Annotated in this window: 58 protein-coding genes and 2 tRNA genes; 38 read left to right on the top strand and 22 right to left on the bottom strand. The window is 62.6% G+C overall.

Going from position 1 to position 55,690, the window contains the following annotated elements:
- The first annotated feature begins 57 nt into the window (after positions 1-57).
- Positions 58-348: a hypothetical protein gene (locus tag B7Z66_07535; protein OYV76781.1), complete on the top strand. Its 291-nt coding sequence runs from the start codon at positions 58-60 to the stop codon at positions 346-348.
- Positions 349-366: 18 nt separating this feature from the next.
- On the opposite strand, the gene B7Z66_07530 is transcribed toward B7Z66_07535, so the two are convergent.
- A complete protein-coding gene (locus B7Z66_07530) occupies positions 367-909 on the bottom strand; it encodes a DNA mismatch repair protein MutS (GenBank protein ID OYV76780.1) in 543 nt (180 codons plus the stop codon).
- A 164-nt stretch (positions 910-1,073) separates the two neighbouring features.
- Here B7Z66_07530 and B7Z66_07525 point away from each other — a divergent pair, with 164 nt between their 5' ends.
- The 6 genes from B7Z66_07525 to B7Z66_07500 all read left to right on the top strand — a co-directional run bounded on the left by B7Z66_07525 (position 1,074) and on the right by B7Z66_07500 (position 6,687).
- Positions 1,074-1,823: a 5'/3'-nucleotidase SurE gene (locus tag B7Z66_07525; GenBank protein OYV76768.1), complete on the top strand. Its 750-nt coding sequence runs from the start codon at positions 1,074-1,076 to the stop codon at positions 1,821-1,823.
- A 27-nt stretch (positions 1,824-1,850) separates the two neighbouring features.
- Positions 1,851-2,483, top strand: a complete 633-nt coding sequence (locus B7Z66_07520; protein OYV76779.1) for a protein-L-isoaspartate O-methyltransferase — start codon at positions 1,851-1,853, stop codon at positions 2,481-2,483.
- Complete coding sequence (locus tag B7Z66_07515) at positions 2,483-3,061, top strand: hypothetical protein (GenBank protein ID OYV76767.1); 579 nt, start codon at positions 2,483-2,485, stop codon at positions 3,059-3,061. The genes B7Z66_07520 and B7Z66_07515 overlap by 1 nt, the downstream gene beginning before the upstream one ends.
- Positions 3,061-3,768 (top strand): hypothetical protein, encoded by a 708-nt coding sequence (locus B7Z66_07510; protein ID OYV76766.1) that lies wholly within the window; start codon positions 3,061-3,063, stop codon positions 3,766-3,768. The genes B7Z66_07515 and B7Z66_07510 overlap by 1 nt, the downstream gene beginning before the upstream one ends.
- Before the next feature lie 93 nt (positions 3,769-3,861).
- Positions 3,862-4,860, top strand: a complete 999-nt coding sequence (locus B7Z66_07505) for an RNA polymerase sigma factor RpoS (protein OYV76765.1) — start codon at positions 3,862-3,864, stop codon at positions 4,858-4,860.
- Positions 4,861-5,610: 750 nt separating this feature from the next.
- Positions 5,611-6,687: a hypothetical protein gene (locus B7Z66_07500; protein ID OYV76764.1), complete on the top strand. Its 1,077-nt coding sequence runs from the start codon at positions 5,611-5,613 to the stop codon at positions 6,685-6,687.
- A gap of 217 nt (positions 6,688-6,904) precedes the next feature.
- Here B7Z66_07500 and B7Z66_07495 read toward each other — a convergent pair whose 3' ends face one another.
- The gene (locus B7Z66_07495) at positions 6,905-7,342 is read right to left on the bottom strand and encodes a hypothetical protein (GenBank protein ID OYV76778.1); all 438 of its coding nucleotides are present in this window, start codon (positions 7,340-7,342) and stop codon (positions 6,905-6,907) included.
- A 484-nt stretch (positions 7,343-7,826) separates the two neighbouring features.
- Between B7Z66_07495 and B7Z66_07490 the strand changes: the two genes are divergently transcribed.
- Positions 7,827-8,048: a hypothetical protein gene (locus tag B7Z66_07490; GenBank protein ID OYV76763.1), complete on the top strand. Its 222-nt coding sequence runs from the start codon at positions 7,827-7,829 to the stop codon at positions 8,046-8,048.
- A 99-nt stretch (positions 8,049-8,147) separates the two neighbouring features.
- Positions 8,148-8,354, top strand: coding sequence for a hypothetical protein (locus tag B7Z66_07485; protein OYV76762.1), 207 nt, complete (start codon positions 8,148-8,150; stop codon positions 8,352-8,354).
- A 344-nt stretch (positions 8,355-8,698) separates the two neighbouring features.
- On the opposite strand, the gene B7Z66_07480 is transcribed toward B7Z66_07485, so the two are convergent.
- Positions 8,699-9,082, bottom strand: a complete 384-nt coding sequence (locus tag B7Z66_07480) for a type 1 pili tip component (protein ID OYV76761.1) — start codon at positions 9,080-9,082, stop codon at positions 8,699-8,701.
- A 132-nt stretch (positions 9,083-9,214) separates the two neighbouring features.
- On the opposite strand from B7Z66_07480, the gene B7Z66_07475 reads away from it, so the two are divergent.
- On the top strand, positions 9,215-9,748 hold the full coding sequence (locus B7Z66_07475; GenBank protein ID OYV76760.1) for a hypothetical protein: 534 nt from the start codon (positions 9,215-9,217) through the stop codon (positions 9,746-9,748).
- A gap of 85 nt (positions 9,749-9,833) precedes the next feature.
- On the opposite strand, the gene B7Z66_07470 is transcribed toward B7Z66_07475, so the two are convergent.
- Positions 9,834-10,127 (bottom strand): RNA-binding protein, encoded by a 294-nt coding sequence (locus B7Z66_07470; GenBank protein ID OYV76759.1) that lies wholly within the window; start codon positions 10,125-10,127, stop codon positions 9,834-9,836.
- A gap of 99 nt (positions 10,128-10,226) precedes the next feature.
- Between B7Z66_07470 and B7Z66_07465 the strand changes: the two genes are divergently transcribed.
- From B7Z66_07465 to B7Z66_07330, 28 genes are all read left to right on the top strand, one after another.
- Positions 10,227-10,454 (top strand): hypothetical protein, encoded by a 228-nt coding sequence (locus tag B7Z66_07465; GenBank protein OYV76758.1) that lies wholly within the window; start codon positions 10,227-10,229, stop codon positions 10,452-10,454.
- Between the two features lie 33 nt (positions 10,455-10,487).
- A complete protein-coding gene (locus B7Z66_07460; GenBank protein ID OYV76757.1) occupies positions 10,488-11,108 on the top strand; it encodes a 23S rRNA (uridine(2552)-2'-O)-methyltransferase in 621 nt (206 codons plus the stop codon).
- Positions 11,109-11,204: 96 nt separating this feature from the next.
- On the top strand, positions 11,205-13,139 hold the full coding sequence (gene hflB / locus B7Z66_07455) for an ATP-dependent metalloprotease (protein OYV76756.1): 1,935 nt from the start codon (positions 11,205-11,207) through the stop codon (positions 13,137-13,139).
- A 276-nt stretch (positions 13,140-13,415) separates the two neighbouring features.
- The gene (locus B7Z66_07450) at positions 13,416-14,261 is read left to right on the top strand and encodes a dihydropteroate synthase (protein ID OYV76755.1); all 846 of its coding nucleotides are present in this window, start codon (positions 13,416-13,418) and stop codon (positions 14,259-14,261) included.
- Positions 14,262-14,361: 100 nt separating this feature from the next.
- On the top strand, positions 14,362-15,774 hold the full coding sequence (locus B7Z66_07445; GenBank protein OYV76754.1) for a phosphoglucosamine mutase: 1,413 nt from the start codon (positions 14,362-14,364) through the stop codon (positions 15,772-15,774).
- An 89-nt stretch (positions 15,775-15,863) separates the two neighbouring features.
- Positions 15,864-16,616, top strand: coding sequence for a triose-phosphate isomerase (locus B7Z66_07440; protein OYV76753.1), 753 nt, complete (start codon positions 15,864-15,866; stop codon positions 16,614-16,616).
- A 62-nt stretch (positions 16,617-16,678) separates the two neighbouring features.
- A complete protein-coding gene (locus B7Z66_07435; GenBank protein ID OYV76752.1) occupies positions 16,679-17,098 on the top strand; it encodes a preprotein translocase subunit SecG in 420 nt (139 codons plus the stop codon).
- Between the two features lie 57 nt (positions 17,099-17,155).
- Positions 17,156-17,240, top strand: a tRNA-Leu gene (locus B7Z66_07430).
- A gap of 225 nt (positions 17,241-17,465) precedes the next feature.
- Positions 17,466-17,822 carry an NADH-quinone oxidoreductase subunit A gene (locus B7Z66_07425; GenBank protein ID OYV76751.1) on the top strand — a complete coding sequence of 119 codons (357 nt, stop codon included), beginning with the start codon at positions 17,466-17,468 and terminating at the stop codon, positions 17,820-17,822.
- Complete coding sequence (locus B7Z66_07420; protein ID OYV76750.1) at positions 17,813-18,304, top strand: NADH-quinone oxidoreductase subunit B; 492 nt, start codon at positions 17,813-17,815, stop codon at positions 18,302-18,304. Before B7Z66_07425 ends, B7Z66_07420 begins: the two co-directional genes overlap by 10 nt.
- 12 nt (positions 18,305-18,316) lie before the next feature.
- A complete protein-coding gene (locus B7Z66_07415; GenBank protein OYV76749.1) occupies positions 18,317-19,045 on the top strand; it encodes an NADH-quinone oxidoreductase subunit C in 729 nt (242 codons plus the stop codon).
- Between the two features lie 67 nt (positions 19,046-19,112).
- A complete protein-coding gene (locus B7Z66_07410) occupies positions 19,113-20,366 on the top strand; it encodes an NADH-quinone oxidoreductase subunit D (protein OYV76748.1) in 1,254 nt (417 codons plus the stop codon).
- A gap of 37 nt (positions 20,367-20,403) precedes the next feature.
- The gene (locus tag B7Z66_07405) at positions 20,404-20,913 is read left to right on the top strand and encodes an NADH-quinone oxidoreductase subunit E (GenBank protein OYV76747.1); all 510 of its coding nucleotides are present in this window, start codon (positions 20,404-20,406) and stop codon (positions 20,911-20,913) included.
- A gap of 4 nt (positions 20,914-20,917) precedes the next feature.
- Positions 20,918-22,222: an NADH-quinone oxidoreductase subunit F gene (locus B7Z66_07400; protein OYV76746.1), complete on the top strand. Its 1,305-nt coding sequence runs from the start codon at positions 20,918-20,920 to the stop codon at positions 22,220-22,222.
- Positions 22,219-24,618 carry an NADH-quinone oxidoreductase subunit G gene (locus tag B7Z66_07395; GenBank protein ID OYV76745.1) on the top strand — a complete coding sequence of 800 codons (2,400 nt, stop codon included), beginning with the start codon at positions 22,219-22,221 and terminating at the stop codon, positions 24,616-24,618. The genes B7Z66_07400 and B7Z66_07395 overlap by 4 nt, the downstream gene beginning before the upstream one ends.
- A 60-nt stretch (positions 24,619-24,678) precedes the next feature.
- On the top strand, positions 24,679-25,734 hold the full coding sequence (locus B7Z66_07390; protein ID OYV76744.1) for an NADH-quinone oxidoreductase subunit H: 1,056 nt from the start codon (positions 24,679-24,681) through the stop codon (positions 25,732-25,734).
- 11 nt (positions 25,735-25,745) lie between these two features.
- Complete coding sequence (locus B7Z66_07385; GenBank protein ID OYV76743.1) at positions 25,746-26,234, top strand: NADH-quinone oxidoreductase subunit I; 489 nt, start codon at positions 25,746-25,748, stop codon at positions 26,232-26,234.
- 66 nt (positions 26,235-26,300) lie between these two features.
- Positions 26,301-26,903 carry an NADH:ubiquinone oxidoreductase subunit J gene (locus B7Z66_07380; GenBank protein OYV76742.1) on the top strand — a complete coding sequence of 201 codons (603 nt, stop codon included), beginning with the start codon at positions 26,301-26,303 and terminating at the stop codon, positions 26,901-26,903.
- Between the two features lie 95 nt (positions 26,904-26,998).
- Positions 26,999-27,304 (top strand): NADH-quinone oxidoreductase subunit K, encoded by a 306-nt coding sequence (locus B7Z66_07375; GenBank protein OYV76741.1) that lies wholly within the window; start codon positions 26,999-27,001, stop codon positions 27,302-27,304.
- Positions 27,305-27,331: 27 nt separating this feature from the next.
- Positions 27,332-29,284, top strand: a complete 1,953-nt coding sequence (locus tag B7Z66_07370; protein OYV76740.1) for an NADH-quinone oxidoreductase subunit L — start codon at positions 27,332-27,334, stop codon at positions 29,282-29,284.
- Positions 29,285-29,303: 19 nt separating this feature from the next.
- Complete coding sequence (locus tag B7Z66_07365; protein ID OYV76739.1) at positions 29,304-30,818, top strand: NADH-quinone oxidoreductase subunit M; 1,515 nt, start codon at positions 29,304-29,306, stop codon at positions 30,816-30,818.
- Between the two features lie 118 nt (positions 30,819-30,936).
- Entirely contained in the window at positions 30,937-32,376 is a 1,440-nt protein-coding gene (locus tag B7Z66_07360) for an NADH-quinone oxidoreductase subunit N (protein OYV76738.1), read from the top strand.
- Positions 32,377-32,772: 396 nt separating this feature from the next.
- Positions 32,773-33,696, top strand: coding sequence for a hypothetical protein (locus tag B7Z66_07355; GenBank protein OYV76737.1), 924 nt, complete (start codon positions 32,773-32,775; stop codon positions 33,694-33,696).
- Positions 33,697-34,148: 452 nt separating this feature from the next.
- Positions 34,149-34,535 carry a hypothetical protein gene (locus B7Z66_07350; protein OYV76736.1) on the top strand — a complete coding sequence of 129 codons (387 nt, stop codon included), beginning with the start codon at positions 34,149-34,151 and terminating at the stop codon, positions 34,533-34,535.
- Positions 34,532-35,797 (top strand): N-glycosyltransferase, encoded by a 1,266-nt coding sequence (locus tag B7Z66_07345; GenBank protein ID OYV76735.1) that lies wholly within the window; start codon positions 34,532-34,534, stop codon positions 35,795-35,797. The genes B7Z66_07350 and B7Z66_07345 overlap by 4 nt, the downstream gene beginning before the upstream one ends.
- 7 nt (positions 35,798-35,804) lie before the next feature.
- Positions 35,805-38,339: a hypothetical protein gene (locus B7Z66_07340; GenBank protein OYV76734.1), complete on the top strand. Its 2,535-nt coding sequence runs from the start codon at positions 35,805-35,807 to the stop codon at positions 38,337-38,339.
- Between the two features lie 91 nt (positions 38,340-38,430).
- A tRNA-Met gene (locus tag B7Z66_07335) sits at positions 38,431-38,507 on the top strand.
- A gap of 86 nt (positions 38,508-38,593) precedes the next feature.
- The gene (locus tag B7Z66_07330) at positions 38,594-39,661 is read left to right on the top strand and encodes a hypothetical protein (protein ID OYV76733.1); all 1,068 of its coding nucleotides are present in this window, start codon (positions 38,594-38,596) and stop codon (positions 39,659-39,661) included.
- Positions 39,662-40,265: 604 nt separating this feature from the next.
- Here B7Z66_07330 and B7Z66_07325 read toward each other — a convergent pair.
- From B7Z66_07325 to B7Z66_07240, 18 genes are all read right to left on the bottom strand, one after another.
- Positions 40,266-41,315, bottom strand: a complete 1,050-nt coding sequence (locus tag B7Z66_07325) for a hypothetical protein (GenBank protein OYV76732.1) — start codon at positions 41,313-41,315, stop codon at positions 40,266-40,268.
- 664 nt (positions 41,316-41,979) lie between these two features.
- Positions 41,980-42,264 carry a hypothetical protein gene (locus tag B7Z66_07320; protein ID OYV76731.1) on the bottom strand — a complete coding sequence of 95 codons (285 nt, stop codon included), beginning with the start codon at positions 42,262-42,264 and terminating at the stop codon, positions 41,980-41,982.
- 408 nt (positions 42,265-42,672) lie between these two features.
- Entirely contained in the window at positions 42,673-42,957 is a 285-nt protein-coding gene (locus B7Z66_07315; GenBank protein ID OYV76730.1) for a hypothetical protein, read from the bottom strand.
- Between the two features lie 93 nt (positions 42,958-43,050).
- Positions 43,051-43,248 (bottom strand): hypothetical protein, encoded by a 198-nt coding sequence (locus B7Z66_07310; GenBank protein OYV76729.1) that lies wholly within the window; start codon positions 43,246-43,248, stop codon positions 43,051-43,053.
- Positions 43,248-43,499 carry a hypothetical protein gene (locus tag B7Z66_07305; protein ID OYV76728.1) on the bottom strand — a complete coding sequence of 84 codons (252 nt, stop codon included), beginning with the start codon at positions 43,497-43,499 and terminating at the stop codon, positions 43,248-43,250. The genes B7Z66_07310 and B7Z66_07305 overlap by 1 nt, the downstream gene beginning before the upstream one ends.
- A gap of 504 nt (positions 43,500-44,003) precedes the next feature.
- Complete coding sequence (locus B7Z66_07300) at positions 44,004-45,029, bottom strand: hypothetical protein (protein ID OYV76727.1); 1,026 nt, start codon at positions 45,027-45,029, stop codon at positions 44,004-44,006.
- Between the two features lie 225 nt (positions 45,030-45,254).
- Entirely contained in the window at positions 45,255-46,421 is a 1,167-nt protein-coding gene (locus B7Z66_07295) for a hypothetical protein (protein ID OYV76726.1), read from the bottom strand.
- Between the two features lie 33 nt (positions 46,422-46,454).
- Positions 46,455-47,516 carry a hypothetical protein gene (locus B7Z66_07290; protein ID OYV76725.1) on the bottom strand — a complete coding sequence of 354 codons (1,062 nt, stop codon included), beginning with the start codon at positions 47,514-47,516 and terminating at the stop codon, positions 46,455-46,457.
- A 55-nt stretch (positions 47,517-47,571) separates the two neighbouring features.
- Positions 47,572-48,231, bottom strand: a complete 660-nt coding sequence (locus tag B7Z66_07285) for a ribonuclease III (GenBank protein OYV76724.1) — start codon at positions 48,229-48,231, stop codon at positions 47,572-47,574.
- Between the two features lie 188 nt (positions 48,232-48,419).
- A complete protein-coding gene (locus B7Z66_07280) occupies positions 48,420-48,989 on the bottom strand; it encodes a hypothetical protein (GenBank protein OYV76723.1) in 570 nt (189 codons plus the stop codon).
- 111 nt (positions 48,990-49,100) lie between these two features.
- Positions 49,101-49,622 carry a hypothetical protein gene (locus B7Z66_07275; protein OYV76722.1) on the bottom strand — a complete coding sequence of 174 codons (522 nt, stop codon included), beginning with the start codon at positions 49,620-49,622 and terminating at the stop codon, positions 49,101-49,103.
- 274 nt (positions 49,623-49,896) lie between these two features.
- Positions 49,897-50,487, bottom strand: a complete 591-nt coding sequence (locus B7Z66_07270) for a hypothetical protein (GenBank protein OYV76721.1) — start codon at positions 50,485-50,487, stop codon at positions 49,897-49,899.
- Positions 50,484-52,298 carry a hypothetical protein gene (locus tag B7Z66_07265; protein OYV76720.1) on the bottom strand — a complete coding sequence of 605 codons (1,815 nt, stop codon included), beginning with the start codon at positions 52,296-52,298 and terminating at the stop codon, positions 50,484-50,486. The genes B7Z66_07270 and B7Z66_07265 overlap by 4 nt, the downstream gene beginning before the upstream one ends.
- Before the next feature lie 18 nt (positions 52,299-52,316).
- Positions 52,317-52,757 (bottom strand): hypothetical protein, encoded by a 441-nt coding sequence (locus B7Z66_07260; GenBank protein ID OYV76719.1) that lies wholly within the window; start codon positions 52,755-52,757, stop codon positions 52,317-52,319.
- On the bottom strand, positions 52,757-52,963 hold the full coding sequence (locus B7Z66_07255; protein ID OYV76718.1) for a hypothetical protein: 207 nt from the start codon (positions 52,961-52,963) through the stop codon (positions 52,757-52,759). Before B7Z66_07255 ends, B7Z66_07260 begins: the two co-directional genes overlap by 1 nt.
- Before the next feature lie 261 nt (positions 52,964-53,224).
- Positions 53,225-53,725 (bottom strand): hypothetical protein, encoded by a 501-nt coding sequence (locus tag B7Z66_07250; protein OYV76717.1) that lies wholly within the window; start codon positions 53,723-53,725, stop codon positions 53,225-53,227.
- 74 nt (positions 53,726-53,799) lie between these two features.
- A complete protein-coding gene (locus B7Z66_07245) occupies positions 53,800-54,663 on the bottom strand; it encodes a hypothetical protein (protein OYV76716.1) in 864 nt (287 codons plus the stop codon).
- A gap of 92 nt (positions 54,664-54,755) precedes the next feature.
- Positions 54,756-55,568: a hypothetical protein gene (locus tag B7Z66_07240; protein OYV76715.1), complete on the bottom strand. Its 813-nt coding sequence runs from the start codon at positions 55,566-55,568 to the stop codon at positions 54,756-54,758.
- Positions 55,569-55,690 lie beyond the last annotated feature (122 nt).

Raw genomic sequence — 55,690 nt, 5'->3', positions numbered from 1 at the left:
TTCGATCCGTGTAACGTGGTGCAGCTGCGCTGCGGCGTCGATTTGTCAGAGGCTTTCATGGAACAGAGTGCACTCAACCACCGCTGCGTGGAGCTGATGGGGCACCCCCGTGTCAAGCTCCAGATGTGGCACCCGCAGATGTTCTGGTATGTGGAGAAGGATAACCCGAAACCCTCCGACCTGAAGCGTCCGAAGGTGGATCTGTGGGAGCTGGAGGTGATGCTGTCGGCGGCCGCGCGGGAACGTTCCCAGGCCGCCAGCGAACTCAATGCCCGCGTCCCTGGGCGCGCCGACTTCATTGCGCGCGCGGTGCGCAACGGCCAACGCCCGTTGCTGGCCCCCGGCTGAGCGACGCCCGTCGCGCCGTCAGGGGCGGCACAGCAACACGTAGACCGCCCCCGTGCCGCCGTCGACGGGGCGTGCCGAGCAGAATGCCAATACGTCTTCGCGCTGGCGCAACCAGTGGTTCACCTTCTGTTTGAGGACCGGACCGCGGGCATGGGAGCCGTGGCCCTTGCCGTGGATGATGCGCACGCAACGCACGTTCCGCCCACGGCACATCTTTAGGAAACGCACCAGGGACTCGCGGGCCATGGGTACGGTCATCCCGTGCAGGTCCAGCTCCGCGCCCATTGAGAACTGGCCCCGGCGCAGCTTGCGCATCAAGCGGTGTTGCAGGCCCGGCCGGCAGTAGAGCAGTTCCTCGCCGGTCTCCAGTTCAGCAGGGTCGTGGTCGTCAGACAGCAGGTCCTGCAGGACCCGGATCTCGTCCGCGCGGGTGTGGTGGGGCAAGGGGGCGGGGCGTGGGGTGCCCGGTTCCACGTGATCGTCGCCCAGCGGTCGTGCCTTGCCCACGGCGCCCCGGAACAGGGCGCGGTCCTGGTCGCTGATTCGGGGTATTTTGGCCATGTTGCGCTCGTGGGCCGCCCTGCCGATGGTTACAAACCGGGCCAGTATAAGGTGGTGCCGCACCGGCAGCCAGACCGCGGCGGGCGCGTGTGCCGGGCCCGCGGTTTCCAGTATAGTTAGCGGTTGATCCTCTCCACCGCTTAGCAGACGGGCCACGAACGTTCATGAGAATCCTCATCAGCAACGACGATGGTGTCCAGGCGCCCGGGATCGTGCGCCTGGCCCAGGCCTTGGCCGCGGTGGCACAGATCACTGTGGTGGCGCCGGACCGCGACCGCAGCGGCGCCAGCAATTCCCTGACCCTGGACTCCCCGTTGCGGGCCGTGACCCGCGACAACGGGTTTATCTCCGTAGAGGGGACCCCGACCGATTGCGTCCATCTGGCGATCACCGGTCTCCTGGATGAAGAGCCGGACATGGTCATCTCGGGGATCAATTCGGGGGCCAACCTGGGGGATGATGTGCTGTACTCCGGCACCGTGGCGGCGGCCACCGAGGGCCGGTTCCTGGGCCTGCCGGCGATCGCCGTGTCCCTGGTGACCTCGGGTCAGCCCACCTATTACGAGACCGCGGCACGAGTGGTGCTCCACCTTATCGACCGCTTGCGCCTGGACCCGCTGCCGGCGGATACCATCCTCAACGTGAACGTGCCGGACCGCCCCTGGGAGGCCCTCGCCGGTTTCCAGGCGACCCGGCTCGGTCACCGTCACCGCTCGGCGCCGGTGGTGAAAGCGTGGGATCCGCGGGGCCGGGCGATCTATTGGGTCGGGCCGCCGGGCGAGGGGCAGGACGCCGGGCCGGGAACAGACTTCCACGCGGTAAACGCCGGCTATGTGTCCATCACGCCGCTACAGGTGGACATGACCCGCTACGCCGCCCTGGAGAAGGTCGCGAGCTGGCTCGGAGCGCCTTGAGCCGTGAGTCGGCTGAAGGGCATCGGGATGACCTCCCAGCGTACCCGGGACCGCCTAGTGCAGCGCCTGCGCGAGGAGGGCATCGGCAGCGCGGCGGTGTTGCAGACCCTGGCCAGTACGCCGCGCCACTTGTTCGTGGACGAGGCGCTGGCGAGTCGCGCCTACGAGGATAACGCACTGCCCATTGGCTATGGCCAGACCATCTCCCAGCCCTACATCGTCGCGCGCATGACCGAAGCCCTGCTCGCCGATGGCGTGCCGGAACAGGTGCTGGAGGTCGGCACCGGTTGCGGTTACCAGACGGCGGTGTTGGCCGATCTGGTTCCCAAGGTCTATACGGTGGAACGGATCAACGCCCTGCTGGAGCAGGCGCGGCGCCGCTTGCGCAGCCTCGGCCTGCGCAACATCCGCTTCCGGCATGGTGACGGTACCGCCGGCTGGCCGGAAAACGGGCCCTACGGCGGGATCCTCGTAACGGCGGCACCTGAGGAGATCCCGCCGGTGTTGCTGGCGCAGCTCGCCGAAGGCGGCCGCATGGTGATTCCCACGGGTCCGCAGGGGGCGCAGCAGCTGGTAATCGTCACGCGCCACGCCGACGGCTACGAGTCGCGCAGTTTGGCTGCGGTGAGCTTCGTGCCGGTGCGGGGGGGGCTCGACTGATGGCCGTGTTCCGGGCGATCTACGATCGGGCCATTGGATGGGCTGCCCATCGCCATGCCCCTTGGTACCTGGCGGCGGTGAGCTTCTCCGAGGCGTCGTTCTTCCTGCTGCCCCCGGACGCCTTGTTGGCTCCCATGTGCATGGCGCGTCCCCGGCGCTGGCGTCAGTTGGCTCTGATCACTACGGTGACTTCAGTGCTGGGCGCGTTGTTCGGTTATCTCATCGGCCACCTCGCCTTTGACGGCGTGGCGCCCTGGCTGCACCGATTTGGGTATTGGGAGTCCTTTCTCCGGGTGCAGTCCTGGTTTCGCGAGTGGGGCTTCTGGGCGGTCCTGTTGGCAGGTTTCTCACCCGTACCCTACAAGCTCTTTACCATCGCGGCGGGAGTCGTCACCATGTCCCTGCTGCCCTTTGTGGCCGCTTCCTTCCTGAGCCGCGGCGGGCGTTTTTTCCTGGTGGCGGGGCTGATGGCATGGGGTGGCCCGAGGATGCAGGCACGGCTGCGCAATTCCATCGAAGGAATCGGCTGGCTGCTGATCGGAGCGGGGCTGATCGCCTATCTGATGCTGCGTGGCTGATGCGGGCCGCGGTCTCCCTGGTGGCCGTTTCCACACTGTGCGCGGCACTGCTGGCGGGCTGTGCCCCGCCCGGTTACTACGGGAGCCGGGCCTACGCCCAGTACCAGCAGGGCTATCATGTGGTGCGGACCGGGGAGACCCTGTATTCCATCGCGTGGCGGTACCGTTTGAATTACCACTGGCTCGCGGCGTGGAACCGCATTCCGCCGCCCTACCTGATCCATCCGGGGCAGCGTCTGTGGCTGCGCGCCCCCCAGATGGCACCCCGGCACCGGGAGGTGGTGCGGGCCCCGGCACGGCCAGTCCGGGGCCCGGAGCCGGTGTTCACCGCCAGGCCCCTGGCGTGGCGCTGGCCTACTGCTGGACTGGTGGTGCAGGCCTTTGCCGCCCAGGATCCTACGGGCCGTGGCCTGGAAATCACCGGGAAACTGGGCCAGCCGGTGGTCGCTGCGGCGCCTGGGCGGGTGGTCTACAGCGGCAGTGGACTTCGCGGCTACGGGCAGCTTATCATCATCAAACATGGCAATAGTTATTTGAGTGCTTACGGTTACAATCGTAAGTTGTTGGTCAAGGAAGGGGATCGGGTACAGGCGGGACAGCCGATCGCGGAGATGGGCAGCGTCGGTGGCAAACCACCCATGCTGTACTTCGAAATCCGCCGCGATGGCAAGCCGGTGGATCCGCTGCGCTACCTTCCGCGGCGTTGATCCCGACCCGAGGGGTGCCTTGTGGAGCGCCGCCCCAGGACGGGGGAGGCGATCGCGCCGCCGGCGCGGATCGCGAACAGGGGGCTAGGTGCCATGCATCGTCACGGTACATCGGACGACTGGCGGGACGAACAAGACCCCGGCGGGCCTGGTGGCGACGCACCGGCGGCGTCCTCGGACGACCCCTCCTCCGATGCTCTCGCCGCCGCCGAGGAAGATGCGAGCGGCGATTCCCTTCCAGCCCCTGCCCCCGAGTCATACGCGGCGACCGACGCCACTCAGCTTTATCTCAGCAGGATCGGGTTCTCGCCCCTGCTCACCGCTCCGGAAGAAGTGCATTTTTCGCGCCTTGCGCAACGCGGCGACGAGCCTGCGCGGCAGCGCATGATCGAGAGCAACCTGCGCCTAGTGGTGAAAATCGCCAAGCGCTACATGAACCGCGGTTTGCCCCTGCTGGATCTCATCGAAGAGGGCAACCTCGGGCTGATCCACGCGGTAGAGAAATTCGACCCGGAGCGCGGGTTCCGCTTCTCTACCTATGCCACCTGGTGGATCCGCCAGGGCATCGAGCGGGCATTGATGAACCAGACCCGCACCATCCGTCTACCCATCCATGTGGTCAAGGAAATAAATCTCTACCTGCGCGCCGCACGCCACCTGAGCCAACGCCTGGACCGGGAGCCAACGCCCCAGGAGATCGCCGATCTGCTCGACCGGCCCGCCGCCGAGGTGCAACGGATGCTTGGGCTCAACGAACGCACCGCGTCCGTGGATTCCCGGGTCAGCGATGACGTGGAGCGTTCTCTCCTGGATACCATCCCTGACGAGAACAATCCGGACCCGAGCGAACTGGTGGAAGATCAGGACGTGCTGGTCAACCTGGATCTGTGGATGCGGGAACTCGACGAGCGGCAGCAGGAAGTGGTGAAGCGCCGTTTCGGTTTGTTGGGCTACGAGAAAACCACCCTGGAGCACGTCGGCAGGGAGATCGGCCTGACGCGCGAGCGCGTACGCCAGATCGAGCTGGAGGCCCTCCAACGCCTGCGCCAGATTCTGGAGCGCGCGGGGATATCCCCGGAGTTGTTGCGTTAAACCTTCGGTGTAGTTCCGCAGTAGTGGGTATCGGATCCCGCATCCATGATGATGCCCGCCGCGTAGATGGCGGTTTTCTGTGGCCACAGCGCAGAGCGCACAGAACAAGAGACCACACCGCGCCCGATCTATAGTGTCTTTTGCGAGAGTGGGCTGGCTCACGCGGCAGTGAAACCAGTGGCGCTCACAGCAGCTTAGAACCTATCTCAAAATCGCAAATCGGGTGTTCAGGCAAGGCGCGGGCCCTGCGCGGAGCGCCGTTTACACCTTGGCTGCGTCGGCTTGGTTTGCACCGGTCGTTGGAGACCCCAACTTTGGCAACTGGATGTTCATGGATAAGGTGGCTTCGAGTCGCTGCTCTCGGAGAATGGCGGTGCACCCGGCGCGCATCCGCTAACGCTGAACCTTGAGTGCTGGCAATGAAGGGGGGAAGATTTGTTTTGCAAATCATGTACAGACCGCCTAAATTGAAACCGGCGAAACTTTGCCTAAATGTCTTGCTATACATATCCTGCTCGATCACGACATGAGCGAGCACCTTCGACATCTGGCCGATACTACTGAGGTTCAAGGCCCTGTGCAGATCGCTCCGGACGTTGTGGTGTTTCAGGCGGGGGTAGCATGTTGACCCGAGCCTGTTTGGAACGGGTTGCTGCGAGCAACCGGTGTAACCTCGATGCCTAGCGAGCAGGAGCGTATTCGCGTCCTTGACCTGCAGGCCCCACGATATTTTCTCGGGAATCGCGTGACGTGAACGCCACCGACAGGCTGTTGGTATTCGCCGGGGTCATTGTCATTGGCTTGCTTGTTTATCTCCTGGGGCCGGTCCTGACGCCGTTTCTCATCAGCGCATTGCTGGCATACATGGCCGCCCCGTTTACCGATCGACTGGAACGTCTGCTGGCCCACATCGGCCTTGGACGCAGCAGCGCAGTACTGGTGACCTTTCTGCTGATGGTGTTGGCGCTGGCGCTGATATTGCTATTGATGATGCCGCTCGTCGGGCGTGAAATGGCCATGTTGCTGGACCGTTTGCCGACGCTCGCGGAATGGGCGCAGTTCAGCGCTATGCCGTGGTTGCAGCAGCATCTTGGCATCAATATTGCGGGGCTCAATGCGACGAGTATCGGCAAGTTGTTGAGTCAATATACCGGAACCCTCAGCAGCGTCGCGCGAGATGCGATCAGTTCCGGCAGCGCTGTAGTTGGATGGCTGATCAATATCGTGCTGGTGCCGGTGGTGACTTTCTATCTGCTGCGTGATTGGCACGGCTTGACCGAACGCGCACAGGATATCCTGCCAAGGCGGTACGCAGCCGGCATTGTCCGCTTGACGCATGAATGCGATGAAGTCCTCGCCGCATTTTTTCGCGGCCAGTTGCTGGTCATGCTGTCTCTCGGTCTGCTGTACGCCGTCGGCTTGTGGGCCATAGGTTTGCAAGACGCGTTAGCGGTCGGCGTGATCGCCGGCGTGCTCAGCTTCGTGCCCTACCTTGGGGTGATAAGCGGTGTTCTGTTGGCCCTGCTGTCTGCACTGGTGCAGGGGATGACGCCGGTTCTGGGGTTGGGGGTGCTTGCGGTATTCGCTATTGGGCAGATGATGGAAGGGTTTGTGCTTACGCCGCGTATGGTGGGAGAGCGCATCGGATTGCATCCGCTGGTTGTTATCTTCGCCATCATGGCGGGGGGGGCATTGTTTGGCTTTGTAGGGGTGCTGCTTGCGTTGCCAGTTTCCGCCGCCATCAAGGTATTGCTGGGGTATGGCTATGCGCGTTATAAGCGCAGCCATCTATATCAAGGCGATCAATCCGGTGGTCATGCGCACTGAGCAGGCTTTTCCACGGTAACTGCTGGTGAGCATCTCGTTTCCTGGCATGGGCGTTTCGGAGATTTTCCTTCCGCCGCAGGATGGCAGAAATGCAAAGGGCTCGCGTTAACGCGCAACTGCGAGTGCCCCTACGTGTGCGGACGGCTGTGTGAACGCCCAATGGTGCCACGCCCTGATCAATCGAGTCTGGCCCTATTGGCCCGCTTGGCCGGACGCTTTACGAGGCTGGCGGTTCCCGAGTTGCGCGTTCCAATGCTGCTAGCCCCATCAAATAAATAAGCATTGCGCTGTTGTCGGCGTCGGGGCTGGGTAGTATTGAGACATCCTTCGCGATGGTCATATGCGCCATTGCGCGATGGATATCCAAGGCTTTTTGATGGAAGCGGGCGGTGTATGGGTCGCCTTCGACGATGTAGACGACCTTGTCGTATGTGTCCCCGAGCTTCTTCACGTTTTCCCATAGGCTCTCGTCAACGACGCTCAGAATGAGATCGGTAGCCGACTTGTGTTCGACCACGATACCGCCGGGGAGGATATAGTCCCCGACCTCCAGCTCGACGAAAGTCAGGATTACGCCTTCTAGCTGCTCGAGACGTTTGATGAGTTTTCCGCGTTCACGCGTGTCGACGCGAATTTGCAGTTCTGGTGCAGGCATGGCTACTCCGAATTTCATGTGATCGAGGATTGGATCCGCAACACGGTGCGTATACGTTCAGTGTTGCGGCAAGACCTTTGGGTGTCTGCCCAGGGCGCGGAGTGGTGCTGGTGTTCAGTTACAAGTGCTGTTCGCCCATGTTCGTCCCGGGTAGCGGCGGGTGTCAAGGCGGTTTTCGCTCGACCCGTGGGACGATGCTCTATATATATTGCCTAACCGTTCCCGGCCGGTTGGCGCCGCGCTGAAGAATGCCGTGCCCGGTTGGCTGACGGTGACCTGCATCATCGTGCAGGAACGCCCTGATGCCCTGTTCCGCGCCATGGCAGGGGATTTCCACGGCCAGTGGATGATCGTTGGCTTACGGATGGATTACGGACTCCGGCAGAGCGGCGGGGGTGTATACTCAACGTCTCGGGCGGTGGTTCCCGCCGGGTGTTCCGTTTGCGCCGCCGTTCCCGATGTCCATGTCAGATGGAGGCGAGACATGAATGTTGAAAAGCAACCCGAGGATACGATCCGGTTGACGTTCGAAATTTCGGAAGGAGATGCGCTGGCAGGGGCCCTGAGTGAACACGCCGATGCGGTTTCTTCCGCCGCGCTTAATCTTTCCAGCATCTTGCGCGCGGCGCGTTACAACGCCAAGAATTCTTTCCGCCAGCCCCCTGATCCATGGTCACCTGGCGTGCGGCATCCGTCCTATCGGTAGGCGGTCAGTGGGCCGCGTTGCGCATTGCGAGGTTGGTTAGGGCCGGCGCGGCCGGTGGGCGCGCGGGGGTAGCTGGCATTGGGTAGGAGGGACGGTCCCATGTACGTGGAACAGGAAGACAAGGAAAAGGTGGTGGTGGTTATGAGTACCGAAGAGGCGCGGTTGATCCTGGAGACGCTGCGCGGGCAGGGTGATGCCGTGGGCAAGGAGGGTGCGTCATTGGCCGCGGCCCTGGACAACGTCGGTATCGAACTCCCCGCGCGCCCGGATTACCCGCGCACCGAATACATGCCCCCGCGCGACTAGAACCTGTCTCAAATGCATCTCGGTCGCCCATGCGGCGTTGCAGGCCCTGCTGCGGTGCTCATTTAGTGGGTGTAAACTGCGCTCCTCGCAGGGCCCGCGCCTTGTCTGAACGCCCGATCTGCGATTTTGAGATAGGTTCTAATCTGGGGCTCGCACCGGCGTGCGCTTGTGGTCGCCGTTGCACTCATTAGGACGAGGCGCACATCCTGCGCCCGCCTCGACACAGTCGACTACGCGTTGGCGTTCTACGGTCTGTGTATCCCGCCCTTTACTTAGTGCCTGTATCGTAAACAAATGGCCACGGAACCCACAGACCAAGATGCGAAGTTTCCTTGGCTCAACGCCTAATTCCCGGTGGGTTGCAGACCGGAACCGCCGGTAGCGGTCTCCTGTGCGTCACCGGCTGCGGATCCCAGCCGTTCCTGGTGCTTGCGGGTCAGAGTCTCAAAGCGCGGTGTGGGCCCGACGTCTTCGTAGAGGGGATCTCCGAACTCGTCTTCTGCGACGGTGCGGCTGCCGGGAACGTAAGGAAGGGCTTCCTCCAGTTCGTCCAGGGCGGCGGACAGCAGGTCGGTGATGATTTCGGTCTCCGTGCGGTTCGGGTATATCTCCGCGAGCGCAGCGATGCGGGCGGCGTCGTGGATCGGAAGCCGCACCGCATAGGCGTGGCGGGTGTGGGGCGCGCCAGACGCGCGCTCCCAGCGGTGGATCAGGCTATTGACCTTCATCTATGCAAGTCCTCCAAGCCGCGCGGCGCGCCGCCAGGTCGTATGCGCCGCTGGACGGGTTTCCGGGGACCAGCATAGCGCGATCAGGGTATACTGTGGACGCCCGGCCACGCCGCGTCCGATCCGGGGGTGATGTCCACAGGCGCGTTTTCCGGACTTCGGCCCAGGTGGGGCACCGGCATCGCCGCATATCGGGATGCCAGACGATTCCCAGTCCCGGGCGTCGGTTCGGATCGGCCGCTTGCGTTTCCCCTGCGGACCCGGGTGCGCGGGACGCACCGGAGGGTTCCGATGTCGGGGTCACAGATCCATCCGGCCTACGCGGCGGGAGAGCGCGTGCTGCTGGCGTTGTGGGTGGGTGGGATGTGGGTGATCGGATTCATGGCGGCGCCGGTGATCTTTTCGGTGCTGGAGCGCCGTTCCCAGGCCGGGATGGCGGGCCATCTGTTCGGTGCCATAAGCTACTTGGGGCTCGGGTGCGGTGGGGTCTTGCTGGCGGGGCAGTGGTACCGGCGCGGACCGTTTGGCGGCTGGCGGGTCGGGGTGCTGGCGGCGATGTTATTGCTGGCGGCGGTGGGTGAGTTTGGCCTGGAACCTTTTATGGATACAGTGCGCAGCGCCGGCGCGGTAGACCGGGCGCGGTTCGCATGGCCGCATGGGGTGTGACCGTGCTGTTTGTGATTGATCGCCTGCTGGGGGTCGCCCGGGTGCTGTTTGGGCTCGAATCCCGGCTGTGCTGACGGTGCCGCGATCAGGACAACGGGACCACCGGGTGGCCCGGGTTGCGCCGGAACAGGGTGGCGACGTGGCCGACCCGTTTCACCAGGTTCGCGCCGCTGGCGGCGCAGATCCGTTCGATGAGCTGCTCGCGTCCGGCACGGTCGGCGGCGTTCACCCGCACCTTGATGAGTTCATGGTGTTCCAGGGCGCGTTCGATTTCCTGGAGCACGCCGTCGTTGAGGCCCGCGCCCCCGACGATCACGACCGGTTTGAGCCGCTGTGCGCGGCCAAACAACTGCTGTTTCTGTCGTCCCGTAAGTGTCACGAAGGCGTGCTGCCGTAGGGCCTGTCTTTGAGAAAATCGGCGCACAACATAACACGCCCGCGGCGCGGGTTCACTATCGGGGCAAGTCCCTTCAACGGCGTGAAGCTGGAGCTCGGCCTGCTGCTGGTGGTGGGCGTGGTGTTGGTGCTGATTCACCGCCGCATCGTGGCGGGCGCCCTGGGGCAACTGGCGTTGCTGGCGGGGTACGGCGTGGTGAGTCTGCTTTGGATCGTGGCCCGTACCCGGTGGGTGCTGGTGCGCCACGGTGGTGCGCGCCCGATCGCGGGGCGCAAAGGCACCCCCGATTCGCGGGCCCCGCGCCCCTGATTCCGATGTTTTAGGGCACGGGACATCCCGAACATGGCGCGCACCAAGAGCAGTAGCCGCTGGCTCAAGGAACACCACGAGGATCCCTATGTGCGCCGCGCACAACGGGAGGGCTTCCGTTCCCGGGCAGTGTACAAGCTCCAGGAGATCCAGGAGCGCGACCGCATCCTGCGCCCGGGGATGACGCTGATTGATTTGGGCGCGGCGCCAGGGGGTTGGTCCCAGTTCGCCGCCAGCCGGGTTGCGCCCGCCGGACGGGTTGTGGCCCTGGACGTCCTTCCCATGGAGCCGCTACCGGGGGTGGAGGTCCTGCAGGGGGATTTTCGCGACCCGGAGCCGCTGGGGGCCCTCCGGCGCTGTTTGGCGGGAGGAGCGGTGGACCTTGTAATGTCCGACATGGCACCCAATATCAGTGGTATGCGCGCTGTCGATCAGCCACGGGTGGTGTACCTCGCGGAGTTGGCCCTGCTGCTTGCCCAGGAGGTGTTGCGCCCGGGCGGGGATCTGCTGGTGAAGCTGTTCCAGGGGGAGGGCTTTGATTCCTACCTGAAGGAATTGCGGGCGCGGTTCGATAACGTGGCGGTGCGCAAGCCGAAGGCGTCCCGTTCGCGGAGTGCCGAGGTCTACCTCCTGGCCCGAGGTTTCAAGATATAGTATGGTGGTTTACATGCCGATTCGCTGGAAAACGACGGTGCATGGCCCCGCTTCGGCCGACCGGCGTGGCCTGGTCCCCCGTGGGAGGTCTGTGTTTTGAATGATATGGCGAAAAATCTGATCCTCTGGGTGATCATCGCGATCGTCCTGATGTCGGTGTTCAACAATTTTGGACCGAAGACGACCCCCACCCAGTCGGTGGCCTATTCCCAGTTTCTCCATGATGTGAACAACGGGCAGGTGAGCCGGGTGACCATCAACGGCCGGGTCATCCATGGGACGCTGGGTTCCGGCGACAAATTTACCAGCTACAGCCCGGAGACCGACAACCGGTCCATGATTGGGGATCTCCTCAAGAACGGTGTGGAGATCCAGGCGCGTCCGCCGGAGCAGCAGTCGCTGCTGATGCAGATCTTCATCTCCTGGTTCCCGATGCTGCTGTTGATTGGCGTGTGGATCTTCTTCATGCGCCAGATGCAGGGTGGCGGAGGCGGCCGCGGCGCGCTGTCCTTTGGCAAGAGCCGTGCGCGGATGCTCAGCGAAGATCAGGTGAAAGTCACCTTTGCCGACGTGGCCGGCGTGGAGGAGGCCAAGGATGAGGTGGCGGAGCTGGTGGAATTCCTGCGCGACCCGTCCAAATTCCAGCGCCTGGGCGGCAGGATCCCGCGCGGCGTGCTGATGGTGGGTTCCCCGGGCACCGGCAAGACCCTGCTCGCCAAGGCCATCGCCGGCGAGGCCAAGGTCCCGTTTTTTACCATCTCCGGTTCCGATTTCGTGGAGATGTTCGTGGGCGTGGGCGCCTCGCGGGTGCGCGACATGTTCGAGCAGGCCAAGAAGCACGCCCCGTGCATCATTTTCATCGATGAGATCGATGCCGTGGGCCGGCACCGCGGCGCGGGCCTCGGGGGCGGGCACGACGAGCGCGAACAGACCCTGAACCAGCTGTTGGTGGAGATGGACGGCTTCGAGGGCAGCGAGGGCGTGATCGTCATCGCCGCTACCAACCGCCCCGACGTGCTGGATCCGGCCTTGCTGCGCCCGGGCCGTTTCGACCGCCAGGTGGTGGTTCCGCTGCCGGATGTGCGGGGGCGGGAGCAGATCCTTAAGGTGCACATGCGCAAGGTGCCCATCGCGGACAACGTGAACGCCACGGTGATCGCGCGCGGCACACCGGGGTTCTCCGGCGCCGATCTGGCCAACTTGGTGAACGAGGCCGCGCTGTTCGCCGCGCGTGCCAACAAGCGCGTGGTGGAGATGGGCGACTTCGAGAAATCCAAGGACAAGTTGCTGATGGGCTCCGAGCGCCGCTCCATGGTTATGAGTGACGAGGAGAAAAAGCTCACTGCGTATCACGAATCGGGCCATGCCATCGTGGGCCGCGTGGTGCCGGAGCATGACCCGATTCACAAGGTCAGTATCATTCCGCGGGGCCGGGCGCTGGGTGTCACCCTGTTTCTTCCGGAGGGCGACCGTTACAGTTTCAGCCGGCGTCGGTTGGAGAGCCAGATTTCGAGCCTGTTCGGCGGTCGTCTCGCAGAGGAGTTGATCTTCGGACCGGAGTTCGTGACCACCGGGGCCCAGAACGACATCCAGCGCGCCACCGAGATCGCCCGCAACATGGTGACCAAGTGGGGCCTGTCCGACAAGCTCGGCCCGCTGACCTACAGCGAGGAGGATGGCGAGGTATTCCTGGGCCATTCCGTAGCCAAGCACAAGCAGGTCTCCGACGAAACCGCCCACGCCATCGACGAGGAGATCCGCGCGGTGGTGGATCGGAACTACAAGCGGGCGGCGCAGATCCTCCAGGACAATACGGACAAGCTGCACATCATGGCGGAGGCCCTGATGAAGTATGAGACCATCGGATCAGTGCAGATCGACGACATCATGGCCGGGCGCCCGCCGCGGCCTCCGGTGGATTGGGACGATTCGGAGCCCAAGACCGGGCAACCGGTCGACAGTCCCGTGGTCGCTGTTGCGGGCCCGCCGCGTGCGGACGGCAAGATCGGCGGTCCCGCCCAGCAGCACTGAGTCCCGGATCGGAGTTGGCCCCGCGTCCCCGGGCGGCTCCGGTTCTGCGCCGCCGCGGGGATCCCTTAGGAACCTGTCCGAGTAGTCATGGCACTATTGAGACGGTGTCAAATCGGCCCCAATTTTCGACCCCTCTCGTCGCTTAGCGCCGACGATGCTCCTCGAGCGGTCGAGAATCTGTACTCGATTTCCCATGCCCCTCACCGCGCGCAGATTACTTCGACGGGCCCCTAGACCCTTCCGTCCGCGCTTCTGTTCTCGGTACCGGATTTCGGCATGAAGCTCGACTGCGCCGGCAAACCCCTGGACCTGGATCTACCTCAGGTGGTGGGGATCCTCAACGTCACCCCGGATTCCTTCTCCGATGGGGCGCGGTTCATGGACCCGGAGGCCGCGGTGGTCCGTGGGCGGCAACTGGTGGCAGAGGGTGCCGCGGTGGTCGATGTGGGCGCCGAGTCTACTCGTCCTGGTGCCGTTCCGGTCCCGGCCCGGGTGGAACTGGACCGCCTGATTCCGGTGGTCGAGGCCTTAAGCGCGGAACTGCCGGTGCCGATCTCGGTGGATACCAGCAAGGCAGATGTCATGGAGGCGGCGGTCGCCGCCGGGGCCGGCCTGATCAATGACGTCTATGCCCTGCGCCTGCCGGGGGCCCTGGAGGTCGTCCGGGATCTGGGGGTGCCGGTTTGTCTCATGCATATGCAGGGCACTCCGGCTACCATGCAGGACCGGCCTCGGTACCGGGAGGTCGTGGCCGAAGTGCTAGAATTCCTGACGCAACGGCTCACCGCCTGCCAGCGGGCGGGGATTGCGCAGGAACGGTTGCTGGTGGACCCCGGTTTCGGTTTCGGCAAGACCGACGCCCACAACCTGCTGCTGCTCAAGCACCTGGAGGTGTTTCGGGGGCTGGGTTGCCCGATCCTGGTGGGCCTGTCGCGCAAAGGGGTCTTGGGCCGAGTCCTGGGGCGTGCCCTGGATGCGCGGCTGGCAGGTGGCGTGGCGGCCGCGGCCCTGGCAGTCTGGCAGGGCGCGTCCTTGGTGCGCACCCACGACGTGGCGGCTACTTTGGATGCGGTTCGGTGGGCCCACGCGGTGCGCAGCGCCGGAACGGCGTCCGCCGGGTGATAAGGGGCCGACGGCGTAGGCGCGGAGAACGACCCGCCACGGGGCCGCAGCGGTATCCGTGCCGGCGGACGGTTACACAACAAAACAAAGGGATGGGATCATGACGGACGCCAATTTGACGCGCCCCGTACCGGTACGCGCGGAGCCGGCGACGAAGCGTTATTTCGGCACCGATGGGATCCGGGGCCGGGTAGGGACGTTTCCGGCCACTGCGGAGTTCGTGCTGAAGCTGGGTTGGGCCGTGGGGCGAGTGCTGGGGGCGGACTGCGGGAGCAAGGTCCTGATCGGCAAAGATACCCGCATCTCCGGATATATGTTCGAGTCGGCCCTGGAGGCGGGGTTGTCTTCGGCGGGCGTCGATATCCTCCTCTCTGGGCCTATGCCCACGCCGGCGATCGCCTACCTGACCCGCACCCTCCACGCCTGTGCCGGGATCGTGATCAGTGCTTCCCATAACCCTTACTATGATAATGGAATTAAGTTGTTCTCCTCCGACGGCACGAAGTTTCCCGATGAGCTGGAGTTGGCCATCGAGGACGCGCTGGCGCTTCCCTTCGAGACCGTGGACGCGGCCCGGCTGGGGCGCGCCGAGCGCGTGGCCGACGCGGCCGGGCGCTACATCGAATTCTGCAAGAGCACGATCCCCCACAGCATCGACCTGCGGGGTATGACCGTGGTGGTGGACTGTGCCAACGGAGCCAGCTACCACGTCGCCCCCAGCGTATTCGACGAGCTTGGGGCCAATGTGATCGGCATCGGGGTGGAGCCGGATGGTCTGAACATCAACGCCGAATGCGGGGCCACCGCCCCGCAGGCGCTGCGCGACGCGGTCCTCGAACACCAGGCGGACCTGGGGATCGCGCTGGACGGCGATGGTGACCGCCTGATCCTGGTGGACCACCTGGGCGAGATCGTCGACGGCGACGAGGCCCTGTACATCCTCGCGCGGTTCCGCAAGGAGCGCGGGATGCTGAGCGGGGCGGTGGTCGGCACCGTCATGAGCAATCTGGGGCTCGAGCACGCCCTGCGGGATCACGGTATCGATTTTCACCGCACGCCGGTGGGCGACCGCTACATCATGGAGATGCTCCAGGAAAAAGACTGGACCCTGGGCGGCGAATCCTCCGGGCATATCATCTGCCTGGACCGTTCCCGCAGCGGCGACGGCATCGTCTCCGCGCTCCAGGTGCTCTGGGCGATGCGCGAGACCGGCCGCTCTCTGCACGACATCAAGGCCGGCATGACCAAATATCCCCAGCACATGGTGAATGTACGCGTGGCGTCCAATGGCGCGCCGCCCTGCATGTCGGATGGGGTACAGGACGCGGTGCGCGCGGCGGAGTCCCAGCTCGCCGGGCGTGGGCGCGTATTGCTGCGCCCCTCCGGGACCGAGCCCCTGATCCGGGTCATGGTGGAAGGCGCGGACGCCGGCCAAGTGGAGCGCTTGGCCCGGGAGTTGGCCCAGGTGGTGGAGCGGGAGCTGGCCCGCTCCGGCGCCACGCCCCCCGCCTGATCCCGAGCGACACCGTTTCCGTTTGATTTCTCAGGCCTATCCCGTTAAGCTTGCGAGCGCTTTTGAAGGTAGCAGGCGGAGTATTCGGGATGCGACGAAGGCTGGTGGCCGGGAACTGGAAGCTGAATGGGACGCGGGCGGGCATCGCGGCGCTGACGGGTGGAATCAAGGCCGGCCTGGGGTCTGTCGGGGATACTGAGGTCGCGGTGTGTCCGACCTTTGTGCACCTGCCCAGGGTCGCGGACCTGCTGCAGGGTACACCGGTGGCCTGGGGTGCGCAGGATCTGTGCGACCAGGACGAAGGGGCCTACACCGGCGAAGTCTCGGGGCCCATGCTGGCCGAGCTGGGCTGCACCTACGTGATCGTGGGCCACTCTGAGCGGCGCAATCTCTACGGCGAAGATGATGCCGTTGTGGCACGCAAGTTCGTGGCCGCTCGGCGTGCCGGCCTGCTGCCGATCCTGTGCGTCGGCGAACTCCTGGAAGAACGCGAGGCCGGTGTGACCGAACAGGTGGTGGCGCGCCAACTGACCGCAGTCCTGGACTTGGCAGGGGTCGGGGAACTGGCCCATGGGGTGATCGCCTACGAGCCGGTCTGGGCCATCGGCACGGGCAAGACCGCAAGCCCGGCGCAGGCCCAGGAGGTGCATGCCTTCATCCGCGGGACGATCGCGGCGCGGGATGATACAATCGCCGGGCGCCTGCGCCTGCTCTACGGTGGCAGCGTGAAGGGTTCCAATGCCGCTGAGTTGTTCGCCATGCCTGACATCGACGGCGGGTTGATCGGCGGCGCATCCCTGAAGGTTGAAGAATTTCTCGCGATCTGCGCGGCCGCCCGCTGAGTGGCCGCCAGCGCGGGGCTTCATTGATTTTACCGAATCTTACTGAGTGTTGGTCGTAGCATATGCATGCCATATTGCTGGTGATCCATATACTGCTGGTGTGCGCCATGGTCGGGTTGATCATGCTGCAGCACGGCAAAGGCGCAGACGCTGGCGCGGCGTTCGGTGCGGGGGCTTCGGGAACCGTGTTCGGGGCGCGCGGCTCGTCGTCATTCTTGTCCCGGACGACGGCGATCCTTGCCACCCTGTTTTTCATTACGAGCCTCGCCCTGGCATACCTCTCGGGCCAGCAGATCGCGCCGAAGAGCGTCGCGGAGCAAAACCTGCCCGCGCCGGTGCTGCCCCAGCCGGAGAAGCCTGCCGGCGCTCAGAGCAGCGGGGGCGCGCCGTCGGACCTCCCCTCGGCGCCGGCCTCCACCGTTCCGGCCCAGGGTAGCGGCAAGCCGGGCGACCTGCCGGCGGTTCCAAAGACGCCGCAGTAGGCGGCAAGGGTCGAGGATGGGCGAGGGTTTGAAGCCCGGTGGGACCGGGCGCGTATCGCCGATGTGGTGGAACTGGTAGACACGCCGTCTTGAGGGGGCGGTGGCGCAAGCCGTGCCGGTTCGACTCCGGCCATCGGCACCAACTCGTGGGTTACGGACGCATCCAGGATTTGGTGTTTTTATACGTGGCTAAAAACGATTCATCTGTTTGATTATAATATAATTTCTGGGGATCCCGCAGCTTGACACCGGTTCCGCATCTGGCCTAGACTCGAATAGATGCGCGGGGCGGGGATCGGTAGCGTACCCGGACGAGTGTTCAAACCAACCGCCCGTGTTGGTGCGCAGCCCTGCCGGGAGAGGGAGCATGCTGGAGAATTATCTACCGATTCTGATTTTCATCGCGATCGGCCTCCTGGTCGGCACCATCGCGATTACCGCCGGTTTTATCCTCGGCCCTCGCAAGCCTGATTCCGCCAAGTTGTCCGCGTACGAGTGCGGCTTCGAGGCCTTCGAAGACTCCCGCATGAAGTTCGATGTTCGCTACTATCTGGTGGCGATTCTGTTCATCATCTTCGATCTTGAAATCGCGTTTCTGTTCCCCTGGGCCATCGTTTTGCACCGAATCGGCCTGTTCGGGTTCATGGCCATGGCCATGTTCCTGGGCATCCTGGTGATCGGGTTCATCTACGAATGGAAGAAGGGGGCCCTGGAATGGGAGTAGCGGAGAGTGTGCTGCCGGCACTGCAGGACCGCGGGTGGGCGATCACTTCCGTGGACAAACTGGTGAATTGGGCACGCACCGGGTCCATGTGGCCCATGACCTTCGGCCTTGCGTGCTGCGCCGTAGAGATGATGCACGCCGCGGCGGCGCGCTATGACATGGATCGTTTCGGCATGGTATTCCGACCCAGTCCCCGCCAATCGGACGTGATGATCGTCGCCGGGACTCTGGTCAATAAGATGGCGCCCGCATTGCGCAAGGTCTACGACCAGATGGCCGATCCGAAATGGGTGATCTCCATGGGCTCCTGCGCCAACGGCGGGGGTTATTACCATTATTCCTATTCGGTGGTGCGAGGCTGCGACCGCATCGTGCCCGTGGACATCTACGTTCCCGGTTGTCCACCCACTGCCGAGGCGCTGCTATACGGTGTTCTGCAGTTGCAGAACAAGATCCGGCGCACTAACACGATCGCCCGCTGACGGACCGGCGCCATGGCGGAATCCATCGAGTCACTGGCAGGACGGCTCCAGCAACGCTTTGGCGACATGCTGGAGCGCTCCGAAACGGCCCACGGCGAGGTGACCATCGAGGTCTCCAGCGACCGGCTCGTGGAGCTGTGCACGGCGTTGCGTGACGAGGCGGATTTCGCGTTCCAACAGCTGATTGATCTGTGCGGCGTGGACTACGCGGAGTACGGCGAGGCCGAGTGGATTTCCGAAGGTGCTACCAGCCAGGGGTTCAGCCGCGGGGTCTTGGGGCACGACGCGGAGATTGAGGAGGCCCGGCGCCCGGAGCGCGCGCGCTACGCGGTGGTTTACCATTTGCTTTCCGTTTTACACAATGTGCGCCTGCGTGTCCGCACCTACGCCGTCGATGAGGCGTTTCCCGTAGTCGGCTCGGTCACGGGTGTCTGGAACAGTGCGAACTGGTATGAACGGGAGGCCTTCGACTTGTTCGGTATTATCTTCGAGGGGCACCCTGATCTGCGCCGGATCCTCACCGACTACGGTTTCGTCGGCCATCCGTTCCGCAAGGATTTTCCGCTCAGCGGAACAGTCGAGGTACGTTACGATCCGGAGAAAAAACGGGTGGTGTACGAGCCCGTCAGTATCGAACCTCGGGTATTAGTGCCGCGGGTGATCCGGCATGATCATCGCTACGAGGTACGCAAGCTCGAGACCGGAGGCGCAGCGCCGGACCCGAAGATCCCGGCGCGATAGTGTACCGGCGGCACGCGCAGGCTTGGGCCGGCGTGATGCGTTTCAACTGATCGAAAGCGGAATTGTGATGCCTGAGATCCGGAACTTTACGATGAACTTCGGGCCGCAGCACCCGGCGGCCCACGGGGTGCTGCGGCTGGTGCTGGAAATGGACGGGGAAGTCATCCAGCGCGCCGATCCCCATATCGGCTTGTTGCATCGCGCCACCGAAAAGCTCGCGGAAAGCAAGCCGTACAACCAAAGCATCGGCTATATGGACCGGCTCGACTATGTGTCCATGATGTGCAACGAGCATGCCTACGTGCTCGCCATGGAAAAACTCATGGGGATAGAAGCGCCGATTCGAGCGCAGTATATCCGGGTGATGTTCGACGAGATCACGCGCATATTGAATCATCTCCTCTGGCTCGGAACCCACGCGCTGGATATCGGGGCGATGACGGTGTTTCTGTATTGCTTTCGCGAGCGCGAGGATCTGCTGGACTGTTATGAAGCCGTCTCGGGCGCCCGCATGCACGCGACTTATTACCGGCCGGGCGGTGTCTACCGGGACCTGCCGGCGCACATGCCCCAATACAAATCGTCCAAGTGGCATGGAGAGCGGGACGTGCGCAGGCGCAACCGTGCCCGGGAAGGGTCGTTGCTGGACTTCGTCGAGGACTTCACCGAGCGGCTCCCCGGATATGTGGACGAATACGAGGCCTTGCTCACAGACAATCGCATCTGGAAGCAACGCACCGTGGGTATCGGGGTGGTGTCCCCGGAACGGGCTTTGCAGCTGGGGTTTACCGGGCCCATGCTGCGCGGCTCAGGCGTGGAATGGGACCTGCGGAAAAAGCAGCCCTATGAGGTCTATGACCGCCTGAATTTCGATATCCCAGTGGGCACGAATGGGGATTGCTACGATCGCTACCTGGTCCGGATCGAGGAGTTCCGCCAGTCCAACCAGATCATCCGGCAATGCGTCGATTGGCTGCGTAAAAATCCCGGTCCGGTGGTGGTTCCGGACTACAAAATCACACCCCCATCCCGTGAGGAAATGAAGGCCGACATGGAGGCCCTCATCCACCATTTCAAGCTGTTCACGGAGGGGTTCTGCATTCCGGAAGGGGAGGCCTATGCGGCGGTGGAGCACCCCAAGGGGGAGTTCGGCATCTACCTGATCTCCGATGGAGCCAATAAGCCCTACCGCCTGAAGATCCGGGCGCCGGGTTTCGCGCATTTGGCGGCGTTGGACGAAATGGGCCGCGGACATATGCTGGCGGACGTGGTTGCGCTGATCGGCACCCAGGATATCGTGTTCGGGGAGATTGACCGATGATGGCCGTGCACAGACTGGGACCGGGAGGGTTGTTCTGATGGCCGACCGCGGCCGGGAATCGATGATTGAGTGCCTAAGCGCCAGTTCGCGGGCGGAGATCGATCATTGGATCGCCAAGTATCCCGAGGATCGCAAGCAGTCCGCAGTGCTGTCGGCACTTACTATTGCCCAGGCACAGAACGATGGATGGCTGACGCCGGAGTTGATGGACGCGGTAGCCGAGTACCTGGGGATGCCGCGGGTCTCGGTCTACGAGGTGGCCACTTTCTATTCGATGTTGTACACCAAGCCGATCGGGCGCCACAAAATCGCGATTTGCAACAATATATCGTGCATGCTCTGTGGCGCCGAGGAGATCATCCGGCATGTCGAGCAACGCCTCGGTATCCGGCTCGGTGAGACTACCCCGGATGGGAATATCACCCTGAAGGTCGAGGAGGAATGCTTGGCGGCTTGTGCGGGGGCACCGATGATGGCCGTCGACGGCCATTACCACGAGCATCTGACACCCGCGAAGGTGGATGCCATCCTGGACAGTTTGGAGTAACAAGATGGAGGCGCAGATCTGTTTCGCAACCTTGCGGTTCGATGAACCATGGACGATGGAAACCTATCGCAAGGTCGGTGGCTACCAGGCGTGGGAAAAAATCCTAAAAGAGAAGACGCCGCCGGAAACGATCATCGAAATGGTGAAGAAATCCGCGTTGCGCGGGCGCGGAGGCGCTGGCTTTCCGACCGGGCTCAAGTGGAGCTTCATGCCGCGGAACGCCCCGGTGCAGAAGTACATCGTCTGCAATTCGGACGAAAGCGAGCCGGGCACCTGCAAGGATCGCGATATCCTGCGTTTCAATCCCCACGCCGTGATCGAAGGCATGGCCATCGGCGCCTACGCTATGGGTGCGACGGTCGGTTACAATTATCTGCGTGGAGAGTTTCATCATGAGCCCTTCGAGCGCTTCGAGGCGGCTCTGAAGGAGGCTCGTGCTGCCGGACTGATCGGACGCGATATCCTCGGTTCCGGAGTGGATTTCGAATTGCATACCCACCTGGGTGCCGGCGCCTATATTTGTGGTGAGGAGACCGCGTTGCTGGAATCCCTGGAGGGCAAGAAGGGCCTGCCTCGGTTCAAGCCGCCGTTTCCCGCCAACTATGGTCTCTATGGTCGACCCACTACGATCAACAATACCGAGACTCTCGCCTCGGTCCCATCGATCATCCGCAATGGACCCGAGTGGTTTCTAGGTCTTGGGCGTCCCAACAACGGCGGGGTCAAGGTGTTTTCGGTCTCCGGTCACGTCAACCGACCCGGGAACTACGAGGTTCCGCTGGGCATGCCTTTCAAGGACCTGCTGGCGCTGGCGGGTGGTGTGCGTCATGGGCATGTGCTCAAAGCGCTGATCCCCGGCGGCTCGTCCATGAAGATCCTGCCGGCGCATGTCGCCATGGAACTCGACATGGACTACGACTCCTTGCAGAAAGCGGGTTCTGGGTTGGGTTCCGGCGGCGTGATCGTGATGGATGACAGTACCTGCATGGTGCGGGCTCTGATGCGAATCTCGCGGTTCTACTACGCGGAATCCTGCGGCCAGTGCACGCCGTGTCGGGAGGGTTGCGGCTGGTTGTATCGGGTATTGACCCGAATCGAGAACGGCCAGGGGCGGCCCGAAGATCTGAACTTGTTGACCAGCGCCGCCGGACAGATCGAGGGCCACACCATCTGTGCCTTCGGTGACGCCGCTGCTTGGCCGGTGCAGAGTTTCGTACGCCACTTCCGGGCGGAGTTCGAGCATCACATCGAGCACAAGTGTTGTCTGGTGGGCTCCGACGGTGCCGCCCGGACCGGAGCGGCGGCATGAACGCGACGCCTGATCCTCAGCATGACCTGATCACCGTAGAGATCGACGGGACGCCGTACCGGGTGCGCAAGGGCCAAATGATTATCCAGGTGGCAGACGCGGCGGGGGTCGTGATCCCGCGTTTCTGTTACCACAAGAAGATGCCGGTGGCCGCCAATTGCCGGATGTGCCTGGTGGAGGTTGAGAAGGTTCCAAAGCCGGTCCCGGCGTGCGCCACGCCGGTGGCGGAGGGCATGCGGGTCTTTACCCGCTCGGTACGTGCGTTGTCCGCGCAAAAGGCGGTCATGGAGTTCTTGCTGATTAACCATCCCCTGGATTGTCCGATCTGCGACCAGGGGGGGGAGTGCGAGTTGCAGGACCTCGCACTCGGGTTCGGCGGCAGCATCTCCCGGTTCTCCGAGGGTAAGCGGGTGGTTGCGGACCACGACCTTGGTCCGTTGATCGCCACCGATATGACCCGCTGCATCCACTGTACCCGTTGCATCCGGTTCCTGGATGTTATCGCCGGGCAGAAGGAGCTCGGCGGCATCGGCCGCGGCGAACATATGCGCATCGACACCTATATCGAACGTGGTATCCGTTCTGAAATGTCCGGTAACGTGATCGACGTTTGCCCGGTCGGCGCCCTGACGTCCAAGCCGTTCCGCTTTACCGCGCGCGCCTGGGAGTTGCGGCAGTTTCCGGGCGTGGCGCCGCATGACTCGATCGGTTCAAACATTGCGGTGCATACGCGCGGCGGGCGGGTCATGCGCGTGGTGCCGAGGGAAAACGAGGCGATCAACGAAGTGTGGTTGTCGGACCGCGACCGGTTCAGTTACCAGGGTCTCTACGGGGCCGACCGTCTCGATGGCCCAATGATCCGGCGTGGTGAGCGTTGGGAACCGGCGGATTGGGACGTGGCGTTGGAGCGGGTTCGCGATGGGCTCCATGGCATCGTGGAGCGCGAAGGGCCCGAGCAGCTCGGCGCACTGGTGTCGCCCACGGCGACGTTGGAAGAGCTGTATCTGCTCAATCGGTTGGTACGCGGGCTCGGCAGCCATAACATCGACCATCGGCTGCGCCAGGCGGACTTCCGTGATCAGGATCTGGCTCCGCCGTTTCCTTGGCTGGGCCAGTCCATCGAGGATCTGGAGAGTCTTGACGCCGCGCTGTTGATCGGCTCGAACGTGCGCCACGAACAACCGATCGCGGCGCACCGGCTGCGCAAGGCGGCGTTGGGCGGTGCGCGGGTGATGGTTATCAACCCCATCGATTTCGAGTTCCACTTCCCGGTGACCGAGACCGTTGTGACGGATCCCGCCGGTATGGTCCGGGCCGTGGCCGGCTTGGCGAAGGCCCTGGCGCAGGAGACCCGGACCGCGGTGCCCGCGCGGGTCGAGGCGTGTCTCCAGGGGGTGGTCCCGGATGTCGCGGCGAAGTCGATGGCCCGGGTGCTGAAGGAGACGCGCAGGGGGGCGGTCCTGTTGGGCAATCTGGCCATCGCCCACCCGGACTTGGCCCTGCTGCGTGCCCTTGCCGGACTGATCGCCGAGGCGTGCGGTGCGCCCCTGGGCTATCTGCCGGAGGCCGCCAACAGCGCCGGCGCCTGGTTGGCGGGAGCGGTCCCGCACCGGAATGCGGGCGCTATACCGGTAGACGTTGCGGGGCTACACGTCGCAGCCATGATGGAGGCGCCACGCAAGGCGCTGCTGTTGTTCAACGTGGAACCGGAGTTCGATTGCCATGACGCCGCGCGGGCCCATGACGCAGCGCGCGCTGCGGAGTTCACCGTGGTGCTGAGTCCCTACGGCAGCGAGGCGATGAAGGCCTACGCAGATGTAATGCTCCCGATTGCACCGTTCACGGAAACCTCCGGGACCTACGTGAATGTCGAAGGCCGGTGGCAGAGTTTCCAGGGGGCATCCGCCCCGCAGGGCGCATCACGTCCAGGGTGGAAGGTATTACGGGTGCTGGGTAATTTGCTCGATCTCCGCGATTATGACTATGGAAGCTCGGAGCAGGTGCGGGACGAACTGCGCCGGTGCTGCGGTGAGCTGCGCCCAGACAATCACATCCATGGTGGCGCGGCCCTGAGTCTGACGACGCCGGTGGGCGGCTTGACCCGTATCGGGGATGTGCCGATCTACAATCTGGACCCCTTGGTGCGGCGCGCGGCGGCGCTGCAAAAGACCGACTACGCCTCCGACGCCGTGGCTCGGGTTCATCCGGGCATGATCCAACGCCTGGGCTTGACCGAAGGGCGTAACGTCTCGGTATCGCAAGGCGAGTACCGTGCGATCGTGCCGGTGCAAGGCGACACACGTGTCCCCGACGGCTGCGTCTGGTTGCCGGCAGCGCTTGCGGGCACCGTGGGCTTGGGCCCCGCGATCGGACCCATCGTGGTGGAACCGACCTGATGATGATGAGCGCCAGTACCCAGTGTTGCGTGCATACCACCGGAGGGGTTTCTGCGCGTCATGATTGAGAGCCTGCAGACTGTCTGGAGCGCGCTGCCCGGAGACATCCGTATCCCGGCGCTTATTGTCGCCAAGATCGTCGTGATTCTGGTGCCGCTGTTGCTGTCGGTCGCTTATCTGACGTTTGCTGAGCGTAAGATCATCGGCTACATGCAAGCGCGGATCGGGCCGCAGCGGGTAGGTCCGCGTGGCTGGCTGCAACCGATTGCAGACGCACTAAAACTCCTGCTCAAGGAGATCATCGTACCGGCAAATGCCAACCGGTTCCTGTTCCTGCTTGCACCGGTACTGAGCATCGGCCCGGCATTGGCAGCGTGGTCGGTGATCCCCTTTGGCAACGGGATGGTGTTGGCCAATGTCGATGCAGGGCTGCTGTTCGTTCTGGCCCTGACCTCCATGGGTGTCTATGGAATCATCATCGCCGGTTGGGCCTCCAACTCGAAGTATGCGTTTCTCGGCGCTATGCGGTCGGCGGCCCAGATGGTGGCCTATGAGATCGCGATGGGGTTCGCCTTAGTAGGTGTCCTGATGGCGGGCGGAAGTCTGAATCTGAACAAGATCATTCTGGCGCAGCAGGGGGGGGTGGGGCACTGGTTTTGGCTCCCGCTGCTCCCGCTGTTTTTGATTTACTTCATCTCGGGTGTGGCGGAAACAAATCGAGCGCCGTTCGATGTGGCGGAGGGGGAATCGGAGATCGTCGCGGGTTTCCATGTGGAGTATTCCGGGATGGCCTTCGCCGTATTCTTCCTGGCCGAATATGCCAACATGATCCTCATTTCGGCGCTGGCCCCTGTGCTCTTCCTTGGCGGCTGGTTGTCCCCGTTCGAGGGGACGGCGTTGCAGAGCCATGTGATCTGGGTGCCAGGACTGGTGTGGTTGTTGATGAAGACCGCCTTTTTCCTGTTCCTGTTTCTTTGGTTCCGCGCTACCTTTCCCCGTTACCGCTATGATCAGATCATGCGCCTCGGCTGGAAGGTCTTTATTCCCATTACCATCGTTTGGCTGTTCGTGGAAGGCGCTGCGATCTTGTTGCACGTCAGACCCTGGTTTGCTTGAGGGCACGGAAGATGCGCGCGATCCGGAATTACGTAAAGAGTCTGTTTCTGTGGGAACTATTCGTCGGGCTTCGGGTGACCGGCCGGTATCTGTTCGCCAGGAAGATTACCTTAATGTATCCGGAAGAGAAGACCCCTCAGTCACCACGGTTCCGAGGACTGCATGCATTGCGCCGGTATCCGAATGGCGAGGAGCGTTGTATCGCCTGCAAGCTGTGCGAAGCCGTATGTCCGGCACTCGCGATCACGATTGAATCAGAGCCACGCGCCGACGGGACGCGCCGTACCACGCGCTATGACATCGATCTGTTTAAGTGTATATTTTGTGGCTTCTGCGAAGAATCCTGCCCAGTGGATTCGATTGTGGAGACCCGGATTTTTGAATACCACTACGAGAATCGCGGCGAGCAGATCCTGACCAAGGATAAGCTGTTGGAGATCGGGGATCGTTACGAGGCGCAGATCGCCGCGGATCGCGCTGCGGATGCTTGCTACCGTTAAACGTATGCATAAGGCCCTCAAGGGCCGGGCGCACTGCCATTCAGCAGCACAGGAAACCGGTCGAGAATGAGTTTCGATCAAGTTTTGTTCTACTTCTTCGCGATTGTGCTCGTCATCGCCGGCTTGCGCGTAATCACCGTGCGCAACCCGGTGCATGCCGCGCTGTTTCTGGTCCTGGCGTTCTTTTCCAGTGCCGCCCTATGGCTGTTGCTGGACGCCGAATTCCTGGCACTCGTGTTGGTGCTGGTGTACGTCGGGGCAGTGATGGTGTTGTTCCTGTTTGTCGTGATGATGCTGGACATCAATATCGCGGTGCTGCGCGATGGTTTTATCCGGAATCTGCCGGTCGGGATATTTGTGTCCCTGCTCATCGTAGCGGAGATGAGCATGGTTCTGGTGCGGGCGTTTTCCGCCCCCAGCGGCACGGCCGTGGTGCATCATGGAGCGGATTTCAGCAATACGCGCATGCTTGGCGATGTGCTGTATACGCACTACGTCTATCCCTTTGAGATTGCCGCCGTGATCCTGCTGGTGGCTATCATCGCCGCAATCACGCTGACTCTGCGCAAACGGCCGGGAACGCGGCATCAGGACCCAGCCCGGCAGGTTCAGGTGCGCCGCAAGGATCGGGTCAGGTTGGTGAAGATGGCGTCGGAAAAGAAGGGGTGACGGGGCATGGGGCGGAGAGATTCCTATGGTGCCGAAATGCTCACGGGACGCCCCGGCGCGCCCATCGGTCGCGCGCTACATAGGACCGTGGATTTATGATCAATCTGTTGGAATATCTGATTTTGGGTGCGATCCTGTTTTGCATGGGGGTTGCCGGGATTTTTCTTAACCGGAAAAACGTGATCGTCTTGCTGATGTCCATAGAACTCATGTTGTTGGCCGTGAACATGAATTTCATCGCCTTCTCGCATTTCAACAACAATATTGCGGGCCAGATATTCGTGTTTTTCATATTGACCGTCGCCGCGGCGGAATCCGCCATCGGACTTGCGATACTGGTGGTGCTGTTCCGGAACCGGGGTTCGATCAACGTAGAGGATATCAACTCCCTTAAGGGTTGATGCAAGGATCTCTGGGCCGCTCTCCGCATGGAAAATGTCTATCTCGCAATCGTGCTGGGTCCACTGGTAGGGGCTCTGGTTACGGGGATCTTCGGGCCCCGGATCGGGCGTGCGCCGTCCCACTTGATCACTATCGCCGGGGTTGGGATGTCCTTCGTCCTGTCCCTTGTCGTTCTGAAACATCTGGTCATCGATGGTGCGCCGCCCTTCGATGGGCCGGTTTATACTTGGCTGGTGTCCGACGGGCTGCGCGTTGACATCGGTTTTTTGGTGGACCGGCTCAGTGCACTGATGATCACCGTGGTGACCTTCGTATCCCTGATGGTTCATATCTACAGCATCGGGTATATGCGCGACGATCCGGGGTACACCCGTTTTTTCAGCTACATTGCATTGTTTACCTTCGCGATGCTGATGCTGGTCATGGCCAACAATTTCCTGCAGCTGTTTTTCGGCTGGGAAGGGGTCGGCTTGGTATCCTATCTCCTGATCGGCTTCTGGTACGATCGGGAGTCGGCCATCTTTGCCAGTCTCAAGGCCTTTCTGATAAATCGCGTAGGTGATCTAGCGTTTATACTCGGTATTGCGTTGGTGCTGTTGTACTTCAATACCCTGAATTATGCCCCGATCTTCCGGGTGGCGCCGCTGGTAGCCGATCTCAATATGCAGATCATCCCGGGGATGGACTGGTCGGTAGTGACCGTTATTTGCCTGCTGCTGTTCGTCGGTGCCATGGCCAAGTCCGCCCAGGTCCCGCTGCACGTCTGGTTACCGGACTCCATGGAAGGCCCGACGCCGATCTCGGCCCTGATCCACGCGGCTACCATGGTGACGGCCGGGATTTTCATGGTCGCGCGCCTTTCACCGTTATTCGAGCTGTCCGATACAGCCCTGAGCGTCATCCTGGTCGTGGGTGGCACCACCGCGTTTTTTATGGGCCTGGTCGGTATCGTGCAGAACGATATCAAACGGGTGATCGCCTACTCGACGATTTCGCAGCTTGGATACATGACCGTCGCTTTGGGCGCGTCGGCCTATGCTGCTGCGATTTTCCATCTCATGACCCACGCATTCTTCAAGGCACTGCTCTTTCTCGGTGCCGGATCCGTCATTATTGCCATGCATCACGAACAGGACATGCGCAAGATGGGTGGCCTGCGCAAATACATGCCAGTGACCTATTGGACCTTTTTAGTCGGTGCGTTGGCCCTGTGCGGTATTCCTCCGTTCTCGGGTTTCTTCTCAAAAGACTCCATCATCGACGCGGTGCATGCCTCCCATCTTCCCGGCGCGCAATTCGCTTATTACTGCGTGTTGGGTGGGGTTTTGGTGACGGCCTTGTATACCTTCCGCATGTTCTTCCTGGTATTCCATGGGAAAGAACGCATGGATGAACACACTCGTGAACATCTACGGGAGTCGCCTGCCGTAGTCACCTTTCCGCTGATCATGCTCGCGATACCATCCGCGGTAGTGGGCTATTTCACGGTGGGGACCATACTGTTCGGAAATTTCTTCGGGAGCTCGATCCAAGTGTTGCCAGCCCACGACGTGTTGGCGCACATGGGAGCGGAATTCACGGGACCTGCTGCCATGATGGCGCATGCCCGTCACAGTGTGGCCCTCTGGCTGGCACTGGGGGGCATTTTCCTGACGTGGGTGATCTACCTCCTCCGGCCAACGCTGGCTGGCACGTTGCGACGGGTGTTTTTCCCCCTCTACTACGTATTGGAGCATAAGTATTGGTTCGATGATCTGAACGAACAGATCCTCGCGCCCGGTGCCCGCTTAATCGGGCGGCTGTTGTGGCGCATTGGCGACTTACGGTTGATTGATGGGCTGATGGTCAACGGGAGCGCCTGGCTGGTAGGCCGCTGGGCAGCTGTCTTCCGGCGCATTCAATCGGGCTATCTCTATCACTATGCTTTTACCATGCTCATCGGCCTTTTGCTGTTCCTGAGCTGGTTCGTGGTTCGCTGAAGGGGAAGGAAACCGATTGATGCACGGCCACTGGCCTTTGCTGAGCATGGCAATCTGGACGCCCATCGTCGGTGGGGCGCTGGTCCTGCTTTCCGGCGACAAGGCGCCGGATGGCGCGCGGCGTATCGCACTTCTATTTGCCGTGGTTACGTTTCTGATCACCATTCCGCTGTATACCGGCTTCGATATTTCGACCGCCAGTATGCAGTTCCAGGAGCACCGTCCGTGGATTCCCACGTTCCACATCTTCTATTTCCTGGGGGTGGACGGCATCTCCATGCCGCTGATCCTGCTCACGGCCTTCATGACCGTCTTGGTCATCATCGCCAGCTGGACCTCCATCCAGCAGAAGGTGGCCCAGTACATGGCCGCTTTCCTGATCATGGAAGGCCTGATGATAGGGGTTTTTTCCGCGCTGGATGCGATCCTGTTCTACGTGTTCTGGGAGGGGATGCTGATCCCCATGTTCCTGATCATCGGGATCTGGGGTGGCCCGCGCCGTGTCTACGCTACGATCAAGTTTTTTCTGTATACGTTTCTCGGGTCGGTACTGATGCTGGTAGCCCTGATTTATCTGGGTTTCCAGGCCCACAGCTTTTCGATATTGGACTTCCAAGCCCTCCGGCTCACGCTCGATGAGCAGGTGCTTATTTTTATCGCCTTCCTGTTGGCGTTCGCGGTCAAGGTGCCCATGTGGCCGGTACATACCTGGCTGCCGGATGCCCATGTGGAAGCGCCTACCGGGGGTTCCGTGATCCTGGCGGCCGTCATGCTGAAGATCGGCGCCTATGGTTTTTTGCGCTTTAGTCTTCCGATCGCCCCGGACGCGAGTCAGGAACTCGGCTGGCTGATCATCACGATGTCGCTTATCGCGGTCGTTTATATCAGTCTGGTGGCGTTGGTCCAGGATGATATGAAGAAGCTGATCGCCTATTCATCCATCGCCCATATGGGTTTCGTGACCCTGGCCTTCTTTATCCCGTTCACCATTGAGGCGAACAGTGGATCGACGCAGGGCGCCGCCATGGGCATCGAAGGTGGCTTGGTGCAGATGATCTCGCATGGGTTCATCTCCGGGGCACTGTTCCTCAGCGTGGGTGTCCTCTACGATCGGATGCACACGCACAAGATCGCCGAATATGGCGGCGTCGTGAACCGGATGCCGGTCTTCGCAGCGTTAGCGGTACTTTTCGCGATGGCCAACTCCGGGCTCCCCGGGACTTCGGGGTTCGTCGGGGAATTCATGGTGATACTCAGCAGTATGAAGGCGAATTTCTGGTACGCGTTCCTGCTGGCGACGTCCCTGGTAACGGGGGCCGCCTATACCCTGTGGCTGGTAAAACGGGTCATCTTCGGCGCGGTGGCCAACGATCGGGTGGCGGTCCTGGATGACCTGAATGCGCGTGAATTCCTGGTTCTGGGCTTGCTCGCGGTGGCGGTGCTCGTGCTCGGGGTCTGGCCGGCACCGTTGGTGGATGTCATGCATGTGTCGGTGCAGAACCTGTTGAGTCACATCATGGTGTCGAAGCTGTGACCAGCCTATATCAGAAGCGCTTTGGGGTCTGCCGTACGGGGTGGTTCCCGCAGCTCCGGATTGATGTGGACGGGCCCGGCACTGCATGTGCCGGGCGCCGGGCGCTACGGACGGAAATATGAACCTCGAAATGCCCAATCTCATGTTGGTCGCCCCGGAGCTGTTTGTGCTCGGGATGGCCTGTCTGGTTCTGGTGGTGGATCTGTTCCTGACGGACGCCCAACGCGGATTCACCTATCTCCTCTCGCAAGTGACCCTGCTTGGCGCATTTCTTTTGACGTTGTGGATCCACTCCGGCGTGGCGCGGCATACCTTTGGGGGCTCTTTTGTCAGCGACGACATGAGTCAGTTGCTTAAACTTGTTGTCTATGTCTTGACCAGTGCGGTGTTCGTGTATTCCCGTGATTATCTGCGGGATCGGGACCTGTTCAAGGGTGAGTATTTCGTGCTGGGGCTTTTCGGCATGCTGGGCATGATGATCATTATCTCCGCCCATAGTCTCTTGACCGTCTATCTCGGGCTCGAACTGTTCTCCCTGTCGCTGTATGCGATGGTAGCTTTCGACCGGGATTCGATCCGGGCATCCGAGGCCGCCATGAAATATTTTGTGCTGAGCGCGCTGGCGTCGGGTACGCTGCTTTACGGCTTGTCGCTCCTGTATGGGGTCACCGGTACCCTGGACATGACCCAGGTGGCGACACTCGCGGCCCATCCCGCCAGCGACCATCGAGTGTTGCTGCTCGCCCTGGCGTTTGTCTTGGTGGGGGTTGCGTTCAAATTTGGCGCCGCTCCCTTCCATATGTGGATTCCGGATGTCTACCAGGGGGCGCCCACCAGCGTGACCCTATACCTGAGCGTGGCTCCGAAGGTCGCCGCCTTCGCCATGGCGGTTCGTCTGCTGGTGGATACCCTGGGGCCGCTGCAGGCCAGTTGGGGCCCTATGCTGATGGTGTTGGCGGTCCTATCGCTGGCCGTTGGTAACGTGATCGCCATCGCGCAGACCAATATCAAGAGGATGCTGGCCTATTCCACGATCGCTCACATGGGCTTCCTGCTGCTTGGGTTGCTGGCGGGGACCCAAGGCGGTTATTCGGCCGCCCTGTTCTACGCCGTGGTGTATGCCCTGATGTCCCTGGGGGCCTTCGGGGTAGTGATCCTGTTGAGCCGCGCCGGTTTCGAAGCGGAAGAGCTGGACGATTTCAAGGGCCTGAACCAGCGCAGCCCCTGGTTCGCGTTCATGATGTTGATCGTGATGTTTTCCATGGCCGGCGTACCGCCCACCGCGGGTTTCTATGCCAAGCTGGCGGTATTGCGGGCGGTGGTCGACGTGCACCAGAGCTGGCTAGCGATAGTGGCGGTCCTGTTCTCGCTCATCGGTGCGTTCTACTACCTTCGGGTAGTGAAGCTGATGTATTTCGATGCCGCGGAGGAGAATGCCCAGCCACTGGGCAGCGGTCTCGAGATGCGTTTGGTGCTGAGCGCCAACGGCCTGCTTCTCCTCGCGCTGGGTATCTACCCGAGCGTCTTGCTGGCGCTGTGTGGGGTCACCATCGGCTGAGGCATCTGCCTCCCGGCGGGTGTGCCTGCCGGACCCGTTGCCGTCCTCGACTCTCCGTAGTCTTTCGACTGGGCCTCGATCACCGGGTTGCATGGCAGCCTGTGGATGCGCGTTTCTGTCCGGATCTCCCCGGTATATATGTCCTTAAAATAACTACGGAACAGTAAGTTAAATGAACTTTATGCGAAAATATCTGTCCCTGCCGGGAAGTTGACATTTGGTGACTCGGGTCCAATACTGTGACGCGCCGCACAGACGGGACGAGCGCGCCGGTGGCCTCTGGGCCGCGGATCGAGCACATCACCACGCGCGTATCGATATCGAGGGCAAGGCCTGCGGGCCGTGCCCCGGGACTGGGTCAATCGTGTATGGGCGGCCGGTGTAGCACCGGGGCCCATGCGTAGGCGGGGTCGGCCGCCGAAAAATGACAAGAGGAGTAAATTAGTCATGAATCATCCTGTTCGCAACCGAGTGCGCCATGCGGCGTTCTTCGGGCTTATGGCTTTTGTCGGTATTTCCGGAGCTCTAGCGGTCACGGCCACCGCCGATGCCGCGAGCATTACGCTGACGCCGTTTGGTACCGTGGGCGGTAGTGCGGGAATCAACGAACATTGGGTGCAGGTCACGTCTACCTGGCAGGGGCCGAGCTATAATTCGAGCGGCGCGTCAGCGACGGCCCTGGATGGCATCTCCTCGCTGGCGGATGCCAGCGCCGCTTTGAGCTTGCCGGCCAGTAACTCAAATGTGTTGGCGACCTTCGATGGAGTCCAGCCGGGCCCAATCAACTATGCCAATACGGCCTTCAACACCGATCCCTATTCCCAGCCGGCCTACGGTACCGGCACGCTGCCGCCGTTGTTCAACGCCAGCACCCCATCTGCCCAGCAGATCAATTATGCGGGACACTTCTGGGGCTTCCTGAACGTGCCCACGTCGGGTCTGTATAACTTTGGTGTGCTCGCTGATGACGGGTTCACCTTTACCCTGACCGGCGCGAATGGGAACTTTGAAACCATGGGGCTGGACGGTCTAAACACGCGTACTTACACCTACTTCGGTACCAATCTCAATCTGTCCGGCGGGCTATACCGGTATGATCTGATCGGGTATAACCGGCTGCAGAACGGCGTAGTGCGTCTGCTGCAGGGGTCCGGGACCGGGGCTTGGAATCCGACCACCATCTCCGCGGGGAACTTCTATACCTCGATTGCGCCGGTTCCTCTTCCGCCGAGTGTTTGGCTGCTGGGGTCCGGGTTGATCGGGCTTGCCGCCGTTGGTCGGCGCCGCCACCCAGGGCAGCGGCCGAATCGTCGGGATTGACCGGGCCGTGGGGTCGGGGGCGGATCCGCCAGGACCGCGTTCTGGGGTCCTGGGGCGGCTTTGGACGGCAGACATCTGAGCCTTCCAGGACCGTGCCGGACTAAGGCCCGGGATCGGGCTCGGGAGCGGTATCCGGCGGCCGGTCTCGGGACCGGCTGCTACCCGGGGCCGCCGTCGGATTGCCCCCGACCCTTCCGGACTGTACAACGCCACGCCACTGGCGGATCATGAAGCCCTTCGAAATTGATCAGCAAGAATAACAACGGGTCGTCCATGAACCCGAGAACCGTTGCGGTACCGCCTCCTGCGGAAGTGGTTACGGTCGGCGCGTGCGCCGGATGGGGTTGTTTCGCCTCGCAGCGCCGACGCAGCGGGTTTGAGACTACCGCCGGATGTGGAGGTGGTTCAGCGCAGCAGGGACCCTCCGTGACCTTGCCATTAGGAAGATTCCCATGATCCGCGCACCGTTGCGCCCAGCGTGGCGCCGCCTGTGGCACGTGCTGTTGGTGATGCTGGGTTGGGTGATCTATTTTGGGTTCTGGTGGAAAGTGTTGCGTGGACCCACGGACGTGGGTCCTTTGTTCGTGGTAATTCCGTTTATCATCGTGATGGTTCCCGCTATAACTCTATATTGGATTCTGCACAACCTGCGGTTATACCGTGCGCGTGACGCGCGCCGCGGCTCTTCCATCGTCGCCGATCACTACGAGCGGGATTGGCACGGCCGGCGCGTCGTCGCCGACTGGGACGAGGTGCATCGGGCACGGGAAGTCGTGATCCGCTCCGAAGAGGGGATCAAACGCTATCGCGTGCGCGTGGATGGGGGTGCGGGATCATGACCGGCATCGTTCCGGTTCTGGAGGCGATCCAGCGCAACGACGTCTACCTGGTCGCGCTGGTCTTCTTCGCTGTATATCCGATTTTGACCAGCGTCGTCTGGATGACGACCTCGTTCTTTTTCTGGTTCCGCCGCGAGAAGGACAGCCCAGCGCTTGCGGCGCTGGAATCCGCGCCCCTGGTTTCGGTGCTGATTGCGGCTCACGACGAGGAACAGGTCATCGGCCGCGCCCTGGACGCGGCGTGCGCGCTGGATTACCCATCCTTCGAGGTGGTGGTGGTAGATGATGGTTCCACGGACCGTACGGCGTCCATCGTCGGGCAATATGTTCAGCAGGGCAGAGTGCGCCTGATCCGCAAGCAACAGAACGAAGGTAAGGCGATGGCGCTGAACGACGCCCTGCCGTGCCTGAATGGCGAGATTGTGTTGATCATGGATGCGGATGCAGAGCCTCAGCCTGAGGTACTGCGTTATATGGTGCCGCACTTCTCGAGTTCCCGAGTGGGCGCCGTGACCGGAAATCCGCGCGTGTACAATGTTGGTTCGCTGCTGTGCCGCCTGCAACTCATCGAGTTCACTTCCATCGTGAGCCTGCTGCGTCGCTCGCAGCGGGTGTGGGGCCGTATTCTTACGGTGTCAGGCGTGGTGACGGCGTTTCGCAAGTCGGCGTTATTGGACGTGGATGGCTTTAGCCCCGATATGCCCACCGAGGACATCGAACTGACCTGGAAGCTTCAGAAGCGCTTCTGGGACGTACGCTACGAGCCCAATGCGGTGTTGCTCATGCGGGTGCCGTCTACCCTTCGTGGCTTGGTCCACCAACGTCTGCGGTGGGCGCGTGGGCTCATGCAGGTAATGCGCCGGCATCACGACGTGATGACCCATTGGCGGTTCCGGCGTCTGTGGCCGGTGTTTGTGGAAGCGGCGTTGTCCACGTTGTGGGCGGTATGTTTCGTCATTCTCACCATCCTTTGGATCGTCTCCTACAGTGTCGGCTACCCCCCGGTGGGCGCGCATCCGATCCCGAATCTCTGGGGTATGCTGATCGCCACCTTTGCGCTGGCCCAGCTGTTGGTCGGATCGCTGATGGATCGGCGCTATGACCCGGAAACCCTGAAATACTATCCCTACGCGGTGTTCTACCCGATCATCTACTGGATGATTATGTCGCTGACCACGGTCATTGCGTTACCGGCCCTGTTCCGTAAACCCGTGCGCGGATCGATACGCTGGACCACCAAGCGGGAAGTGGAAAAGGAGTAGGGGCGGTATGCAGAGCCGACGAATTGCCGCGCTGGTGGGATGTTTTATGCTGGCGATCGCTTGTAGTGCCGCTGCCGGGGGCCTGCAGGATGCCCGCGCGTTGGTGAAACAAGGCCGGTACGGAAAGGCGCTGACTGAATATCAGGCATTGCTGCGCCAGAAGCCGACGGATGCCGACCTGCTCATCGAGGCGGCCCGCGTGTACGGATGGGCCAATCGGCATCGCGAGGCCATCGAGCTCTACCGGCGGGTGTTGCGGGTGGCCCCTGCACGGGGCAAGGACGTCGTCTTGCCATTGGCTTGGCAACTGGTCTGGGCACAGCGGCCGTTGGAGGCAGTACCTGATTTCACCGCCTATCTGCGCCTGCATCCGGCGGACCGCAAGGCACGGTTGGGTCTGGGAGACGCGCTGCGCGCGAGTGGACGCCTGCAGGACGCCATGGCGGAGTACCGCCAGGTGCTGGCGGCGGATCCGGGCAGTGTGGAGGCGCGTCTCGGGGTGGCGCGGGTCCTGGTGCGCCAGCACCACTATCCGGCCGCGCTGGCGCAGTATGATCAGCTGTTGAAACGGCGCCCGGACGACGCGGACCTGCTGATCGAGACCGCCCGGGTATACGGCTGGAATAATCAAAACCACGAGTCCGCCGAGTTGTATCAACGAGTGCTCCGGGTTGCCCCGGCGCGGCGCAAGGACGTGGTATTGCCCCTGGCTTGGCAGTTGGCCTGGTCCGGTCATCCCCGCACGGCGGTGCCGTATTTCCGGGAGTACCTGGCGGGTCATCCGGATGATCGCCGTGCACGGCTTGGACTGGCGGACCTGTTGGCCGGTAACCGCGATTTCAAGAGGGCCATGGCGGAATACCAGCGGGTGCTGACCGCAGACCCCGAGAACTGGGACGCACGGCTCGGGGTCGCGCGGCTCTTGACGAGTGAGCACCAATATCCCGCGGCACTTGCGGGCTACCAGGCCCTGTTGCACCAACGGCCGAAGGATCCGGACCTGCTGATCGAGGTGGCGCGGGTATACGGCTGGAACAACCAGAACCGCCAGTCTGCCGAACTCTACGAACGTGTGATCCAGGTGGCGCCGGAGCGCCGCAAGGACGTGATTCTGCCCTTGGCTTGGCAGTTGACCTGGTCCAGCCAGCCCGCGGTGGCGGTGCCCCTGTTCCGGGAATATCTGGCCGCCCATCCCGGCGCCCATGACGTACGCGTTGGGCTCGGCGACGCCTTGGCCGACAGCGGGCACCTGAAATCCGCCGTGGTGCAATATCAGCAGGTCCTTGCGGCAGACTCCAGCAACCGTAGCGCCGCGTATGGGGAAGGTCGGGCGCTAGCTTGGGAGGGGCGCTACCGGCAGGCAGAACAGGTGTACCGGCGCCTGTTGCAACGGGACCCGCAGGACGTGGATGCGCGCGCGGGCTTGGCGCAGGTGCAGAACTGGAGTGGGCTGAACCGCCAGGCGGCGCGGGAGCTGGGTGCGCTGGTGCGCAGTCACCCTCAGCGGCACGACCTACTGCACGACTTGGCGACCGCTCAGTACTGGTCCGGGTTCGACGACCGGGCCCTGGCGACGTTGAAAGGGCAGACCAGTCCCGCGGATGTGGCCCTGCGCCGGCACATCCAGGAGGGCTTGGCGCCTACCGTATCCAGTTACCTGGACGCGTCCACCGACAGCGACAAACTCCATATCCTGGCCCTAAGCCTGAACGCCACCTACCATTTCGGCGCTGCCCGCTGGTTGGGTGCGGCCTACCGGATCGCCCGGTTGCAGCAAGATAACCCGGCGATCCCGGCGCATGACCGCCTCTACGGGCGCGAGGTCCTGATCAGCGGCGGACAACGGTTGGGCGGACTGGAAACGCCGTGGGGGGTCGTCTGGCCGTCGCTGTCCCTCGGGGCGCGCAACTATGCCCGCTGGGAGACCTTCGCGTGGCGGGCCAACGCCAAATGGCTGCCCACCGACCGGTGGCGTGTGGACGTCTATGCCGGCAACGAGGTCATCGAAAACATCCGCTCGATTCAGAACCACGCCACCTTCACCTCCCTGGATACGGACGTGAGTTACCAGCCGTGGCGCCGGATCAACGTGGGCGCCGGGCTCGGCGCCGGCACCTTTGGGGATCTCCAGGGCGACTCCAACCTGCGCCGGCGCTTCCGTAGCCACGTGCTCGGCGTGTTGTTTTTCCATCCCCGGATCACCGCGGAATGGAGTTTCCTGTATTTCAACGACACCAATCCGAGCGTGCAGGTCGGTTACTACAACCCGCAGGCCTACACGGAACACCGCCTGACGCTGGGCTACCAGACCAACTGGCGGGGCTGGCACCTGGATATCCATGGCGGAGGCGGGCATCTGACCGAGGATCTTGGCAGTTCCAACTGGCTGTATTTCTGGCAGGTGGCGCTGAACCGGAATTTCGGTACCCCAGGGGAATTCCAGCTGGCAGTGGGGCGTACCGATTCCAAGCAATTGGCGAGTGCCACTTCCGGCGGCTATCAGCGAACCTACGTCAGTCTCGGCTACATCTATCGGTTCTAGCGAGCTGATTCGCCAGTGGGAGTCTCAATTCGCCGCGTGCGACAGCGCTTGAAAAAGCGCCCGCTTGTTTGTAGACTCTTCGACCTTCTGATGCGGGGTGGAGCAGTCCGGTAGCTCGTCGGGCTCATAACCCGAAGGTCGCAGGTTCGAATCCTGTCCCCGCTACCAATAAAACAAAGAGTTAGCAGCGCAGTAGACACCGCCCATCGGAATTTGCGACACTGATGTGACAGTGAGCAGCAGGGGAGGGTGTCGTGGCGACGCTGATTCAGCGTTCCGGCCCTACTGGCCGGCGAGTATGGCAGGCGCGGGTGCGCAGGAAAGGCTATCCGTCGATCGCCAGAACATTCGACCGAAAAACGGACGCTGAGGCGTGGGCCCGCCAGGTTGAGGCGGAGATGCAACGCGGGGTGTTCATCTCGCGTATCGAGGCAGAGAACACCACACTGGCCGAGGTCCTGCGCCGGTACGCCTCCGAAGTAACCCCCTCGAAGAAGGGCGCGGCGAAAGAGGAAAGCCGCATCTCCGTCTTTCTGCGCGACCCCATCGCATCCCGGACGCTGGCCGCCCTGGACGGGGCAACGGTGGCCGAGTTCCGTGACCGCCGCCTGAAGATCAACGCCCCCAAGAGCGTGCGAAACGACCTGACGTTGCTGCGCCACGTGCTCCAGGTCGCCGACCGCGAATGGCGGCTGTTCCTGCCGCGCGGCAACCCGGTTGATGCCGTTCGCAAACCGCCGGCGCCCCGTGGCCGCGAGCGGCGGCTATTGCCCGGAGAAGAAACCCGCCTCCTGGCCGCCTGCCGTGCATACGCGGACTCGCGCGCTGGTACGAGCCCCATTGAGTCCCTGGTAATCCTAGCCTTAGAGACCGCCATGCGACGCGGAGAACTCGCCTCAATGCGCTGGGAACACCTGGAGCGCCAGGGTACGGTGCTGCGCGTGCCGGAGACCAAGACCGGCGAGCCCCGCCGGGTGCCGCTGTCCACGCGAGCCCGGGCGGTGCTGGATGCGCTTCCTCGCCGGATCGACGGCTACGTGTGGGGCATCCGGGCGGATAGCATCACCCAAGCTTTCGACCGTGCGGTGAAGCGGGCACGCAAGAACTACGAGGCCGAGTGCCAGGCTAAGGGTGAGAAGCCGGACGGGCGGATGCTACGGGACCTGCGGTTCCATGATCTCCGCCATGAGGCCACGTCCCGGCTGTTCGAGAAGGGGTTGAACCCGATGCAGGCGGCCGCCGTGACGGGGCACAAAACCCTCCAAATGCTCAAGCGGTATACCCACCTTCGCGCCGAGGATCTGGTGGAGCTGTTGGGGTAGCGTGCCAGGAGACAGTGGCTGCCCTGCACCAGCATGATGAAAGACCGCTATTTCGCGGAATACTATCCAAATTCCGGGCTATCGTCAGCAGCACCGTCGCCGTCATTATCAAACGTACGTGCCACTGAAGTTGGAATCGGTTTTCCATGCAGGTGCCGGTAGGGCCGAAAGGCGTAAAACGCGCAGCCGGTTTCCGCTTCAGTGAGTGGACCGACGGTACAGTTCCCGATTCTCCATCGGAGCGCGGGGTCTGCGGAGCCACCCTGGCAGAGGGAGCAGTTGGCCAAAATCGCCAAGGTCCTGGATTTCGGTTTGGCGGGAATTTTTGCACAGGCGTGAAACGCTGAATATTCTCGCCAGCGGCACGCCGTTCGGCCGCTGCCTGTCGGGCTTTTTCGAGCGGCGCGGCGGAGGTGTCTTCAGGGGCGCCGTCTGGAACGGCCATGGGAGGTTCCTCCTAAAGGACAGGGACGTCGGCTGCCAGAAAAACGTAACACTGACTACAGGGCACAGGAGGTATCAGTTTGGAGGGTAACCGTGGACTACGGCCCGTTTCGTCAAAAAAACGGTAGCCGGATAGGGGTATTCGTGTGTGGGGATGGGTTTAGCCATCCTGCAGCCGGCGTATGGCGAGTTCGGCCGTGTAGTGGATGTCGGGGCTGAAGTTCCTGTTGACCACCCACACGAGAAACGATTCATCGGCCTCAGACCATTTCATCCCCCGGTGGGATCGGAACGGGATGTAGACCAGCTCCGCCGGTCTTGCGGCGAACTCGATCACGGATTCGACGGTGCGCAGGTCCGGGCGGCGTTCGCGCAGAAGACGCAATTCGCGCTTGAGCAGATAGGCGGTTACGATCGCGTCCGCGGCGGCCCGGTGGGGATGTAGGCCGGGGGGCAGAGTAACATCGAGATCCAGCCAATACCGCAGCACTTGGTTGCTGTGGCCGGGGGCCTCCGGCCACAAATGCAGGCTCAGACGGTGAGTGCAGAGCCAGGTTTTGTCCCGGAGATCCAGTAGAGCGGCATCGAGATCGGGGGTATGCGCAGCGAAGTGGGTTCCGAGGGCGGAGATGGTAGGTTGAACGGCAGCAAGTTTCGAGGCGCCGATCACATCCCGGTCCGTCAGGTGATGAATCGCTGAGGAGGTCGCCGGGATAGGGATCCCGGGGTCGATCAAGGTATGCATCGTAAGCTCGATGTCGCCGCTCGGATACAAGAGGACGGCCGCTGCCTCGATGGCGCGATCGGCGGCGAGGTCAAGACCGGTGGCCTCGCAATCGGCCACGACGAATGTCGTGTCGGCTAACAACGCGGGCGATTGTCCCGTCCCTGTGGCGCCATCCGGTGCCGACTGCTCGCCTGCGGGTTGCGGGCATGAAACTTGGTGTTCGGGCGGTAACGGGCCGCTGGGTGTCGCCGGGTTGGAAACCAGTTCCGAAGCCCGTAAGAATAGCTTTTGCAGCCAGGTGCGTGCGCGGGCGTCTTTCCCGGCGGCGCGCAGGGCGTACAGGAATTTTGTGGGATCGACGTGTGACAGAACGAACGATACATGTTCCGCCGAAACGGGGCCGGAAAAGCCGATTTCCGCGAGGCGACGATGCAACTGCTCGAGCGTCATCGGCAACGATGGATGAGCTTGTTCGATAGCCATGGGTACAGTCTATCGAACGAAAGGAAAATGCAAGCGGCGAAAAATGGAGAAAAAACGGGCCATCCTTGATTCGAATGGCAGTGAGAGATGTCTATAGAAACATAGGAGTGGAACAGAAAAACGCAAATCCAAAGTCGGCGCGCAGGAACGATAGAACCCGCCTTGGATTTTAAGCCGATCTCCGTGGGGGGTGAGAGTGCCGGCTGCCACGGGCGGACATTTCTAAATCGACGCTCGCTTTTTTGAGCGCGAGTGGTGGTGTAAGCCCGCGGGCCGCCCAGCGCAACGCACTGCGCACGTAGGGACTGTCGCGTCCGATTCCGTCGAGTGACTCCTGCATCCATCGCAGGCTCGTCTCGTTCCACCGAGCCGACACAAGGGCCGCCAGTGCGGCATCGGTCAGGCGGCTGTATCCGTCCGGACCGTTTGTGCGTAATTCAAGGAAATCGCAGAACTTCGGCGAGGTCGATGACGATGCAGCGGTAATTATCCTTGTCAACTGCGCTGAGACGCCGTGGTTGAGCGGTGGAAAATCAGGTCCGTCGCTGGGCTGAATGCCCGACCAGGAAACCATGGTGCCGGTGTCGTTCACCGGCGCCTGGGGCATGCCTACCGCGTGGCTCGCTAAGGCGTCGGCATCGTGATTGCTGTCTCGCTGAATCCATCAAGCGGAAACGCCCCGGGGAATCGCTCGCGCGAGCGCGTGGGCCCTGCGATAGAGTGCGTATATTCGTGGATTACGGACCGCATAGTCGCCGGAAAATTGTCGGATGACCAATTCGGAATCCGCAAGACACAACAATTGTTGCGCACCGGACTTCCCCGCAACTTCGATACCGCGGTAAAACGCAAGCCACTCCGCCTCGTTATTGGTTCCATGCCCGGCCGCATCTGAAAAGGATGCGACGGGTGTCCCGTCCGGCGCGCGCAGGATCCCACCGATGCCCATAGGGCCGGGATTGCCGGCACAGGCGCCATCGGACCAGACGAGCTACAAGCCCTGCTTAGGAGCAGGGCTTCCGGAGGTATTCTTGCGCCGGTCACGTTTTTTTTTGCGCTTGGACATGAACGCCCCCTTGTATCGGCGTCGAACGGGCTGTTTTATATTCGGTTGGGGTATGGAAAATGCAAACGCGAGGTGTTGCTAAGGAAATTGGCCGTAATTTATTGGCCGTATTTTCTTTCATCCCTGCATGCACGAGATGTGTGTACGAGGAAACCGCCACGGACCAGCTACATCTGGCGGTGTGAACCCTCTCATTCCCGCACGCGTGGGGAAGACGTGATGTTTCACAGCGTAAACGAGAACGACAACCTTTTATCCCCGCACATGCGGGGAAAACGGCTACCCCCTCCTTCACACCGGACTGCCCAGCAATCGGCGACGTTCGTCGTGCGAGGTAGTCACGTTGCGCGGCACGGGCTTGTGGAGAAACGGAATTACTTTTCCTTCACCGGCGCAGCTGCTCCGCGATGCAGTGCGCCATATCGATTTGGCACCGGGTACGGTGATATCGCGCGCAGTGAGCGCAATGCACACGATCATCTCGACTCGGGTCCGGGCTCGTGCGCGTTCCGGCAGAAAAGGTAGGATTTGGGCGCAATCGCGCGCTGCCTCCGTTCCCGCCCCGGCGCGAAACATCCCGCCCAGGTACTCACGTATCGCGGCCCTTTCCGTGAAAATTTGTGCGACAGTCCCATCCCCGTGCGACAGTCCCACCATCGCGCCGCTCGCTCAAAATTGCTTCGGAAGGCCTGCCTGCTTGAGAACACCGTTCGCGGTGTGACGGGATTTAATCTTGTGGTCAACCGGAAAGCACAAGCCAGTGCGCGGCGAGCGCCATATTTCGTGATCGCCCTTTCCGGGCCGTAAGTATTCGCAGCCTGCAGCCTTCAATATGCGCTTCAGATCTGGCGTGAAGTTCCCCGCCATTAGCCGGCGAGTGCGCGCCCGGACGAAACCATGCGAGCCATTAACTCAAATGGGACGTCAGGACCGTCGGGTACACCGTTCGCGTCAAGCAGTTCGGGCACCATGACCCGGAGCTTTACCAGCAATTCCTCTACCGTGTCGGCCTCGGTGGCTAATCCGGGCACGTCATCGGAAGTGCATACCCATACCTTGGCATCAGGGTCCCATTCCGCCCGGATGAAGAGAGGCGCTGCTACCCGCTGAGTTGCCATTTCCCCCTCCGCTTATGTTTGACATTTCATATGACGTGACATTATGTCGCCTCGCGTCCACCGGCGTCCACTGGTACGAAGCAATATCGGCGGCGCCCGCCCTGGATTAAGAAGCCGGTGGGCTGGGTTCAACGGCGCCCGGCAGCTCTGCCCAATATGAGGAGTTTCTTGAAACTGGCACGAAACACGGTCCATCTGGTGCCCGGGTGCCCGGGTGCGCGGAGAGGGATAGGTGGTGGATACGTGCGTTTTTTTTGCTGAACGCTGGCTAAGCCGCGGGGGGCTCCAGTTGAGGATGAGTCCTCAGGAACCGCGTCTAGGATCCGGCCTGGAACCAAATTATTGATGCGACGGTGGTTTTAGAACAACGGGGACCCGCTCGTCCATGTCGCCCCCCGGTCTTTTTTGCCTCTGCCGCCGCGCGGATGCTCTCCCGCGTCTCGTTGCCGTCGGCGACGAGCAGGCGGCCTCCAGCCCTCGACTCATGAACTGCTCCCGCCAACCTTACGGTATGGTGTGAGTTTCGTGCTTCAACGCGGTAAAACGTCCACCGCTCCACACCTCGGACGGTTCCCGCCCGGGGCTTGCGCCGGGCATGGGGCTGGATGCGCCGGCCAATTTCGTCTCAAGCCATCGCAACAACACCAGCGCCGCATTTTCATCGCGGCCGCAGGCAGCGCCGCAATGCGGGCACTGGTGTTCCCTGTCCGAGATCGTTTTCTTCTCGTCCGGCAATTTCCAGCACGCATGACAGCGTTGTGTCGGCTTGATCTCCCGTGCCGGCGCTTCCTCATACCACGACCCAGCCTCTTCCGCTTTGGTCCTGATCATCTTGAGAAAAGTCGCCGGCGCGGCGGCGTGAATCTCGCGGTTGAGCCCTTTGTTGCGGGCGCCACCGCCATGCACCATGTTCTTTACGGCCAGCGTCTCCGTCGCGATGGCTCCAAACCTTTTCACCAGCCCCGCGCTGGTCTGGTGCATAAAATCTTTGCGCTGCCTGGCCACCTTGACGTGCAGCCTGGCTAAATGCTGAATGGCTCGACGCAGGTTGGACGATACGGGGAATCCCCACCGTCTGCCGCTCAACTGTTGCGCCATGCGAATTTTACCGGAGACTTCCTGCCCCAACCGCTTGAGTTCCGCCAGTTGATTTCGAAGATGGCGGGGATTGGCAACGGTTTCCACACCTTGGGGAGTGGCGATGGTCAGAAACTCTTTCAGGCCCCAATCGAAGGCTCCGATCTCCGTGCCGCGCTCTCGGTGTACGGCATCGACCTCCAGCGTAACGGACGCATACCACTTGCCTGCTGTGTGGAGGATTTCACACGTTTTGGGAACCCCTGGCGTTTTCGCCTTGCCGCAAACGGGCACCTGGCCGACACCCTGTAGATGGCGGGCGACGTGTAGTGCATCGCCAGAGGCGGGCAATCTCGTTGTATTTCGATGCCCCCACTCCGGAAAACCGCCCCGAATCGAGATCGAAATTACGAGCGACCGCACCGAGGTATTCCGCCTTTCGTCTCCGCGCATGCGAGGACATTTTTTGGCGGACTCGTAAACCACACAAACGGCCTTTCGTCCCCGCTATCGATAACGTACGTGGGGACAACGGTCTGGGCGCAATGCTGGCACGGATGCTCGCTGTCTTTCATCCCCGCGTACGCGGGGACAACTTCATCGGCAAACAGCCCGCGACGGGGGGCGCCGGGCTTGCCGGTGCGCGAAGGTGGGCGTCGGGGCGTCGCGTGGAGGGATTCAGCTACGGGCGAGCAGGTTTTTCAGCCGCGTGCGCCGCTCACCGTCGTTTACCCGGTGCAGCGCCAAGCGCAGCGCCTTTTCCTGCCCGACGAACACCGCGTCGCGCTCGGCCCGCGTCAGCCCGGTGTAGATCAGGGGCCGGGTGAGCATGACGTAGTGTTGGGTGGAGAGCGGCATCAGGACGCACGGGTATTGGGCGCCCTGTGCCTTGTGGATGGTGATGGCAAAGGCGAACTCGAGTCCGCTGACCTGCAGTGCGTCGTAATCCACGTCCCGATCTTCGAAACGAACCTGGGGAATCCGCTCAGTCGGATTGACGGTCAGAACCCGGCCAATCTCCCCGTTCATGACCCCAAGATCGTAGTCATTGGTGGTCTGCACCACGCGATCCCCGGCTCGGAAGCCGCCGATCTCGTTCGATGTCCGACCGGATGGCGGCGGATTCAACTGTTCCCGGAGCAATTGGTTAAGGCGTGTGACGCCCAAGGGACCTTTACGCATTGGGGAGAGCACTTGTACGGCGTCGGCGCGGGCGGCTAGATCGACCAGTTTTCCGGCGGCCCGCTCCGGGTCATCTTCACCGACGTACCAAAGACCGTTCCCGAAGTCCGGGACCTGGCCGACGAGCAGGTGCTGGGCGCCGTGGGCGATTCCGGAGCCTTCGTCCTGACGGTACACGCGCGCGAGCCGGGCGGTAGGGACGGCACCTGCGATGAGGTCGCGCAGGCAGGCTCCGAGGCCAACAGAGGGTAATTGGTCGGCGTCTCCCACGAACACGACACCGGCCCGTTCGGGCAGCGCCGCGAGGAGGCGTTGGAGCAGGCGCGCGTCGAGCATCGACGATTCGTCGACAATCAGAAGCCCGCAGTCGAGCGGGTTGTCCGGGCCATACTCGAATTGCCCATGTCCGCGGGCGCCCAGCAAGCGGTGAATGGTGGCGGCCGCGGCGCCGGAGGATTCCGCCAGCCGCCGGGCGGCGCGACCGGTAGGTGCGCAGAGGCGAACGATCACCTTACTGGAGGCGGCTTCGACCAGGGCGCGGATAATGGTGGTCTTGCCGGTACCGGGGCCTCCGGTGAGCACCGACACGCTGCGGGTGAGACACATCCGTAGCGCCTCGACCTGGATAGGATCGGAGCGCAGTCCGAGCCGGTCGAAATACATCGCCGCATCGATTTGGTGGTAAACGCCCGGCAGTCACAAACGAGCGGATAGATCCTGTGCGATCTGATTTTCCGCAGAGTAGAGGGAGGTGGGCGCGAGTCCCTCGGGCGTTTCGCGCAGCGAGGGATTCGGCTCGGTGAGGATTCGGACCAGTTGAGCATCCACCGCAGCCACGGGTTGTTCCGTGAGCTTCGCGGCCTGCGCGACGAGTTCGGGGCGTGACGTGACGGTGTGCCCGCGATTCGCTTGATCTTCGACGGCGTATTCGATAGCCGCGGCAAGTCGAGCGGGGGCGTCCGGGGCCAGTCCGAGCGCAGCGGCGGCCTGATCGGCGCGCTCAAATCCAATGCCGCGGACGCGTGTCAACCGATAGGGGTTCGTTCGCAGAATGGCGACGGCGTTCTCGCCCAGTTCCGTATAGACGCGCCAAGCCATTTGCGGTCCCAATCCAATGCGATTGAGGAAGGCGGTTACCCGGCGAACGGCCCGCAGCCGTTCCCAGCCGCGCCGGACGGAGAGCAGTTTTTTCTCGCCGATCCCGTTGATTTCGAGAAGCCGGCGGGGCTGGCGGTCGAAGATGGTCGGCAACTCGCTCCCGAAGGTGTCGACCAGCAATTTAGCGAGTTTCGGTCCGATGCCCGGTACCGAACCGCGGGACAGAAAGGCCAGCAGGTCCGCCGGTTCCTCCGGAATGCGCTCTGCGAGCCAATGGGCCTTGATTTGGGGTCCGAACTTCGGGTGGGTGACGTTCTCACCCTCGCCCTCGAGTATCGCGCCCTCGCGCGCATCCAGCAGGTTTCCGACAACGATCCGGTCATCCTCGAGCTTCAGGATGCAATAACCGTTGTTCCCGCGGTACAGGACGCGCCGGACAGTCCCGGAGATGCCGGTGCGGGCCGAGATGGGGGATTCAGCCGCCGCGTTCCCGCCGCCCGCGGGGCGCCGGCGCCGGGCTCGCGGAGGCGAAATCCTGGGATTCCGGTGGACGATGGGTTGCCATGCTACGAATCGGGTCCTGTGCCTGATTTTACGGCCGGATCTTGCGCTTGGGACTATTAAAATGCAAATCCAACCACTTACGGAAGCAGCGATCATCTAATACGGATACCCGATCGCTTTTGCCCAATGTGGCGAAAGCGATCGGTTGCGGTCAGGTGGTGTCGACCCGCAGCAATCGTAGTGCCTGGCGGGCAGCGGCCTTTTCGGCCTCGCGCCTGGAGGGGCCGGTGCCGAGGGTGGGCGCGGGCAATCCATCAACGCGGCAGGCGACCTCGAATACGGGGGTATGTTCGGGTCCGTGTATGCAAACCACCTCATAGTGCGGAAGCGGGCGTTTACGCCGCTGGGCCCAGTCCTGCAGCCGGGTCTTCGGATCCTTGTGCTGGGCGTGAGGTGATAAATCGCGCAGGCGTTCGGCGTAGACGCGGTCGACGAGCCGGCGCGCGGCATCCATTCCGCAGACCAGATAGCTGCACCCGAGCAGCGATTCCACGACATCCGCGCGCACCGACGCCCTGTAGGCAATCTCGGGGACGGCTACACGAATGCAGGGGACAATCCCTTGTTCCTCGGCGATCGTCGCCAGGGTGCGCTTACACACCAGAGCAGCCCGGGTTCGCGAGAGGGCGCCTTCGTCGGCGGCGGGAAGGTGGGTATAGAGGTGTTCTGCAATCAGAAAACCGAGGATGGCGTCGCCGACGAACTCAAGCCGCTCGTAGTGCTCTTGGGAAACGCTGCGATGGGTAAGCGCGCGGGTCAGAAGCGGTGACGCACGAACCGGCTCGGGAAGCCCTGGAAGGACATCGCGCATCGGACGCGGCGATCCTTAGTCGGCCAGTGCGCCGCGTAATGACCGGAGAACTTGGCCCGCGGCGTGGTAGACGCCGGACGCGAAGGATACGTGTTCGCTGTGTGCCCATGTTCCGGACATCGTCAGAAAACCGGCTACGGAGGCCATCAGAAAAATACCGGCCAGGATGGCGGGGAATGTTCGGCTGTTCATCTCTTAACCTCTATGTAATGTTTGCGGTAAATCTGTAGGAACGTTTCCGCGGATCGCTCCGCGGTGTCCGGGATCACGAGTGGAGGCAGCCCGGTGAACGAGCGCGGCGCCCGGAGAACCTTGACTCCCCAATCCGCGCCCCGGGACGGCATGAACGTGGCGGCTTCCTCGACCAGGGCGAAACTATCCGCCCATGCCACCCAGTCCTGCTGCTCGACGGTGGGCGGGGCGAGACGCAGCGCCTCGTAGATGGTGTTCTGGAGGCGCTCGCTGCACGCGTAGATCGCCTCGAAAACGTCGGGGAGGCGCTTGACGGGCGTGGGGATATCGCCGATGTAGGCTTCGTGCGCATCGTGGAGTAAGGCGTGGAGAATGGTAGCCGAATCGCAATCGGCGCGCTCACACAGCCGGGCCGTCCACACGCTGTGTGCGGCAACGCTGTAAGGCTCTCGGGTATGGCCGGAGTAGCGGCGGATGCGAGAGAGCGCAACGGCGATATCGATGAGATTGATGGACTGAGGATCCGGCGCGACCAGGTTCACGCGCCGACCGGACAAGGTCTCCATGGTCCAGGGGCCGGGCGGGGTAGGTCGTTCGTTCTTCGCGCCGAAACCACCGAACGGTACGACGTTACTCGGTGTATCGGAGAGGGGGATAGGCGGAGGGACGGACATCGGTCAATCTCCTAAATTTTGGGTCGGTTGTGGGGTAGTAGTCCATATCTGCTGAAGATTGCAAACACGGGCCACCGAAACGAGCGTGGAGCCGGCCGGTTCGACGGTAAACGTCAGAACTATGTTTTTATGACGGAAAAACCGTGCGTCGGAGCCGTGTTTTCGCAGTTTTCGGAATCGTTCGAGTCCGCTCGGTTCCATCTCGGCCAAATCCTCCGTGCTCATTATCTTCGCCAGTCGTTCCCAGGCGCCGTGAGAGCTATGGCAGCCGAGACGCTCGATGGCGCGCGTGAGGGCGTGGCGACTGATACGCGTTTTCGGGAGTGGGGAGGGGGCGAGTTGGCGATAGAGCGCGCAGTCCTCCGGAATCTCTTTCGTTGGCGCGTCCACTGAAACGTCCCAGGGATCGTGGCACACCGAGACGGGGATATCGGCATAGCGTGTGAACAGAAAATAGGCGGGCCAACGAAACTCGTGCAGGGCGCTGCGTCCCAACGCCAGTTTACGAATCGCGCCGTGATGCACAAGAATTCGCCGGGGTAGCCGGTCTGGCGCCAAGTGTTCGAGGACCAAGTAGCGCAGGCAGGTAAGTTCGGCACGAAGCGCCCTGCGATCGGATTGCGCCCTACCGTCCGATAGATGAACGCGCACGGTTCCGCCCGCGGTGGTCGCCTCGCCGGAATCGAGGAATGCCCATCGTACGAAAACCGTATTCGCATCACCTGGTGCTGGCGGTATGGGTAGCGGTATGGGTTGTGTGCGCAGGATTTGCATGAATTCCGATCGTTGCCCAGCAGGATTATCCGGAGGTAATCGTATCGAGCAGGAAATCGACCGGGCCGTTGACCACCAGTGCGCCGCGGTATTCAAAGGCGCTACGGCGCCGGGCGGACGGCATCCATAGCACAGGCACCGCGTCGATCGCCTGCGCCTCGCGCAGGACCTGGGCGATCGGATCCTTCCCACCGATGGGGCGCCCGGAGTTGTGCACGAGGTGTCCGTTGTGCACCCGCAGGCCGGCCCAGGATTTCACCTCGATGGCGATGCGCCGGTGCCCGCCGCCCCGTTCGGGGTTGACGCTACGGAAGGGGCCGTCGAGTACCGCGTCGATATCCCCGCCGCCGCCGCCCGGCACCGGGACGTTGGTGGCGACCGGCCACTTCGATGCGCGGCGCAGCGCGCGCAATGCCTGACGCTCCAGCCGCTTGCCATAGTGGCGACGGGAATAACTGCCAAGCGCCCTCCAGGCGGCGAACCCGAACAACGCGGCGGGGAGGATATACAGCAGATCGTGGCGGGCGGCGCGTAATGTAACGGCGGCAAGGAGCAGAAACAGCATCGCGCCGGCCAAATCCAGGCGCCAGGGATGGAAGCGGCGGGAGGGGATCATGTCGCCGACCCACCGATACTTCCGGCGCGCGCCGGCGCGGTGACGGGCGCACGGGCGCCGAACAAACCGGACTCCTCGAGAAACCGGCTGCGCACACCGTCGTTGAGCGCGAAGGAGCAGACGAGGCGGCGGCGGGCCCGGGTCATCCCGACGTAAAACAACCGGCGTTCTTCATCCAGTGGGGATTCGATGTGGGGGATGACCCCCTCTTCGCAGGCCAGGATCCACACGCAGTCCCATTCGAGCCCCTTTGCGGCATGCAGCGTGGCGAGTGTGACGGCGGACATCGGCGAACGCTTGGCCGCATCGGTGGCGCGCGCGGTGGCGATGCGCGTGCGCAGGGGGCCTTTGCGCTTGGCGAGCGCCATGCACGCCTGCCGCGCGATGTCGGCGTTGAAGCCGGCGAGATGGTTTTCAATCCAATGGGACAGCGCGGCGAGAACCAACCCGCTGCGTCCTCGGTGTTCGAGTTCCCGCCACTGCGGCAGCAGGGAGGCCAAGCTCACGGCAGCTCGCCGGTGCGGGGTGTTCGGCGGAAGCACGTCCGGGGGGTCTTTTGCGATCTTCTCGATCGGCAGATGACGTAGGACTTCCAGGGCGGAATGGGGAATACCGGCGAGGGCGAGCAGGCGGTCCACGCCGACTCGGGAGTGTTCGTAGACGGAGCGCACGGCGTCGCATAGGGCGGAGGCAGCCGGTCGCTCCCAGAAGGACTTTCCGCCGAGGCGGTGGACCTCGATACCGGCGGGGCCGCACAAAAGCTCCGGGAGATCGAGTAACCGATTGGTTCGTGCGAGAATCGCCCATTCCCCGGGTTGGGCCAGGAGATGACGCACAAGGACCTCGGCCTCATTGATGCGTTGGGTGGCCGGGATCACGCGCACACCCCCGCCGGCGGGCCGGGTGGGCTGAATCGGTTTGTCGAAGCGCGCGGTATTGTGCTGGATGAGGGAGAGCGCGGGTTTCAGGACCTCCGGAGCGCACCGGTAGTTGCGGGTCAGTACGGTACGCGTGGCGCCGAGTTCTTGCGCGAATCGCGCCAGTCCGTGAAATCCGAGCGCATGCCGCCAGCCGTAGATGGACTGGTCATCGTCCCCGACGAGGGTGATTTGCGTGCCGGCGGAACAATGGGCGCGCAGCCATGCATACTGCACTTCATCCAAATCCTGTGCTTCATCAACCAACATCCAGCACACGGCAAGTGGGGCGATATCCCCCGCAATCATGCCGGAGGCGGCCCGCAGAACCAAATCCTGAAAGTCGGAGGTGCCCTCGCGGGCAAGCAGCTTTTGGTAGGCGGCGAACAGCGCGGCGCCGGCGCCGACGGTAGGGGGGGCGGACAGGGTCGCCTTGAAGGCGTCGATAATACGTACGGCGTCTTCGAGCGGCAGGTCTTCGCCGGAGAGGTCGCGGGCGCGCGCGACATAATGGATGCGGGCGGCTTCGTCGAGCAGGCGGATACGGTAGCCGGCGGCCTTGAGTTGCCGGAGCGCCAGGCTATGAAAGGTCCCGGCAACCACGCGGGATGCCGTGGGATGTTGGTTCCGGGCACGCGGCGACGGGTGACCCGGTGGCGTCCGGATCGCGCGGGCCCCGGGCGCCAGGATTCGAGAGCGAATCTCCCGCGCCGCATCCCGGGTGAATGCCACCGCCGCGAGGTCCCCGGGGCCGGAAGCCAACAGGGCGCTCGCGCGGGCGGCGAGCGTACGGGTTTTTCCCGCCCCCGGCCCGGCGATGAGGAGCGCGTGCCCCGATAGGCGAACCGCTTGGTCCTGGCTGGGGTCCAATCCTGCGCGCGAATCGCCTGGCATGGGGACGCATCCCGCGGATCACGAAGCGTCGGTGAACAAGGAGGGGTGTTCGGTTGCCAGGATGCGCATCGCCTTCGGCAAGAGGGCCCAGATGTTTCCGTGCTCCACGGTTGGATGGAGCCCGTGGAACGTGGGCAATCCGAGACGCTCGTTTTTGGCCGCGATCAAGGCCCATGCCCCCTCCGGCGGTACGGCGATGCGATGTCCGTGGGCACCGGCGTCCACCAGCCCGGCGTGTTCGGCGGCGGCCCAATAGGCTTCCTTGGGGATGCGGCGCCCATAGAGCTGCATGCACCGTATGTGCAAAAATTCCAAATCGGAGAGGGGCGCGGAAGTCTTGGAATCATCGCCGCCGGCGACCGCGACGCACATCCGAAGATGTTGCGCACAAAGATCGATATCCTGTAAATCCAAGCGCATCAGTAGCTCCATTTTTAGTTGATTGCGCAACTTGGTCATTACCGGCAATGCGTCGACATGGTAAGGAGCGCGGTACGCAGTTCCGGGTCCGTTTCGACGGCGGCGAGCCCGCGCAGATATCCCGCGAGGTTGAACGCGCGCTCGCTGCGCGCGCGCGCCATCGCCTGATCAATCAACTCGGCGACCACGCGGTTGCGCGACCGGTACAAGGACCACGCCTCGGAGAAGGCACGGTTAGCGTGCATCACCCGGTCCATACAGCGACAGCCAAGCCGCGGCGCCGTCGATGCCGACATGAATCGCGCGAGGGACACTTAACCCGTGATCGAGCGCGCGTTGCGCGGCGGCCACTGCCCACAGTAACGCAGGCATTGGAGCCTCCTGAAGCGCATCAATCAGGGATTGGATTGTGATATCGGTCCTCTCCTGCAACAGGTAGGGGGCGGGCGGCACACGCCGGCGCGGGGGTATGGGGGATGGCGCTGGAAAGGAAATGACGGTTCCCATTAGGATTTCTCCAATTTCCGCGAGGGTGGCAGAGTCAAGGCAATGTCGCCAGCTGCAAGGTCATCCCGAAGCCGGCGGTATTCGGTGTCATCGAGAATTAGGGCGCGGATCGTTTCCCGTAGTTGGCGACTGGTTTTGCGGCCACCACCACGGGGAAAGAATTCGCAGGCCCTGGCGGCAATCTCGGCGCAAACGACGCGCACCGCGCGTTCACGGGTTTCGCCAGACTGGGCGACGTTGCCGCCAAGAGAACCGACGGACGCGGGGCTCCCTGAAAACAGGTCGGCGTGCAGGGCAGACCATGTGGCATCTTCCACCTGCCGCTGTAGCGCGGAGTCTTGTAGCGTACGGCGCGCGTTGGATAAGCGGATGACGACCTCGGTGGCGGTTAAATCGCCGGGCCACGCCAATTCATCCACGTTCGCGGTTACCAGCACGGCGACACCGCGGCGGGCGAGTTCATCAAGCAGGTTGTCCTCGTTGGCATCGGATAGCGACATGAAGCTGTGCACTCCTTCAAGAAAAGGCCTGCCGCCCAACCCATCCATGGCTGGACGGCAAGGGGGTACAACACTCAGAAGTTGTAAGCTACTCCGACGCTGTAGCGAACCTGCTCGGTGGTGCTGTTCGGCTCGGAGGCAGTGCCGTTGAACGTTTGGCCGTTGACGAGTGCCGATATTGGGAATCGCGAAGAGAGGCCGTATCCGAAGTACCGGTAAGAGGCACGCGCGAACAGGTGCCAGTCGCCACGCAGCCGATAGTCCTCCTGCAGGGCGACGCCGGCGTAGGCATGCGTTCCAAGTGTGGCAGAGCCCTGGATTGGGCTCACGGCGTCCATTCCGGGGGCGACGGTCGAGCCGGCGTCAACAGTAGCGGAAAACACCCAGCGGGGGGTCGCCGCGTAGAAAAGCCTCCCGCCGGCGCCGACATAACCGTGGGTGTAGACCTCCTCGATCGCGCTCGGGGTACCATTGGCTACCGCCCGGTCCCACTGGTAATAGCCACCCTCGAGAAACGGAAGCACATCGAGATTTCGAGTCAACGCCACCGGGTAGCCCACTCGGGCGCGCACATCATGCATCGTATTGTCGGTCGTAGCGAGAAGCGGTGCGCCGCCCTGGGTATGCCCGGCGTAGTCGGTGTTTCCGGTCCCAAAGTCGTAACGGACCTCAGCCCACCCGCCTGTGGCGGGGAACCGTTTAGCTAGCGCGAACCGGAACAATCCGACCGTGCCGGACTCCCGGTTCACCGGGTCTGGGAGCGACGCGGCGTTGGGCAGGCCACGGGACCACTCGGTGTAGTGCTGGTGGATACCACCGCCGGAAATAGAGACTTCGGAAAGCGTCCGAGACACCGCGGGATTGAGCACGGGCGGGGAGGCCATCCCCGCAAGGGGAGTACAGGCAAGAGCGAGGAAGAGCAACAGGCGCAGTTTCATGGTCATCATCCTTATTGATAGTCAGCAGCCCAGGAAAGCCGGGCCGTTCAGTCGTCAACCAGCTTACAGAAACCGGGCAAAATGCAAGTTCGTCAATCGCCGGCGGTGGTCTGCGCGGGTATCGCCGTGCCCGGCGTGACGTCTTCGTCACCGGGGGCGGCGGGTGCCCCAGGGAGTGCGTCCGCCGGTGAACCGGTTTCCGGTAATCCGGCGGTATCGCTCCCGCCGGGTGCAGCCCCGTTGCCGGGTGCAGGCCCGTTGCCGGGTGCAGGCCCGTTGCCGGGTGCAGGCCCGTTGCGCTTGCGGGAACGTTTCGCCGGTACGGCCTGGGGATCGTCGCCGGAATGCTTTTGTTCGGATTCCGGGGCGCCCTCGGCATCGGCATCGGCTTGCGCGCGATCCCGGGCGGCATCCTCCGCGACCGCGCGGTTGACGGCGGTAATCACCTGTCCGGTGACGCGGCTGATATTTTTCAGTAGGGCGGAGGACATTTTCTTGAACTGGCCATCGTCGATGGTTTCGGTAATCCACAGGAGGTGGAGATCGAGAAACGCGGCATCGACCAGTTGGTAGAGTTCCAGATACGTGCCGGCCCAAGGTGTCGTCAGGCGCGCCTGAAATTCCAATGCCCCGGCAGTGTCGATCTGCGCATCGATACCGTTTTCCTCGATGAGCGCGCGGATCCGCTGGCGCTCCTCTTCGAGCGCCTCTTTCTGCGCATGGACCACGCCGCGGTACAGTTCCTTTAATCGCGCGATCTGTTCGTCGGTGCCGTGATTCGTGTGCATCCGGAGAAACTTTGACAGGCCGGTATTCGCCTTGTCGAACCGGCTCTGGAAGAACGCCTGCACGGCGGGCGACGCAAAACGCACGTTGCGTACCAGCGGCGGGTAACTGATCGTCATTTTTTGCCAATGGCGCTTTTTCCGCTTCGGTTGTGAAGGGGGGGCGCTCCCGTCGTCTTCGGCCATCGTGCTCTGCCTCCGGTGCCGTTCACAGTGGATGACTGGCAGAATACGGGGGGACC

The organism is Chromatiales bacterium 21-64-14 (assembly GCA_002255365.1).
In the GTDB taxonomy this organism is placed as follows: Bacteria; Pseudomonadota; Gammaproteobacteria; order 21-64-14; family 21-64-14; genus 21-64-14.
This window is presented reverse-complemented; position numbering and strand designations above follow the sequence as displayed.

Excerpts from the sequence above, each read along its gene's own strand:
- B7Z66_07535 (OYV76781.1), top strand. The coding sequence starts at position 58 with ATGGAACAGAGTGCACTCAACCACCGCTGCGTGGAGCTGATGGGGCAC.
- B7Z66_07530 (OYV76780.1), bottom strand. The coding sequence starts at position 909 with ATGGCCAAAATACCCCGAATCAGCGACCAGGACCGCGCCCTGTTCCGG.
- B7Z66_07525 (OYV76768.1), top strand. The coding sequence starts at position 1,074 with ATGAGAATCCTCATCAGCAACGACGATGGTGTCCAGGCGCCCGGGATC.
- B7Z66_07520 (OYV76779.1), top strand. The coding sequence starts at position 1,851 with ATGACCTCCCAGCGTACCCGGGACCGCCTAGTGCAGCGCCTGCGCGAG.
- B7Z66_07515 (OYV76767.1), top strand. The coding sequence starts at position 2,483 with ATGGCCGTGTTCCGGGCGATCTACGATCGGGCCATTGGATGGGCTGCC.
- B7Z66_07510 (OYV76766.1), top strand. The coding sequence starts at position 3,061 with ATGCGGGCCGCGGTCTCCCTGGTGGCCGTTTCCACACTGTGCGCGGCA.
- B7Z66_07505 (OYV76765.1), top strand. The coding sequence starts at position 3,862 with ATGCATCGTCACGGTACATCGGACGACTGGCGGGACGAACAAGACCCC.
- B7Z66_07495 (OYV76778.1), bottom strand. The coding sequence starts at position 7,342 with ATGCCTGCACCAGAACTGCAAATTCGCGTCGACACGCGTGAACGCGGA.
- B7Z66_07490 (OYV76763.1), top strand. The coding sequence starts at position 7,827 with ATGAATGTTGAAAAGCAACCCGAGGATACGATCCGGTTGACGTTCGAA.
- B7Z66_07485 (OYV76762.1), top strand. The coding sequence starts at position 8,148 with ATGTACGTGGAACAGGAAGACAAGGAAAAGGTGGTGGTGGTTATGAGT.
- B7Z66_07480 (OYV76761.1), bottom strand. The coding sequence starts at position 9,082 with ATGAAGGTCAATAGCCTGATCCACCGCTGGGAGCGCGCGTCTGGCGCG.
- B7Z66_07475 (OYV76760.1), top strand. The coding sequence starts at position 9,215 with ATGTCCACAGGCGCGTTTTCCGGACTTCGGCCCAGGTGGGGCACCGGC.
- B7Z66_07460 (OYV76757.1), top strand. The coding sequence starts at position 10,488 with ATGGCGCGCACCAAGAGCAGTAGCCGCTGGCTCAAGGAACACCACGAG.
- B7Z66_07450 (OYV76755.1), top strand. The coding sequence starts at position 13,416 with ATGAAGCTCGACTGCGCCGGCAAACCCCTGGACCTGGATCTACCTCAG.
- B7Z66_07445 (OYV76754.1), top strand. The coding sequence starts at position 14,362 with ATGACGGACGCCAATTTGACGCGCCCCGTACCGGTACGCGCGGAGCCG.
- B7Z66_07440 (OYV76753.1), top strand. The coding sequence starts at position 15,864 with ATGCGACGAAGGCTGGTGGCCGGGAACTGGAAGCTGAATGGGACGCGG.
- B7Z66_07435 (OYV76752.1), top strand. The coding sequence starts at position 16,679 with ATGCATGCCATATTGCTGGTGATCCATATACTGCTGGTGTGCGCCATG.
- B7Z66_07425 (OYV76751.1), top strand. The coding sequence starts at position 17,466 with ATGCTGGAGAATTATCTACCGATTCTGATTTTCATCGCGATCGGCCTC.
- B7Z66_07420 (OYV76750.1), top strand. The coding sequence starts at position 17,813 with ATGGGAGTAGCGGAGAGTGTGCTGCCGGCACTGCAGGACCGCGGGTGG.
- B7Z66_07415 (OYV76749.1), top strand. The coding sequence starts at position 18,317 with ATGGCGGAATCCATCGAGTCACTGGCAGGACGGCTCCAGCAACGCTTT.
- B7Z66_07410 (OYV76748.1), top strand. The coding sequence starts at position 19,113 with ATGCCTGAGATCCGGAACTTTACGATGAACTTCGGGCCGCAGCACCCG.
- B7Z66_07405 (OYV76747.1), top strand. The coding sequence starts at position 20,404 with ATGGCCGACCGCGGCCGGGAATCGATGATTGAGTGCCTAAGCGCCAGT.
- B7Z66_07400 (OYV76746.1), top strand. The coding sequence starts at position 20,918 with ATGGAGGCGCAGATCTGTTTCGCAACCTTGCGGTTCGATGAACCATGG.
- B7Z66_07395 (OYV76745.1), top strand. The coding sequence starts at position 22,219 with ATGAACGCGACGCCTGATCCTCAGCATGACCTGATCACCGTAGAGATC.
- B7Z66_07390 (OYV76744.1), top strand. The coding sequence starts at position 24,679 with ATGATTGAGAGCCTGCAGACTGTCTGGAGCGCGCTGCCCGGAGACATC.
- B7Z66_07385 (OYV76743.1), top strand. The coding sequence starts at position 25,746 with ATGCGCGCGATCCGGAATTACGTAAAGAGTCTGTTTCTGTGGGAACTA.
- B7Z66_07380 (OYV76742.1), top strand. The coding sequence starts at position 26,301 with ATGAGTTTCGATCAAGTTTTGTTCTACTTCTTCGCGATTGTGCTCGTC.
- B7Z66_07375 (OYV76741.1), top strand. The coding sequence starts at position 26,999 with ATGATCAATCTGTTGGAATATCTGATTTTGGGTGCGATCCTGTTTTGC.
- B7Z66_07370 (OYV76740.1), top strand. The coding sequence starts at position 27,332 with ATGGAAAATGTCTATCTCGCAATCGTGCTGGGTCCACTGGTAGGGGCT.
- B7Z66_07365 (OYV76739.1), top strand. The coding sequence starts at position 29,304 with ATGCACGGCCACTGGCCTTTGCTGAGCATGGCAATCTGGACGCCCATC.
- B7Z66_07360 (OYV76738.1), top strand. The coding sequence starts at position 30,937 with ATGAACCTCGAAATGCCCAATCTCATGTTGGTCGCCCCGGAGCTGTTT.
- B7Z66_07355 (OYV76737.1), top strand. The coding sequence starts at position 32,773 with ATGCGTAGGCGGGGTCGGCCGCCGAAAAATGACAAGAGGAGTAAATTA.
- B7Z66_07350 (OYV76736.1), top strand. The coding sequence starts at position 34,149 with ATGATCCGCGCACCGTTGCGCCCAGCGTGGCGCCGCCTGTGGCACGTG.
- B7Z66_07345 (OYV76735.1), top strand. The coding sequence starts at position 34,532 with ATGACCGGCATCGTTCCGGTTCTGGAGGCGATCCAGCGCAACGACGTC.
- B7Z66_07340 (OYV76734.1), top strand. The coding sequence starts at position 35,805 with ATGCAGAGCCGACGAATTGCCGCGCTGGTGGGATGTTTTATGCTGGCG.
- B7Z66_07325 (OYV76732.1), bottom strand. The coding sequence starts at position 41,315 with ATGGCTATCGAACAAGCTCATCCATCGTTGCCGATGACGCTCGAGCAG.
- B7Z66_07320 (OYV76731.1), bottom strand. The coding sequence starts at position 42,264 with ATGGGCATCGGTGGGATCCTGCGCGCGCCGGACGGGACACCCGTCGCA.
- B7Z66_07315 (OYV76730.1), bottom strand. The coding sequence starts at position 42,957 with ATGTTTCGCGCCGGGGCGGGAACGGAGGCAGCGCGCGATTGCGCCCAA.
- B7Z66_07310 (OYV76729.1), bottom strand. The coding sequence starts at position 43,248 with ATGGCGGGGAACTTCACGCCAGATCTGAAGCGCATATTGAAGGCTGCA.
- B7Z66_07305 (OYV76728.1), bottom strand. The coding sequence starts at position 43,499 with ATGGCAACTCAGCGGGTAGCAGCGCCTCTCTTCATCCGGGCGGAATGG.
- B7Z66_07300 (OYV76727.1), bottom strand. The coding sequence starts at position 45,029 with ATGCGCGGAGACGAAAGGCGGAATACCTCGGTGCGGTCGCTCGTAATT.
- B7Z66_07295 (OYV76726.1), bottom strand. The coding sequence starts at position 46,421 with ATGTATTTCGACCGGCTCGGACTGCGCTCCGATCCTATCCAGGTCGAG.
- B7Z66_07290 (OYV76725.1), bottom strand. The coding sequence starts at position 47,516 with ATGATCGCTGCTTCCGTAAGTGGTTGGATTTGCATTTTAATAGTCCCA.
- B7Z66_07285 (OYV76724.1), bottom strand. The coding sequence starts at position 48,231 with ATGCGCGATGTCCTTCCAGGGCTTCCCGAGCCGGTTCGTGCGTCACCG.
- B7Z66_07280 (OYV76723.1), bottom strand. The coding sequence starts at position 48,989 with ATGGAGACCTTGTCCGGTCGGCGCGTGAACCTGGTCGCGCCGGATCCT.
- B7Z66_07270 (OYV76721.1), bottom strand. The coding sequence starts at position 50,487 with ATGATCCCCTCCCGCCGCTTCCATCCCTGGCGCCTGGATTTGGCCGGC.
- B7Z66_07265 (OYV76720.1), bottom strand. The coding sequence starts at position 52,298 with ATGCCAGGCGATTCGCGCGCAGGATTGGACCCCAGCCAGGACCAAGCG.
- B7Z66_07260 (OYV76719.1), bottom strand. The coding sequence starts at position 52,757 with ATGACCAAGTTGCGCAATCAACTAAAAATGGAGCTACTGATGCGCTTG.
- B7Z66_07255 (OYV76718.1), bottom strand. The coding sequence starts at position 52,963 with ATGCACGCTAACCGTGCCTTCTCCGAGGCGTGGTCCTTGTACCGGTCG.
- B7Z66_07250 (OYV76717.1), bottom strand. The coding sequence starts at position 53,725 with ATGTCGCTATCCGATGCCAACGAGGACAACCTGCTTGATGAACTCGCC.
- B7Z66_07245 (OYV76716.1), bottom strand. The coding sequence starts at position 54,663 with ATGAAACTGCGCCTGTTGCTCTTCCTCGCTCTTGCCTGTACTCCCCTT.
- B7Z66_07240 (OYV76715.1), bottom strand. The coding sequence starts at position 55,568 with ATGACGATCAGTTACCCGCCGCTGGTACGCAACGTGCGTTTTGCGTCG.